This is a genomic window from Pseudohaliea rubra DSM 19751 (assembly GCF_000764025.1).
Lineage (GTDB): Bacteria > Pseudomonadota > Gammaproteobacteria > Pseudomonadales > Halieaceae > Pseudohaliea > Pseudohaliea rubra.
Genome location: NZ_KN234751.1, coordinates 1 through 57,671, shown reverse-complemented (window position 1 = coordinate 57,671; position 57,671 = coordinate 1). Strand labels below are relative to the sequence as shown.

The window sequence follows — 57,671 nt, the reverse complement described above, 5'->3', positions numbered from 1 at the left end:
GGATCAGGTGGATGAGACCGATGTGCCGGAAATTGTTCGGCATCTTGTCGATGAAGCGCGGTGCGCCCTGGCGGTGGATCTGTGTTTCCTGAAGGAAGCGCTCACCCAGCGCCTCAAGGGAGGCGTCATCGAGCACGCGCAGCACCCCCGGGTAGCCCGGCGTCGCCCCGGCCACCTCCCGGCGTCGGAGCTGCTGACTGAGCGCCAGGATGTTCGGCAGCTCCTGAGTGCCATCGATCTGGCTGTGGGATGACAGGATCTGCTCAAGGAGCGTACTGCCGGCGCGGGGCATGCCGACGATAAAAATCGGGTCGGGCGCCCCGCAGCCCGAGCCCTCCCGGGTCTCGAAGAGCGCGCGATCGCAGCACTCGCGCTGCGCCGCCAGCTCCCGGGTCATGACCTCCGCATCGTAGCGGCCCGCTGCTTTCTTCACACGATTGCCTTCGGCGTAGTGCCGGAAGGAGCGCGCGTAGGCCTTGCGATCCTCAAAGGCCTTGCCGAGGGCGAAGGACAGGTAGACCCGGTCCGCCGCACCCAGGCCGGGAGTCTCGAGCACCCTCGCCATGGCAGCGACTTCGCCCTCGTCAAAGCGGTAGGTCTTCAGATTCGCGAGGGAATACCAGGCCTCCCCGTGGCGCTCCCGGCTGGCAAGCGCCGCGCGGTAGGCGCCGACCGCCTCGTCGTAGGCACCACAGGTCTTCAGTGCATGACCCCGGGAGGTGTGGGTAACCGGGTCCGCGGGCAGTTGCTCAAGCACCGCGGAAAAACCGGCAAGAGCATCCTCATAGGCACCCGCCTTAAGGCATTCCACCGCGTGCAGGGAGCGGAGCTGGACGTTATCCGGGTGTTCCGCCAGGAGCCGACCGGCCTCCTCCCGGGCCCGGGCGAACTTCTGCCGGCGACCGAGCACGCGCACATAGTCGATGCGGGCAGGCAGGTTGCCGGGCTCGAAGGTCGCCGCGCTCTCGAGGAGAAACTCCGACTCTTCCAGAGCACCCAGGCGGACGCCGATCTCCGCCAGCAGGCGCATACCCTCCACATGCCGGGGCCTTTCCCGGAGGAAACGCCGGCAGAGCGTCTCGGCCTTGAGCACGCGGCCGCGGGCGAGAAGATCCGTGACTGCCACCAGCGGCCGCGGCAGCGCCTGCAGCCGCTCGAGCTGGGCCGCCACTGCGGATGCGGCCGCGCGCTCATCGCGGGCCTCGAGGATCGCAAGCTGCCCGCGGAGGCTGGCTTCCAGGGAGGGGTTCACCCGGCAGGCTTCTGCATAGGCGTGCAGGGCAGCATCGGTCTCGCCGCGGTCGCGACAGAGATGGCCGAGCTCCTGCAGCGCGTGGCCGTGCTCCGGCTCCGCGGCAAGCACCCGATCAAGACAGCTGCGCGCATCGTCGAAGGCGCGGAGAAAACGGTGGCAGACCGCAGCCAGGTACAGGGCCTCGACAGAGCCATGCGCAATGCCGGAAGCAAGCAACGACAACGCGCCGGCAAAATTGCCGGCGCGCATCCTTGCCTGTACCGCCGCCCGTTCGGGCGGCGCCGTGCTTTCCGTCACCGGGACGGCCCCGTTGCCACTCGCGGTGGCGTCACTGGAAGTCGTAGCTGAAGCGTATACCGGCAGTGAGCGGACGGGCCAGGGTCGGGCGGTTGCGGTCGTTGACGAAGTTCATGGACAACTCCGCTGCCTCGTCCGTGAGGTTATCCACGAACAGTTCTGCCATCCAGCTGCTGGTGCTGACGCCGGCGGTGACACCTGCCAGCAACCAGGAATCCAGCTCCTGCCGGTTGATGGTGATGATGTCGCTGTAGGCCTTGTCGGAGTACGCAAGGTGCGGCATGAAATGCGCGCGCATGCCGTTTTCCAGATCCCACTCGTAACGGGCCCGCAGGTTGCCCTGGAACTCCGGCGCGAAGGCCAGCGAATCGCCTTCCCGAACATCATCTGTGGGCGTCAGGATGTCCGTGATCTCCGTATCAAGGATGGAGAAGGCGCCGCTGACGGTCAGGCCCGGGATCGAGGCCGGGGCCCAGGTGACGGTGCCTTCCATGCCGAGGATCTCGGCGTTGGCCGCGTTGTCGGAGAAGAACAGGTTGACGATGCTCGGATCGAAGATCGTCGTCTGCAGGTCCTCGACGTCGATGAAGAACAGGCTGCCGTTGAAACGCAGGGTCTGGTCTGCGAGATCGAGCTTCCAGCCGAGCTCGTAGTTGGTGACCTCATCCGTATCGAGGGCAAAGGGGACCGTGTAGTCGCCCGGCCCATTGGCGCCGCCCGGCCGATTGAGCAGGCCGGGGCGGAAGCCTTCGGACACGGTCACGAACCAGAGCTGGTTCATGGTCGGCGTCCAGGACAGGGAGAGCTTGCCGATCACGCCGTCGGTCTGGGCCACGTCCGGCGCATTCTGCAGCGCATTGGCGACCTGAGCCGGCGCCTCGTCGATGTTATCCGGCGTGTAGGTCAGCTGCTGAGCGGGGTCGCAGGTACCGCGGAAGGTAATCTGATCGTCGCCGTTGTAGAGGTCGGAAATATCCGTGCCGAAGGAGTTGGAGTCGGGCTGGAAAAGGTTACAGAACGACGAGTTTGCACCGCCCTCGAGATCCACCTCGATGTCGTAATAGCGGGCGCCAACGGTGAGCGCCAGGGTATCACTGAGGTCATAGGTCGCTTCACCGAAGAAGCCGAACTGCTCATCGGTACGCTTGACGTCGTTGCGGAAAATCGTGCCCGACGGGAAGGGGCCCGGATCCGACGTAAAGCCCGTGGTGAACGGGAAGTTGGGCGAGAAGCCCGTCTGCACGCCGTAGCCGTCGACTACCGCGGAGCCCGGGTAAACGAAGTCATTACGTTCCTCGATCTGCAGATCGCTGTAGAAGCCGCCGAAAGTCGCGCGCAGGCGGCGGTCTTCCGGTGTATTGAAGCGCACCTCGTGAGTCCAGACCTGGGTGTCCGTGATGGAGTTCACCTGCAGGTCCGGCGGCTGGCAGGTACCGGCCGGGGCGGCGTCCCCCGGGTAGCTCACGGAGCTATCGCAGATATAATAAGGCAGGTACTCGCCGACGAACAGATAATCCGAATAGTCCACAAGCTGATCCGTCTCGCGACCGGTGAAGGCACCGGTGTAGAGCGCCTCAAGCTCACCGATGCGACCCTTCAGCGTCCACGCCGTGTTGTGGAAGCTGTCCTCGAGGCTGTCCTCGGTAAAGCGGGTCACCTCGTAGTCGTCGAGATCTCCATCGGAATAGAAAACGCCATCGGCATCCAGCTCCTGCTGCATGTGCGAGACCGTCAGATCCCAATTCTCGTTGATCAGGTAGACACCGGAAAGCCGAAAGCCATTATAGGCAACGTCGTTGAAGTCTTCCTCGGCGAGATTGCCGTTATCGGCCTCAAGGAAAGTAACGCCCGACAGGTCCGAGGTGGACTGGGAGCCGGCACGGCGATCGCTCACGGCCACGCCATTGGCACGCACGGTACCGGCAGGCCGGAAACGGGCACTCTCACGCGCGGTGAGCGTTCCCGGGACGTTGTCGACATAGCCGCCCATGTTATCCGTGTAGACCACCCCGCGCAGCGCGAGCTTGTCGGACACGGGCAGGTTGAACATCCCCTCGACGTTGTTGCTCATCTCACCGCCCTTGGTCCAGGAGGTGCCGGCCTTGAGGCGGCCATAGGTGCCGGTAAAGTCAGGCTTGTTCGTGATCAGGCGCACCGTGCCGGCCTGGGAGCTGGCACCGAAGAGCGTGCCCTGGGGGCCGGCAAGGACCTCCACGCGGTTGATATCCGCGGCGTACACATCAAGGTTCCGGCCGGGCTGGGCCAGCGGCTGCTCGTCGAGATAGAAAGCGACATTGGGCGACAGGCCGGCAACGCCGGCGGTGGTGAGGTTCGGCGTGGTGGAGGCAATGCCGCGAATATAGATGGTGTTCTGACCGGGACCGCTGCCGCCGGCGGTGACGCCGGGCAGCTGGATGAGGTAGTCCTCGAAGTTGCCCACACCCATCTGCTCGAGGCTGTCCTGCCCGAGCGCCTGAACCGAGAGCGGGATGTCCTGGGTGCTCGCTGCGCGCTTGGTCGCGGTGACGATAACCTCCTCCAGCTGAGCCTGGGCGCCGCTGGCGATGGTGCCGCCGGCCACAGCCGAGAGGACGGCGCGGCTAAGCGCCTTGCGGTTGAATAAAGGCAGTCGTGCCATGGGTTGTCCCTCCGATAGGATGAAAACGTACGAGTACCCGCTGCGGCCGTTCTGAACTGGCGTGCCGCCGGCTTATTGTTGACGGATATTACTTTTGGTCAGCGACAATTATAGGCCAAAGCATTTTGCCAATACCACAGCGATGAGCAATCGAAGTAAATATCAACAAAAATAAGCGTTTTGACAGAATTAGAACGCAATATGCGATTTTTGATAAAACCACAATCATTATTGGCCAAAGCTTTTACTTTCGGCTGCGTTATACTGCGCCGGGATTTACACCGGGGCGATGCCAGAAGACGCCCTCGGGAGCCCCTGTTTGCTGAGAAAGCAAAGTAATCGGAGCAGGGCATCACAAGGGAGAGACCCATGCAGCAAGCGCCCGAACGGAAGCCATGGCTGGTCGTCGATCACAGCGTCTTCTGGCCCGCAACCGCAATCCTCGTGCTGCTGGTGCTTATCGCAGGCTTTGCGCCGAACGCCAGTAACGCCGTCTTCCAGACCATGCAGGATGCGATTGTCCACTACGGCAGCTGGTACTACGTGCTGGTGGTCGCCATCATCCTGGTCGCCGTAATCGTTTTCGGCCTGTCCCGCTACGGCGACATCAAGCTGGGCCCGGACCATTCGGAACCCGCCTACAGCTACAGCTCCTGGTTTGCCATGCTGTTCGCCGCCGGGATGGGTATCGGTCTCATGTTCTACGGTGTGGCGGAGCCGGTGATGCACTATCTGCAGCCCCCCCACGGCGAAGGGGGCGGTAGCGATGCCGCCGCTCAGGCCATGAAACTCACCTTTTTCCACTGGGGCGTGCACGCCTGGTCCATCTACGCCATCGTCGCCCTCGTGCTGGCCTACTTCGCCTACCGCCACAGCCTGCCGCTGACGCTGCGCTCGGCGTTTTACCCGCTCATCGGCGAGCGCATCTACGGTACGCCGGGCGCCATCGTCGATATCTTTGCCATCGTCTGCACCACTTGCGGCGTCGCCACCAGCCTCGGCCTGGGCGTGCTGCAGATCAACAGCGGCCTGAACTATCTGGTCGGCCTACCGATCTCCCCGGGCATACAGGTCGCTCTGATCGTCGGCACAATGCTGCTGGCGACCATATCGGTGGTCCTCGGCCTGGACGCGGGTATCAAGCGCCTTTCCGAGATCAACATCGTGCTTGCCATCCTCCTCCTGATCGGGGTGCTTCTGGCGGGGCCGACGGTCGTCGTACTCCAGGGCACCATCGAGAACCTCGGCAGCTACGTCAGTGACCTCGTCAGCTATACCTTCAACCTGTATGCCTACGACCCCACGGACTGGCTCGGCGGCTGGACAATCTTCTACTGGGGCTGGTGGCTGTCGTGGTCCCCCTTTGTCGGTCTGTTCATTGCGCGCATCTCCCGCGGGCGGACCATCCGGGAATTCATTCTCGGCGCCATGCTCGTGCCCTGTGGCTTCACCCTGCTGTGGATGGGGATTTTCGGCAACAGCGCCATCGAGCTGATCCTCCACGGCGGCCAGACGGCGCTGGCGGATGCGGTGCAGGAGAACAATGCAATCGCGCTGTTCCGTTTTCTCGAGTACCTACCCATGCCAACGGTGCTATCGACCATTTCCCTGCTCATGGTGGTCGTGTTCTTCGTCACCTCCGCCGACTCCGGCGCCATGGTGCTGAACATGCTCGCCGCCAAGGGCCGCGACGATACTCCCTGGCCCCAGCGCATCTTCTGGACCGTCATCATTGGCCTGATCGCCACCGTGCTGCTCCTGGCCGGCGGCCTGGCCTCGCTGCAGACAGCGGCCATCGCCAGCGCCCTGCCCTTCTCCGTGGCCCTCCTCGGTGCGATCTGGGGCTTCGGCCGCGCTCTGCACCTGGATGTCACCAAGCGCGATACCCAGAGCGTTTCGCCACTGCTGGCCAACCCTGGCGACTGGCGCACGCGCCTCGACAACCTGCTCAACTACCCCGGTGACCGCACTGTGCACAGCTTCATGCGCGAGAACGTACTGCCGGCGCTGCGCGAGTTCGCCGGGGAGCTGGCGGGCCACGACATCGAGGCCCGGGTGTTCAACGATATCGGCAGCCGCGGTGCCGTGCGTCTGGAGGCCTACCACGGAGAGGAGACGGATTTCGTCTACGAGGTTCGCTGCCGCGCCCATGCGTTACCGGGCGACGTCATCGCCGGCAAGGCCCTTGAAGAACTGGGCGACGAGGACAAATTCTACCGCGCAGAGGTCCACCTTGCCGAGGGCGGCCAGGACTACTGCATTATGGGCTGGACCCGCGCACAGATTACCCACGACGTGCTCGGCCAGTACGAGAATCACCTGCAGTTTCTGCACACCATGCGCTGAAGCCCAGCGCTGCGGCCCTGGATCGACGGGGTCCGGATAAACTGTGCCGGCCTGCGCATGGGCCGATGCAGGAACCCTGCGTAGAGCGGCTAGGCCGTCAGCGCCAGAGACTGTGCGGGGGCCGGGCTCACGCTTTCGGCGACCCGCTCCAGGCGCACACCGTTCCAGAGCCGGTCGCTGAGAGCCGAGAGCGCGTGCCCCCGGTAATCGCCGGCGAGGAGCCAGTCCACCAGCGCGCCGGCCACATCAGGGAAATGCAGCCGCGGTGGCGGGCTGCCGCTGTCCAGCCAGTCGCCGATACGGCGCGCGTCCAACCGCTCCATGCACGCCCCGTAACCAAGCTGATGCAGCGCCAGCGCATTCGACGCCTGCTCCATCTGCCGTCCCTGGGGCTTCACAAGGAGACGTTTACCGAGGGCGAGGCACTCGCTGGCCAGCTCAAAACCCGCGTTGCCGATGACGCCATCGCAGTCGGCCAGGTCGCGGCGGAAGCCTTCGAGGGAAGTGGGCCGCAGGTGCAGATTGCCCTCGTCCCGGTATTCCGAGCCCGGGGCATAGACGAAGAACTCGTGGGCAAGAAAGGGCCGCAGCAGAGCACTGACCGCCCCAGGATCCTCGAAAGGCAGATAGACGAGAATCTTGCCCCGTCGTCGCCGGGGCGGCGCCGGATCCAGATCAACGAGCGGCGGCAAAAGCGGCGCCCCGAAGGGTGCCCAGTGCATGCCGATGCGCACAGTCCCCGGCGCGAAGAGACGCATCACCGCAAGCGCCCGCAGATCTCGCCGGTCCATGGGAACCCGGTAGTCGAAAGCCGGCTGGTGCCCGAGGCTCACCACCACCTTGCGTCGAAGCCACCCGGCCCAGGCGGTCACCGGCTCGAAGTCGCTGAGAATGATGTCGTAGGGGGCAACGTCGAGCGCGCGTACATCCCGGAGGAAGGCGGGGTAGTCATTGCCGAGGACTGTCTTCAGGTAGCTCACGCGGCCCGCCTCGCTGACGAAGGTCAGCCCGCGGCGCCACTGGAAGTCGCCAAAACAGCCCATGGCGAAAAACCCTGCCCGGGGCCTGCCGCTGAACAGATAATCGACCGTGACACCGCGCCCGGCAAAGGCTCTCGCCATGGCACGGGCCCGGCTCAGGTGGCCATTTCCCGTACCCTGGACGCCGTAAAGAATGCGCACGCCGCTGCTCCTCGCCGCTCAGGTGAGTGAAGCCGTGACCGCGAGGGCGAGGCTCATGCCGAGTGCGGCGCCGACCAGGGTATCCGTGGGGAAGTGCACGCCGAGATAAACGCGCGACATGCCCACAGCCATGGCCCAGCCGTAGACCGGCAGCGCCAGGGGCCCGAACTGCAGGCAGAGAAGCGTGCTGAAGAGAAAAGCCGCCGAGGTATGCCCCGAGGGAAAGCTGAATTCGTCGGAGGCGATGATCGTGCTTGTAAAACCCGGCAGGGCCTGCGCCGGCCGCCTGCGCCGGAGCGAGTTCTTGAGCACCCAGTAGACCGGTCGCTCCGCCGCGAAGGCCAGGGCCGTGGCCAGCAGCAGCCGGTCACCGGCGTCGCCTGCCATGGACAGCAGAAGCGGCAGGATCACATAGAGATGGCCGTCGGCTGTGCGCGAAACGCGACGGGCGTTCTGCGCCAGCCAGCTCTGCGACTGCCCGAGGAGGAGGAGGAGCCGGCGGTCAAGCACCTGGATGTCTTTGAGCACGCTCATGGGACCAAGGCTAACGACGGAGAGTGACAGGGAGGTGACGCGCAACCGTGTTTTTGTGAATTTTCCGTGACAGCAAACACCGCCGCGATGGCGCCGGGCGCCCTGCTATGATGCCCCCGTCAGTGGCAACAGGAGCATGCCGTGAGCTTTCTCTACCGAAGCGCCTTCGCCCTTGCCGGCGACATCAAGGCTGGTCGCGCCAGCGCCGTGGACGCCGTGGAATTCTTTCTCGGGCGCATCGACACCCATAACGGCGCGCTCAACGCGGTGATTGCGGTGAACCCGGAGGCCGCGCGGCAGCGGGCGCGGGAAGCAGACGCCGCCGCTGCGCGCGGTGAAGACTGGGGTGCCCTGCACGGGGTGCCACTCACCATCAAGGATGCCTTTGCAACCGGGGATCTGCCAACGGTCGCCGGTATCGCAGAGCGAGCGGGCAGGACTGCGGCAGAAAACGCCGTAGCCGTGCAGCGGTACCTCGACGCCGGGGCGATCCTCCTCGGTAAGACCAACGTGCCGTTCATGAGCGCAGACCTGCAGAGCTACAACGACGTCTACGGGACGACCAACAATCCCTGGGCCAAAAACCGCACCTGCGGCGGCTCCTCCGGCGGCGCAGCGGCGGCCCTCGCCGCCGGGCTGACGCCCCTGGAGCTCGGCTCCGACATCGGTGGTTCTATCCGCACGCCGAGCCACTTCAACGGCGTGTTCGGTCACAAGTCGAGTTACGGCCTGATCAGCCTCCTCGGCCACATCCCGCCCGCCGAGGGATTGCTGCGCGAACCGGATCTCTCCGTCGCCGGCCCGCTGGCCACCAGCGTCGCGGACCTGGAGCAGGCCCTGGCGCTGCTCCTCGGGCCCGCAGCGTCGATCGCCGGTCCCTGCGCCGGCGCGCCGGCCCTGGCACCGGCACGCTTCCGGGAACCTGGCGAACTGCGGGTGGCCGTATGGGCCGATGATCCCTTCTGTCCCGTGCATCCAGCGGTGCGGGCGCACATACTCGCTGCGGCCGAGACCCTCGAGGAGCTCGGCGCGCAGGTAGACCGGGAAGCGAGGCCGGCCTTCGATGCGCAGGCGAACCACGAAAACTACACCATGCTCATGCTCTCCATCCTCGGCGCGGACATGCCGGCGGCGGTGCGGGAACAGGCCGCCGCAGCCGTCGCCGCCGCGGCCCCCGAGGACATGAGTGAACCGCTCTTGCAGCTGCGCGGGATCGCCCTGTCGCATCGCGATTGGCTGCGCGAAGACGAGCGGCGACAGCGCACACGCCGCGCCTGGGCGGACTTCTTCAAAGACTTCGATGTGCTGCTGTGCCCCTGCGCACACGTCCCGGCCTTCCCCCACGACCACAGCGAGCCCATGCAGGCGCGCACCCTGGAGGTCGACGGGCAGGCGCGACCCTACACGGAGATCCTGCGCTGGGCGGGGCTGACCCTGAACGCCTATCTGCCGGCCACCGCCGTACCGCTCGGCATCACCGACGACGGTCTCCCCGTCGGCTGCCAGATCGCCGGCCCCTACCTTGGCGACCGCACGGCCCTCGCTGTGGCAGCACTCCTCGAGCAGCACCACCGCGCCTTCGTACCGCCGCCGGGCTACGCGGGCTGAGCCTCCCGCGCTCCCGGAACCAGGCCCGCTCGCGCGGCCTTGTTTCCTGATGAGGCGCTGCATTACTATCGAGAAAAGCCAGGCCGGTTACCCGCCTGCAGGGCTGCCTTCTAACTATAAAAGATCAAAGGGGTGATTTATGGCTGCGCCTTTCCGCAAAGTGCCGCTCGCAGCGGCTCTGTCCGTTTCCCTCGCCGCGCCCATCGCCGGCGCCCAGCAACTCGAAGAAGTCATCGTTACGGCGCAGAAGCGCGCCGAAAGCCTGCAGGACGTACCCATCTCCGTATCCGCCATCCAGGGTCAGCAGATCCAGGATGCAGGCATCCCGAACATGGCGGCCCTTGCCGACTACGTACCCAACCTGCATATTGCTGATGCGCCGGTAAACACCAATATCTACATGCGGGGCGTCGGCTCCGGCAACAATCAGGGCTTTGAGCAGTCCGTGGGCATGTATATCGATGGCGTCTACATGGGCCGCGGTCGCCAGTACCGCGCTGCCTTCCTGGACGTCGAGCGGGTGGAAGTGCTGCGCGGTCCTCAGGGAACGCTCTTCGGTCGCAATACCGTGGCAGGGGCGATCAACATCACCAGCGCGTCTCCGGATATGGGCGAGGAGTTCAACGGTCAGCTCGCCGCCTCCTTTGAATCAAACGAGGGCGAGCTCTACGAGGGCTACCTCAGCGGCGCCCTCACCGACACGCTCGCCGCCCGCCTCGCCTTCAAGGCTCGGGAAACCGATGGCTACGCACGCAACAGCCTCCTCGGCGACAGTGAGGGCCAGATCGACGAGCTCACCTATCGGCTCACGCTGGCCTGGCAGCCCACGGACGATCTGGACATCAACTTTAAATACAGTAATTCCGACTACGAGCGCGTAGGCGCCACCACCACGGGCAAGATCTTCCTGGATGCCCAGCAGCGCGATGCGTTTGTACCCAACCGCTCTGCCTTCGCCGACACCGCCTACTCGATCATGGACATGTTCTTCCCCGACTACGGCGACATCACCCAGCAGGAATTCACCATTTTCAAGGATAACGGCTACGGCCAGTCCCGGGCAGATGGGCCCGGTATCGGCATCAATCCCGACAGCAGCGAGAACGACATCGACAACGCCGCACTTACAGTGAACTGGAACGTCGGGGGGCACACGCTCACCTCCGTAACCGGCTACTCCGAGTACCGCTACGTCGATGGCGCTGACGTCGACTGGCTGCCCCTGCAGTTCATCCACCGGGACGATGATCAGCGTTTCGAGCAGTGGAGCCAGGAGTTTCGCATCACTTCGCCGGGCGGCGAGTTCTTCGACTATGTTGCCGGCTTCTACTACGACACCTCGGACCTTGACTTCGACCGGCGGGTAACCCTCGACACGAACTTCGACGGACTGTTCCCGCAGTTCCTGTCGAACGCGCTCAGCGGCGGCGCAATCCCGCCGGCAGCACTGCCGCAGAACCTCCTGGCTGTGCAGACCGACGGGGCCTACAGCCCGAACCAGGTGGCCCGCAATCGCTTCTATCAGCTCGAATCTGAATCCTGGGCTCTCTTCGGTCAGGGCACCTTCAATTTCACTGACAAGCTGCGCCTCACCGTAGGGGTGCGCTATACGGAAGAGACGAAGGATGTCCTCAGCAGACAGTTTCTCTCGGACAGTAACACCGGGCTGGGGGCGCCGAGCGACAGTTACTTTCTCGGCCTGATTCAGGCCACGAGTTTCAACGCCTATGCCTACGACTATGACGAGGACCGGGAGACAGACGCCCTCCTGCCCTCCTTCAACCTGCAGTGGGACGTCGGCCAGGACTCCATGCTCTACGCAAGCTTCTCCCAGGGCTTCAAGAGCGGCGGCTTCACCGCCGCCGATGACGGCGAACCGGGGGGCCTCGACCAGGGTGCCTTCCCTTGCGCACCGAATCCGGACTTCACTGTGGATGTGACCGGCTGCTATGACCCCACGCTGCCGAACAACGACTTCGAGTTCGACGACGAAGAGGTGGACGCCTACGAGCTCGGCGGCAAACACACGCTGCTTGACGGCGCCATGCGCTTCAACTGGGCTCTTTTCTACACGGAGTACAGCGATCTGCAGACCGCCGTGTTCGAGGGCCTCGGCTTCAACGTAAAGAACGCCGCGAGCTCAGAGGTCCTCGGCCTTGAGGTCGATAGTATGTGGCAGGCCACGGACGCGCTGCGCCTGGGCCTGAACTTCGCCTGGCTGGATGCCACTTATGACGATTTCGCTGACGGTCCGTGCACTGCAATCCAGATCGACGCCGACCCGTTCTGTGGCAGCCCCATCGGCGTAAGCGAGAACGATCTGTCCGGCGAGCCGACGCTCTATGCCTCGGACTACAGCGCCTCTTTCCTCTTTGATTACGTGCGCCCGATCGGCGACATGGAATTCTTCATGAGCGGCGAAGCGAATTACCGGGATGCGTTCAATTCAGCGGGCGACAATGACCCGCTCGACGTTATCGACTCCTACACCAAGGTCAACCTGCGCCTGGGGCTGCGCGGCGACTGGTGGGAGCTCATGGCCTATGGGCGGAATATCTTCGACGAGGAGGTATTCATGCAGAGCTTCGACATCCCGGTGCTGGTGGGCTCGCACGCCCAGTACCTCGAGGAGGGCCAGATCTGGGGCGCGAGGCTTACCGCGCGCTTCTGACAGCGGAAGATGGAAGGAAAAAAGCCCGCTTCATCATAGCGGGCTTTTTTCTGGTTCATCTGATCCCGGGGCGGCTGCGGTCGCATGGCCCCAGTCGCTCCCCGATACACGCTTGGTGGGGGCATGCGACCGCAGCCGCTCCTACCGCCCGGGAAACTCGACCATGCCGGAAGAACGCGAGGCGCAAGGGGTGAGGGCGGGATAGTTCTCTCACCAAACGCGTAACGGGGAGCGACTGAGAGAACTATCCCGTCCTCACCCCGACAATTCACACTGCCCTGCTCTCACTACCGGGTCTTGCCGGAGAGGAAAATACCCAGCCGGCCCCGCAGCGTCGCTCAGTTGGCGCTGAGGACGATCTCCACGCGGCGGTTGCGCTCCCGGCCCTCGGCAGTGCTGTTGTCCGCCTTGGGGGCACCCTCACCGCGACCCACGGCCACCACCTGCGCCGGATCGACGCCGTAGTCCTCCACGAGCTTACTGCGTACCGCGTCGGCCCGCTGCTGGGAGAGCCACTCGTTGTAGGACTCTTCACCCATGTTGCAGGTATGGCCCTCGATGATGGCTTCTACGTCCGGGTGTTCGCGCAGGAAAGCGCCGGCGCGCCGGATCTCCTCGTCGAACTCAGAGGTGATCTCGGCGGAGTCGATGGCAAAAGTCACGTCCACCTCGGCCTCGTACATGTTGCTGCCGGCAGGCACGAAAGTGGAGCTGCCGGACGCCATGGCGGCAAGCGCAGCTTTGGACTCCTCGGTAGCACCGCCACCGTTGGCCGCGCGCTTGTCGAGGCGGTCGAACAGCGACGCTCGGTCGATGTCGATGCCCGGCGGCGGCTCCGGCGGACAGAGCGGCTGGGCATTCTCGTCATCCGGGTCACGGCTGAAGTCGAGTTTGAGCGCCTCGATCTGCTCGGCATTCAGCCCGTCGAGCTCGAGGGCAGCCAGCAGCAGGCCCATATTGGCCAGCGTCTCGGCGCGGGCGGCAATAAGATTGGTCTGCGCCGTGATGTAGGCCCGCTGGGTGTCGAAGAACTCGTTCTGGCTGTCGAGGAGATCGAGGAGCGTCCGCTGACCAATGTCGAACTGGTCCTGGTAGGCGCGGCGCGTCTGATCCTGGGAGGCAAGGTTGCGCTCCAGGAGCTGGACCTGCTCGGTGAGGGCCTGGATGTCGTTGAAGGCGATCATCGTTTCCTGGCGGACGTTGATGCAGGCCTGCTTGCGCTCTTCCATGGCCGCATTATAAAGCGCGTAGGCTTCGCGCTTGCGGGCACTGTCGGAGCCGCCGCGGAACAGGTTGTAGTTCATTACCAGCTCGATGGCCTCCTCATCATAGGTGCCGTCGAAGCCGTCGGTGTCGTGCTCCACCTCGTTGCGGTAACGCAGGTCGATGCGGGGCATGAACGGCGCATTGCGCGCATTGAGGAACTCCTGGCTGGCGCGCAGGTTCTCGATCGCCGCGTTGATCACAGGACTGCGGCTGTAGGCCACATCGAGCGCCGCGCCGCGAAGCGCCGGGATCAGCGCGTCGGGCAGGGTCGGCATGGACAGGCCCTCAGCGGGCAGGTCGCCGATCACGCGCTGGTAGCGCGCCCGGACGTCGTGCAGGTTCTGAAGCTCTGTGACCAGGTTGGACTCGGCGAGCGCGATACGCGCCTCGGCCTGCTGCAGGTCCACGCCCTGGCTGACACCGCCGCTCGCCCGCTCCTGGATGCGATTGTAGATCTGCCGGTGATAGACATAATTGTCCTCGGCGAAGGTCACCAGCTGCTGGAAGCGCAGCGTGTCGAGGTAGGCCTGGGCCGCCTCGAGGCCCACTGCCTCGGAAATGCTGCGCAGGTTGTAGTACTGGGATAGCTTTTCGAAATTACGGGTTGCGACCGTATTCCGTGTCTCGAAGCCGTCGAAGAGCATCTGTGTCACCGTGAAGCGGGTCGCGTCACGCGTGTAACTGCCGAGATCCACGAGCGGGGTGTCGCGCTGTTCACGACCGATCTCCGAGGACAGATCGACACTCGGCAGATAGCCACCGCGGGCCGCCCGCTCGGACTCCCGGGACGCTTCGAAGTTGTAGTATTCCGCGGTGACCCGGGGGTTGCTGTTCACGGCCTGATTTACGGCCGAACGGAAATCCGTGGGAACGTCCTGGGCCACCGCCTGCCCGGCAAGGGCAATACCGATTGCGGCGCAGAGGAGTCGTTTCGCGTGATGCTGTAACTGGCTCATGGCTGTATCCTTAGAACGCTGTCGCGCACGACCGGCGTCCGGTTGCTAAGCTGAACGAGGGCGAACACGCAGGTCCACTGGCCATGACGACCTGTCCCCCGAGCACCCCTTTTCCGTGTTATATTTCGCGTTGTTCTCAAAACGCCTTTTCAAAACCGCTCTGATCGCCGAGTGCACCCTGCAACGCACACCCGCACAATTACCTCGTTACCAGCGCCTGTTTATCTCACCTGTTTGCCTGCACGCTGCAAGGCACACTCGAACCTAATCTTTGCAGTTGGCGATGCATATCGCCACGACAAGTAAGCAGTAAAGCGCTCAGCGCCACTTGCAGCAAGCACTTTTTTTTGCTTCTTTGCACTGAGTCACACTTTTGCGACCCCTGCGCTCCATTCCCGAGACAGTCCAGCTATTAACAAGGAACATCAACAGTGTGAAATATCCTCCTGTGCGACGGAGCTTAGTCTACCCATGCTAGCAACGCCACTCAGTGCCGGCATGGGCCCGTGATCCGCCGCTCCTGGTCAGGAAGGGGTGTCGCGGCGCTGCTCCTGCTGCTGGCCGCCCTGCTCGCAGAATCGCGATTTGCAAATCGCGAGCAGCTCCTCGCCACAGCCCGGGAGCGCTACGGCAGCGATACCGCCGCGCGCGTCGCTCAATGGCAGGATGCTCTCGAGGCTCTGGCGGGCAAGCCGGTAGCGGACCAGCTCGACGGGGTCAATCGCTTCTTCAACGTGCAGCTCACCTGGCGCGACGACCAGACAATCTGGGGCCAGGAAGACTACTGGGCAACCCCCATGGAAGCTTTCTCCCGCGGCGCTGCGGATTGCGAAGACTTCAGTATCGCCAAGTACGTGAGCCTGCTTGAGCTTGGCGTTCCTGTGGAAGCCCTGCGCATTACCTACGTCCGCGCCAGACCTGTGGGCGGCGGCAGCCCCCAGGCCCACATGGTCCTCGCCTACTACCCGCGCCCCGGCGCGGATCCACTGATTCTCGACAACCTCGCCGCCTATGTGCTGCCCGCTTCCCGGCGCACAGACCTGACCCCGGTTTTCGGCTTCAATACCGCCGGGATCTGGGTCGGCGACAAGGCCGCCCCGGCGAGCCGTAACCCCACGGCACGCCTGTCCCGCTGGCGGGATCTCCTGCGACGGATGCAGGAGGAGGGTTTACACTGACCGGGCAGACTGGGAGTTCATCCATGTCCCTCTACAAACAGCTTTGGCTGGCGATTGTTTTCCTGCTCACGCTGGTATTCTGTGTCAGCGTGGCGCTGAGCAGTGTGTCTGCGAAGCGCTATCTGGAACAGCAGCTCGCCATCAAGAACTCCGACAACGCGACCGCACTGGCGATTTCTCTGACCCAGCAGGACGCGGACCCGGTACTCATGGAGCTGACCCTCGCGGCGCAGTTCGACACGGGCTTTTATGAGCTCATCCGACTGACGGGGCCGGACGGAGCGGTGATCCTCGAGCGGCGGGACGGTAGCGACGGCGCCGGCGCGCCGGCGTGGTTCACGAAGCTGCTGCCCATCGCGGCCCCCCCGGGCGTTGCCACGGTCCAGCGCGGCTGGAGTCAGGCGGGTACGCTCGAGGTGCGCAGCCATGCACGCTTTGCCTATGATGAGCTTTGGCAGACAACCTGGAACCAGGCCCTGGCCTTCTTCCTGACCGCCCTGGCTACCGGCGCCGTTGGCTCCCTGCTTCTGCGACGACTGCTTGCACCGCTCGCGGGAGTGGTCGGCCAGGCGAGCGCGATCGGCGAGCGCCGTTTTGTCACCCTGAAGGAGCCGCATACGCGGGAGTTCCGCGAGCTAGTGGCCGCCATGAACCGACTCTCCGCCCGTGTCCGCGCCATGCTGGCAAGCGAGGGCGAACGCCTTGAGCAGCTGCAGCGCGCGACCACTGCGGACCCCGTTACAGGAATCCTGGACCGGAGCGCCTTCAATACCCAGCTCGCAGGCACCCTGGCCAGTGACGACGCCGGCGCCACCGGCAGCTTCTGCATCGGCCGGCTGACCGAGCTCACCCGCTACAACCAGGCCTACGGGCGCCAGGTGCTCGATGCGGTGCTGGCCAGTGCCGGGCGCAACCTGAACACGCTCTGCCGGGACCGGGACTGGTCCTGCGGACGCTTGAACGGCTCCGATATCGCCCTGCTGGCGCCCGGCGCTGAAGACCCGCAGGCGGTAGGTGCGCAGCTGCAGGATGTGCTCACCGCAGCCTTCACCACCCACGACGTTCAGCTCCCCGAGATCCCCGTATCCTGTGGCGAGTACCAGCCCGGCGACCGCCCTGGCGACCTGCTCACCGCCGTCGACGCAGCGTTGCAGGGCGCGGAGCGCGGGGGCAGCGGCGAAATCGTCCTGGCCCAGCGCGGCACGACTACGCCCGTGCGGGAGCAGCTGGAGCGATGGCGCACCACCCTTGCAGCGGCCTTCGCCGGCGAGGGCTTCGCCCTCGTCACCTTCCCGGTGCTCGAGCACGGAGGCGCCGTACTGCATCGAGAGGCTCTGGTCCGTCTGCGCGAGGGCGCCGAGCTCCGCCCTGCGGCGCAGTTCCTGCCCTGGATCAACCGGCTGCAGCTCGCCGGGGAGCTGGACCGGCGGGTCGTCGATCTGGCCTTGCGTCTCGCCGCCGAGAACGGCGAGCGCCTGGCGGTGAATCTTTCCAGTGCCGCCCTCGCCGACGACGATTTCCCGGGGTGGCTGGACCGCCGGGCCGCCGCCGCTAACACGGCCGGGCAGCTCGCCATCGAAGTCGCAGAGAACGCCGCCTACCACCATATGCCGAGTTTCCGGCGGCTCTGCGCCGTCGCGCACCGGCACGGGATGCAGACCGGCATGGACCGGGTCGGCCGGCGCCTGGCGGACCTCGGCCAGCTCCACGACGTGGGAATCGATTATGTGAAGCTCGATGCGGTCTTCGTCCGTGATATCGACAGCGACGATACCAATCAGAACCTGCTGCGCACGCTGAGCACCCTGGTGCACGCCGTGGGCGTCACGGTGATCGCAGAAGGCGTAGAGAACCGAGCTCAGTGGCGGGCGCTGGAAGCCCTCGGGGTGGATGCAGTCGGGGGGCCCGGTGTGAGACTGACGGCTGACTGACGCAGCGGCCGTTCAGTCGTCGCCGAGGAGATTCAGGCTGCCGCCGATGCGGCTGCGCAGCTGCTGCCTTGCCAGGACTTTCTTCTGCGCCGACTCGGGCAGCTCCGTGAACAGGATGACGCCCTTCTCCACCAGGAGGTCGACAACGTCCTCGATGACCCGAACCAGCTCGAGATCCGTGCCGGCCAGGTGCCGACCCTCGCGGCCCTCGACCCCGGCAAGACGGTCGAGAAAACCTGACGCCAGCAGTTCGGTCTCGCTGATCTCTTCGGCGCAATCCCCCTCCTCCCGCTGACTGGCGGCGACGATTGTGCCCTCGGCATTACGCTTGACGAATGGCATGGGTATCCCCTCGCGGACCGGGCAATGATGCACTGGCGGGGCGGTCCGGGCAAGGGCCGGCGGATGGTAGACTCTGCGGCTGACTCCGGCCTCGGGAGGAAGCCCCCGCCATGCCCAGCGTCCCCGGCGACCCCGCCAGCAAGCTGCTCTGCGAACGCGTGACAACCCTGCGCCAGAAGCACCGCTTCACCCTCGAGCAGCTCGCTGCCGCGTCCGGCGTAAGCCGCTCCATGCTCAGCCAGATCGAGCGGGGCCGGGCCAACCCGACGCTCGCAGTGACCTACCGCATTGCCCAGGCCTTCGGTATCACCATCGGTGAACTCGTCGATGACCCGAACGCCAGCGCCGTTATCGAGCGCATCCGCGGTGATGACCCCGGCATGCGCTTTCGAGGCGACGAGGAGTGCAGCATCCGCACGCTGTCCCCGCTGCACCAGGAAAAGGCTGTGGAATTCTATGAAATCATCCTGCAGCCAGGCGCACGCCTGGCCAGCGGCGCCCACTACGAAGGGACCCGGGAGCTGTTCACAGTGGCCGGCGGCAGCGCCGAGGTGCGTGCCGGCAGCGACCGCTGTCCGCTACTGGCCGGCGACACCGCCCACTACCGCGCCGATGTGGACCACAGCATCGTCAACAGCAGTGCGGAGCCGCTGCGGGGCTATCTCGTGGTCACCTACTCCGGCTAGGGAAGCCCACCAGCCGGCAGACGCCGCAGGCCGTGGGCCAGGAACAGGGCGCAGGACAGCAGCAACACCGCCCCGCCCTGGTGCGCCGCCGCAAGGGGAACCGGCACGTGCAGCAGCAACGTGCTGATACCGAGCACGACCTGCAGCAGCAGCGCCGCAAGCAGCAGCCAGGCGCCCCGGCGTACGCGCGCGGCCGGCTCCCGCCGCAGCACAGCCACAGCGAGGGCGAGCACCAGAGCCGTGAGCAGGTAAGCGAAGATCCGGTGGTTGAACTGGATTGTGACCACGTCCTCAAAGGCGGCGAGCCAGGCCGGGTCCGTGCGGTAGAGCCCTTCGGGAATGAAGGTCGGTCCCATGAGCGGCCAGGTGTTGTAGGAGAAACCGGCATTCGTGCCCGCAACAAACCCCCCGGACAGCATCATCAGGTAGACCAGCAGCACAAAACCGAGAGCCCAGGGTGCCAGGACGGACCGCCGCGTCCCCGCCGGCGGTGCCAGCAGGTCGAGCACCAGCCAGAGCATGAAGCCGTAGATGATCACCGCCAGGCCGAAGTGTGCCGTGAGCCGGTACTGGCTCACATCCGGCCGGTCCACAAGCCCTGACTGCACCATGTACCAGCCCAGCAGCCCCTGGCAGCCGCCGAGCACGAACAGCAGCAGCAGCTTGGGCAGGAGTCCGGGGCGGATGCGCTGGCGGAGAGCGAAATAGACCAGAGGAATGAAGAAGAGCAACCCGATCAGGCGCCCGAGCACCCGGTGCAGGTACTCATACATGAAGATGACCTTGAACTCGTGCAGGGTCATGCCGTAGTTGACCAGACGGTACTCCGGGAACTGCCGGTACTTGTCAAAGACCGACTGCCACTCGCCCTCGGAGAGGGGCGGGATGATGCCCATGAGCGGACGCCACTCCACCATCGATAGCCCCGACTCGGTGAGCCGGGTTACACCACCGAGGAGAATCATGCCGAAGATAACCGCGGCACAGGCGGCGAGCCAGAGTCCCACCTGGCGATCGTAGCGGGGAGCGTAGGAAGCTGCGGTGTTCATGCGGTCGGAATCACGGCCTGCGGGGCCGCAATGATAGCGGAAAATTCCGGCGGTGACCGGCCTCCGCCCGGCGCTCAGTCAGCAAGCTCCGGGCGGTCGCGGAAGGCCGCCAGGGACTCGGGGTTGGCGAGGGCATCGGTGTTCTTCACCGGTTCGCCATGTACGGCGCTGCGCACCGCAAGCTCCGCCACCTTGCCGCTGATCGTGCGCGGGATATCCGGTACTGCGAGGATCTTTGCCGGTACGTGGCGCGGGGTCGCGTTGTCCCGGATCACGTGGCGGATGCGCGCGCCCAGGGCCTCATCGAGGGCGACCCCCTCCCGCAGGACCAGGAAAAGCACCACGCGCACGTCGTCACCCTGCCGCTGGCCGATGACCACGCTGTCGAGCACCTCCTCCACGCGCTCGACCTGGCGGTAGATCTCCGCCGTGCCGATACGTACGCCGCCGGGGTTGAGCACCGCATCGGAGCGGCCGTGGATGATGAACCCGCCGTGCGCAGTGACTTCGGCATAGTCACCGTGGGCCCAGACGCCGGGCCAGCGGTCAAAATAGGCGGCGCGGAAACGGCTGCCGTCGGGATCGTTCCAGAAGCCCAGGGGGCACGAGGGAAAGGGCCGGGTACACACCAGCTCGCCCTTCTCGCCCTGCACCGGCTCGCCGTCATCGTTCCAGACCGCAACGGCCATACCCAGACCCGGGGCCTGGATCTCGCCGCGGTAGACCGGCAGCACCGGAGAACCGCCGACAAAGCAGGACACGATATCGGTGCCGCCGGAAATCGATGCCAGGCAGACTTCCGCCTTGAAGTCACGGTACACGTAGTCGTAGTGCTCCGGCGACAGCGGCGAGCCGGTCGAGAGGATCGTGCGCAGAGAGCTGAGATCGTGGCTTTCCCGCGGGCGATGGCCCGCCTTCTCCAGGGCGGCGATGTACTTAGCGCTGGTACCAAAGACGGTGATGCTCTCGCGATCGATCGCGTCGAGAAGCGCCCGTCCCTCGTCAGCGAAAGGCGAGCCGTCGTAGAGCACCAGCGTGGCGCCGCTGGCGAGCCCGGACGCGAGCCAGTTCCACATCATCCAGCCACAGGTCGTGAAATAGAAAAAAACATCACCGTCCCGGAGGTCTGTGTGCAGCTGATGCTCTTTCAGGTGCTGCAGCAGCGTCCCCCCGGCGCCGTGCAAGATGCACTTGGGCACGCCGGTGGTACCGGAGGAATAAAGTGCATAAAGCGGATGGTCAAAGGGCAGGCGCTCAAAGGCGATAGCGTCCGCTGTCGCTTCGCAGAAGTCCATCCAGCGAAGGGCACCGGGCACGACGGCGGCGGGATCCGCCGACCCGAGTACGGGCACGACAACGAGTTGCTCAATGCCGTCGATGGCTGCGGCGATCTTCGCGACCCGGGGCAGGCAATCAATGGTCTTGCCGTCGTAGTAATAACCGTCGGCGACAAACAGCACCTTCGGACGCAGCTGCCCGAAGCGGTCCAGGACACCGCCCACGCCGAAGTCCGGGGAGCAGGATGTCCACAGGGCGCCAAGGCTTGCCGCCGCGAGCATGGCGATGAGGGCCTCCGGCACGTTGGGCAGAAAACCGGCAACGCGATCCCCGGGACCCACGCCGGCCCGCCGCAGCGCAGCGGCCAGGGCTGCCACCTCGCGATACAACTCATCCCGGGACAGGACCCGGCGCTCGCCGTTCTCCAGCAGGGCGACGATGGCCGCCTGCGGCCCGCGGTGCCGGAGCAGGTTCTCGGCAAAGTTCAACCGGGCGCCGGGAAACCAGCGCGCGCCGGGAAAGCGCTCACCGTCCAGCAGCACCGCTTCTCCCGGCTCCCCGAGCACACCGGCGAAATCCCAGAGGGCCGACCAGAAGGCCTCCGGCGCTTCGACGGACCAGCGGTGCAGATCGCTATAGCTGGCCGCGGCGAGCTCACCGCGCGTGGCCAGGAATTCGCGAAAGGCGCTCACTCGCGCGCCGGCAATCCGTTCCAGCGAGGGTTTCCAGAGGGGCGCTTCCATCGGTTCTTTCCTTCCATCGCCTGCGAACAGTGATGGCTGCGCCACCGCGTTTTTTCGCTGTGCAATTGGTTACTGTCGGTTTCTGATTGTTTGCGGTTATTTTTGCTTTTGCCGCTGTCCAAATATCGCACAGCAGCGGTCCGGCAGCCAGCACCGTTGGCGGTGAGGCCGGGCGCTGCCGTAGAATGCAGCGCCCGCCACCACTGGACCCGCGCCTCATGGAACTGCTCCGCCTCGACCAGGCCAGCCTTGCCTTCGGCACCCACGTGCTTCTCGACCAGGTCGATCTCACCCTGCGCAAGGGAGACCGGCTGGGACTCCTCGGTCGCAACGGTGCCGGCAAAACCTCCCTGCTCAAGGTCCTGGCCGGTGAACAGGAACCGGACGCCGGGAACCGCTGGCTGCGCCCGGGAACGCGTCTCGCACGGCTATCGCAAGCGCTGCCGCCGGGCGATGCGGTAACCGTCTACGACGCTGTCGCCAGCGGCCTCGCGGAGGTCGGCGAACTGCTCTCGCGCTACCACCGGCTTGCCCAGGCCGGCGCAGGGGCAGACCTGGAGGCTCTGGCCGTCGCCCAGCAGAACCTGGAAGCCGCCGACGGCTGGCGACTGCAGCAGCGGGTGGAAACGGTCCTCAGCCGCCTTGAACTCCCCGCGGACCAGGCACTGGCCGACCTCTCCGGCGGCTGGCGCCGGCGCGTCGCCCTCGGCCGCGCCCTGGTCGGCGAACCGGACATCCTGCTCCTGGACGAGCCCACCAACCACCTGGATATTCCAGCGATCGCCTGGCTGGAGGCCCAGGTCGCCCAGTACGGCGGGGCGCTGGTGCTGATTACCCACGACCGACGCTTCCTCCAGGCGACCGTGAACCGCATCGCCGAGCTGGACCGGGGGCACCTCTCTACCTGGGACGGTGACTACCGCGGCTTCCTCGCCCACCGGGAGCAGGAAGCGGCCGCCGAGGCCCGCGCCGACGCCAGGCAGGACCGCAAGCTCGCCGAAGAAGAAGCGTGGATCCGCCAGGGTATCAAGGCCCGGCGCACCCGCAACGAAGGCCGGGTGCGGGCTCTCCAGCAGCTGCGCCGGGAGCGCGCCGAACGCCGCGCCGCCGTCGGCCGCGCAAGCTTCAGCATCGGCGAGGCGGAGGCCGGCGGACGCATTGTCGCCGAGCTCCGCGACGTAACCCTGCACCGGGGGGAACGGCTGATCCTCGACCACCAGTCGCTGATCATCCAGCGCGGCGACCGTATCGGCATCGTCGGCGCCAACGGTGCCGGCAAGTCCACGCTGGTCAAGGTGATCCTGGGCGAGCTCGAGCCGGACAGCGGGGTCATACAGCGGGGCACCCGCCTGGAGGTCGCTTACGCAGACCAGCTGCGCTCGGAGCTCGACCCGGAGAAGAACCTCATCGACAACATCTGCGCCGGCCGGGAATTCATCGAGGTGAACGGGCGGCGCAAGCACGCCATCTCCTACCTCGGCGACTTCCTGTTCACGCCCGAGCGCATCCGGACACCGGTAAAGGCGCTCTCGGGCGGCGAGCAGAACCGGGCGGTGCTGGCCCGCCTGTTCCTCAGGCCGGCCAATGTGCTGGTCCTCGACGAGCCCACCAACGACCTGGATATCGAGACCCTGGAGCTCCTCGAGGAAATCCTGCTGGCCTTTGAGGGAACGGTCCTGCTGGTGAGCCACGACCGCGCCTTCATGGACAACGTGGTGACCAGCCTGCTGGTGCTGCCCGGCGACGGTACCATCGACGAGCAGGCCGGCGGCTACAGTAACTGGGAGGCCCGGGGCGGTGGACTCCTTGCAGCGCGGGCACCGGGAAATGACAGCGGTGAAACCCGGCCCGCAGGGGATGCCCCCGGCGAGACCACAGCGCCGGCAGCGTCACCGACGTCCCGGCCTGCGCAAAAGAAACTCAGCTACCGGGAACAGCGGGAACTGGCGGAACTGCCCGCCCGTATCGAGGACCTGGAGGCACGACAGGGAGAGCTCGAGGCGCTCACGACGGCGCCGGACTTCTACCAGGGGGATGCAGAAGCCGTGCAGGCAACGCTGGCCGAGTTCAGCGAGCTCCAGGCTACCCTCGAAGCTGCCGTGGAGCGCTGGGCAGAGCTTGAGGCACGGACCGACGGCTAGCGGAGGCGCAGCACCGGCACCGGCGCGCCCCAACAACACGCAGGGAGCCGGCGGACCGCTGGCTCAACTCCTCAGGCGATGACCCTGGCCACCGCGTCGGCGACGTAGTCGATATTAGCGGCGTTGATGCCGGCGACGTTGATGCGCGACGAGCCGAGCATATACACGCTGTACTCTTCGCGCAGCCGCCGCGTCTGTTCCTCGCTGAGGCCGAGGAAGGAGAACATGCCTTTCTCCCGGCGGATGAAGGCGAAGTCGCGGCCGGTGGTTGCCTCAAGCTTCTCCACCAGCGCTTCGCGCAGGCCGTTGATGCGCAGGCACATGGTGTGCAGTTCATCGCGCCAGGCAGCTTCCAGGGCCGGGGCCGCGAGGACCCGGCCGGCGAGCAGGGCACCGTGCGCCGGGGGCATGGAGTAGATGCGCCGGGCTGCAACCTTGGCCTGGCTGAGGATCGCTTCGGCATTGCCGGCGTCCCGGCAGAGGAACTGCGCAATCCCCGTCCGCTCCCGGTAGAGTCCCATGTTCTTCGAGCAGGACGCAGCGACGATCATCTCCGGCAGCCGCTCAGCGAGCAGCCGCAGTCCGGCGGCATCCGCCTCCAGACCGTCACCGAGGCCCTGGTAGGCAATGTCGATGAAAGGCAGAAAACCCTGGCGCTCGGCCAGCTCGGCAATCACGCCCCACTGCTCCAGGGTGAGATCTGCGCCACAGGGGTTGTGACAGCAGCCGTGAAGCAGCACCAGATCCCCGCTCTTCGCCCGCTTGAGGTCCTCGACCATGCCGTCGAAGTCCACCCCGTGGCTGGGGGCATCGTAGTAGCGGTACTTCTCGAACTCGAGACCCACGCTGCCAATAAGGGGCATATGCACCGGCCAGGTGGGGTCGGATACCCAGACCTTCGCCTCCGGCGAGGCCACCCGGGCGATCTCGGCACCAATGCGCAGGGCACCGCAGCCACCCGGGGCCGCCAGGGAAGACACGCGACCGTCTGCGAGGGCACCGCTGTCACCGCCGAAGACCAGCGCACGCATGCCCGTGTTGAAATCCGGATCACCGGCCGGCGGGAGATAGGCCTTGCTGGTTTCTTCCTCGACCAGCGCGCGCTGTGCGTCGCGGATGGCACCGAAGACCGGACAGACGCCGTCTTCATCCATGTAGATGCCGACGGTGAGATCGACCTTGTCGGGGTTAGGGTCCGCGCGGCAGGCCGCCGCAAGGCCGAGGATGGGATCGTCCGGGAGGCGCTCCAGGGTGTGCAGCATGTCAGCTTCCTTGTCTGGCCGGGTCTGTGCGCGACACCGGCAGGCGGTGCGCGGGCGGGGCGGGATTGCGCCCCGGCGTTTCGCAGCAAAGAATAGCGTACTCCGGCGACGCCTGCCCAGCGCCGCCCCCGCTCTGGAGGTTCAGCGTGTCCCGCATTGTCGTCATCGGCTCATCCAACACCGATATGGTCATCCGCGTTCCGGTACTGCCCCGGCCCGGGGAAACGGTCCTTGGCGGCACGTTCTCGGTAAACGGAGGCGGCAAGGGCGCCAACCAGGCCCTGGCTGCCGCCCGGGCCGGCGGCGCGGTGGTCTTCCTGGGGCGCATCGGGGACGATGACTTCGGGCGCCGGGCCCTGGCAGACCTCAGCGCCGCCGCCATCGATACCACACCCTGCATCGTCGATCCGGAGAGCCCCTCCGGCGTGGCGCAGATCCTCGTGGACGAGCGCGGAGAAAACTGCATCGCCGTGGCGCCCGGCGCCAACGCGCGCCTGGCTCCCGAAGACCTCGATACCGTCGCCGCCAGCTTCCGCGCCGGCAATGTTGTGCTCCTGCAGCTCGAGACACCGCTCGCCACAGTGCAGGCGGCGCTGACGCGGGCCCGGGCAGCCGGCTGCCACACGGTACTCAACCCGGCACCGGCGCAACCGCTGCCGGTGGAGCTCTTTGCCCTTGTAGACCTGCTGACCCCGAACGAAAGCGAAGCGGAGCTGCTGACCGGTATCGCGGTAAGCGACGACGGCAGCGCCGCAGCGGCGGCCGACGTCCTCCACCGGCGGGGCCTTGCCGCAGTGCTGATAACGCGGGGGACCCACGGGGTCTTCCTGTCGGTCGCAGGCATCGCGGGCGTGCAGCAGGCCTTCCCGGCCTTCGCCGTCAACGCAGTGGACAGCACCGCCGCCGGAGATGTCTTCAACGGCTGCCTTGCGGCGGCCCTGGCCGAGGGCAGCCCCCTTGGGGAGGCCATTCCCTTCGCCCAGGCCGGTGCCGCCCTGTCCGTGCAGCGCCCCGGCGCCCAGGGTAGCGTGCCGGAGCGGGCAGCCATCGAAGCCTTCCTCAGGGCGACCTGAACCCCGGGGCAACCCGCAGGCAGCAACTGTCACAATGTCACAGCAAAGCTGCGCAGTTTTTACGCAAGTTCCTGCCTTGGCTGCGTTACAGTTCTAATTAAATACCCACTGTGAAGTTTTCCGCCATGGCAAACGCAATCACCCGGAAAAATGACAGGCCAGAAGTCCCGGTCAACGAGGAGAACCGCAAGAGCCTCGTTGCCTTCCTTAAAAGCATCAAATTCCGCCGCGGCGGCAGGCGCGAAACCGTTGCCGAGTGCGACGGTCACTTCGCGGCCCTGCAGACAAAAATCAAGCGGCGCCGCACCGGGGACGAGCACCTCGCCATCCGCAGCGCCAACTGAACCCCCACCGGGGCTCAGGGCGCGCTCGCGACCACCACGGCACGGCGCGGTGCAGGGTAGCCCTCAATCGTCAGACCCGGGTCCTTCGGGTCGAGGAAGTCCGCCAGCGATTGGGAGCGCATCCAGGCAGTGCGCCGCTGCTCTTTCGTGCTGGTTGTGCTCACATCCACCACCCGCGCATCGCGGAACTTCACCTTGGCAAGCCAGTCGAGGAGCGTAGCGCAGGTCGGCAGGAACCAGACATTGCCCATGCGCGCATAGCGCCCCTGCGGCACCAGGGTCATCCCCGCCCCACCGTCGATGATAAGGGTCTCCAGCACCAGCTCTCCGCCGGGTCGCAGGCAGTCGCGTAACGCCAGGAGATGATCCAGCGGCGAGCGGCGGTGGTAGAGAACACCCATGGAGAACACCGTATCGAAAGCCGGCAGGGGCCGCGGCAGAGCTTCCAGGGGCAGCGGCAGCACGCTCACTGCCTCGTCACGCAGGTAGCGCTGCAGAGCCTGAAACTGGAGCACGAAGAGCGGGCTGGGGTCTATGCCCACCACTTCCATAGCCCCGGCCCCGCGCATGCGCCAGCAGTGGTAGCCGTTGCCGCACCCCACATCGAGCACACGCCGGCCCGCGAGCGACGTCAGGCCGCCGGCGAGCCGGTCCCACTTCCAGTCCGAGCGCCATTCCGTATCGACATGCACCCCAAAGAGCTCATAAGGCCCCTTGCGCCAGGGATGCAGCCCCTGGAGTGCTTCGCGCAGCTGCTCCGCCGTCGCCGGAGCAAGAGGCGCCACCGGGTCCGCGCCGACGCGGCTCCGATCCAGGTGCACAGTGGCCGTGGCGATGTCCGGCAGCGCATCCAGCGCCGCCTGCCAGCGCGGCAGATCGCCGTGGCGCGCCGGGGACAGGCCCTCGGCAACCTGCTCGCGCAGCAGCGACGCCCAGGGCGCCAGCGGCCCTCCTGCCCAGCGCTCGGCCAGCGCAGCAACGTTCATCGCTTCAGCGCCACCAGGGAAGCGAAGTTGAAGCACTGGAACCAGACATCGCAGGAAGCGAAACCGGCGGCGTGGCAGCGTGCCCGGTGTACGTCGAGGGTCTCCGGCAGGAGCACATTCTCCAGGGCGCTGCGCTTCTGCGCGACTTCGAGTGCCGAGTAGCCATTGGCGCGCTTGAACTGATGATGCAGGTCGATGTTAAGCGCCTCGAGGGCCGGATCGGCCAGGGTTACTTTTTCCGACAGCACAAGCACGCCACCGGGCCGCAGTCCGGTGGCGATCCGCGCGAGGAGCGGCTCCCGATCGGCCAGGGGAATGAACTGCAGCGTGTAGTTCAGCACAACCATGGAGGCGTCCTCGATAGGCACCTCGCGGATATCGCCCTCGCGTAGTTCCACCGGCGTGGGGTGGCCGTCGGCTTCGATCACCTCGCGGCAGCGCTCGAGCATCGCCGGGGAGTTGTCCACGGCAACGATGCGACAGCCCTCGGCCTCGATGTGCCGGCGCATGGCCAGCGTTGAGGCGCCGAGGGAGCAGCCTAGATCGTAGAGGGTGCTGCCGGCGCTGGCGAAGCGCGCAGCGAGGAGCCCGGACAGCGCCACCACGGTCGGGTAGCCGGGCACGGAACGGCGGATCATGTCCGGGAAAACCCGGGCCACGTCGCGGTCGAAGGTGAAAGGCGCCGTCTCCCCGAGGGGATCGGCGAAGAGCCTGTCGCGGGCGTCGCTCACTGCTGTCGGATGGTCATGGCACTGCGTCGCGCCATGGTAGCACGGGGTCCCCTTGGCAGCGCTGTCGGCCAGGGCTGATAATCGGCGGTTTCCCCAGCGCCGGAGCTTCCCCCATGAAAGGTACCCACGACTACGTCGACGACCCCCGTAACGCCGACATCCTTATCGACATCAACGGCGAACTGCTCCCACGGGCCCGGGCCACGGTCTCCGTCTTCGATTCGGGCTTCATCCTCGGCGACGGGGTCTGGGAGGGTCTGCGCGTGGAACGCGCTACCATACTGTTCCTGGAGCGGCACCTCGAGCGGCTCTTCGAGGGCATGAAAACCCTGGATTTCGCGCCGGATTTCGATCGCGACACCCTCACCCGCCGCCTCTATGCGGTGCTCGCCGCCAATGGCATGCAGGATGGCGTGCACATCCGCCTCATGGTGTCGCGCGGGGTCAAGGCCACGCCCTATCAGGATCCGCGCATGACCGTGACGCCGCCGACGGTGGTGATCATTCCCGAGTACAAGGATCCGCTGCCGGAGACCGTGGACCGGGGCGTCCGCCTGTTTACCGTACACGTACGCCGGGGCTACTCGGACGTGCAGGACCCGACGCTCAACACCCACTCCAAGCTGAACTGCATCACCGCCTGCATCCAGGCCGCCAAGGCCGGCCATGACGAGGCGCTCATGCTCGATCCACACGGCTTCGTCGCCACCTGCAACTCGACGCACTTTTTCATCGTGCGCCGAGAGGAGCTCTGGACCTCTACGGGCGATTACTGCCTCGACGGCATCACCCGGGAGAAAGTGCTGCAGGTCGCCCGGGAACTCGGCATCCCGGCGCGGGAGAAAAACTTCACCCTGAACGACGTCTACAACGCCCGGGAGGCCTTCGTCACCGGCACCTTCGCCGGCCTGGTGCCCGTGCGCGAGGTGGACGGACGCAGCATTGGCGACGGCAGCGGCCAGCATCCGTTCATCACGCGCCTGCGCCAGGGCTACCGGGACCGGGTAGCGCGCTACATCGACGGTCCCGGCGCCGACCATCCGCGGGCGGGCTGAGCGCCGTGCGTCGCATTGCCATGTGGTCCGGACCGCGCAATATCAGCACGGCCATGCTGCGGGCCTTCGAAAACCGGGCCGACTGCACAGTCATCGACGAACCCTTCTACGCGGCCTACCTGCTGGAAACGGGGCTGGACCACCCGGCCCGGGAGGCCATCATCGCCACTCAGCCTGCGGACTGGCGCGTGGTCGCCGAAGACCTGGTCCATGGAGAGCGCGGCGGCGCCAGCGTGTTCTACCAGAAGCACATGACCCAGCACCTGCTGCCGTCCATGGATCTGGCCTTCACCGACGGACTCGAGAACTGTTTCCTGATCCGCGAACCGCGCCGGATCCTCGCCTCCTACGCGCGCATCCGGCCGGACTTCAGCCTTGAGGAGGTCGGCTTTCCGCAGCAGCTCACCCTGTTCCGCCGGGTCCGGGAGCGCCTCGGCGCCGTGCCGCCGGTCATCGACTCGGCGCTCACGCTGCAGGATCCGGGGAGTGTCCTGCGCCAGCTGTGCGACCGTCTGGGCATCGCCTTCAGTGGGCGCATGCTGACCTGGCCGGCCGGCCCCCGGGCCAGCGACGGTGTCTGGGCGCCACACTGGTACGCGGCGGTGGAAGCCTCGACAGGCTTCGCGGCACCGGCGCCGGACCAGCCGCTCCCGCCGCTGCCCGCCCCGTACGAGGCCCTGTGCGCGGAAGCAGAGGCGATCTACGCCGAGATGCTCCCGCACGCCATCCGGCCCGGCGGCTAAGAGGCCCGGGCATTAGTGCAGGGCGCCGTCCCGGCGGTGCCCGGTGAACACGTACTCGAAGACCTCCCGGTAGCTGCGCGCGAAATGGGCGGTCATGCCCTCGCGCAGAAAGTCCGGCAGCTCCTCGTAGTCGCGCTTGTTCGCCTGCGGCAGGATCACCTCGAAGATACGGCTGCGCCGCGCGGCGATAAGCTTTTCGCGGATGCCGCCCACGGCCAGCACCTGGCCGGTCAGCGTGAGCTCCCCGGTCATGGCCAGGGGCCGGCGGATGCGCTCGCGGCGGGCAAGGGACACCAGAGCCGTGGCCATGGTAATGCCGGCGCTGGGGCCGTCCTTCGGCGTCGCGCCCTCGGGCACATGCAGATGCACCTGGGCCATGTCGAAGAAATCCCGGTCGCAGCCGTAGTCCTTCAGGTGCGCCACCACGTAGCTGTAGGCGATCTCCGCCGACTCCTTCATCACATCACCGAGCTTGCCGGTGAGCTTGAAGCCCCGGTTCAGCGTGTGCACCTGCGACGACTCGATAGCCAGTGTCGCGCCGCCCATGGCCGTCCAGGCCAGCCCGGTGACGACACCGACGCCGCGCTGCGGGCGCTCCTGGGTGTAGACGGGCTTGCCGAGCAGGTCTTCGATATCTTTCTTGCCCACGCGCAGCTTTGCCGAACGGTCGCCATCCATGAGCTTGCGAATGCTCTTACGCATGATCCGCGCGAGCTGCTTTTCCAGGTTGCGCACCCCTGCCTCGCGGCAGTAGGACTCGATGACGACTTTGAGCGCCGCATCGTTGATCTTCAGCTGCTCCGCCGGCAGACCGTGGCGCTCGAGCTGCTTGGGCCACAGGTGGTGCTTCGCAATGGCCAGCTTTTCCTCCGCCACATAGCCCGCCAGGCGCAGTACTTCCATGCGGTCCAGCAGCGGGCCGGGAATGGTGTCAAGCTGGTTCGCGGTGCAGATGAACAGCACCTGCGACAGGTCCACGCGCAGATCAAGGTAATGGTCCAGAAAATCCGTGTTCTGCTCCGGGTCGAGGACCTCGAGCAGTGCCGAGGCGGGATCCCCCTGATAGGAGGCGCCGATCTTGTCGATCTCATCGAGCATGATCACCGGGTTGGCGACCTTCACCTCTTTCAGCGCCTGTACGAACTTGCCTGGCATGGCGCCGATGTAGGTGCGCCGGTGCCCTTTGATCTCCGCCTCGTCGCGCATGCCACCGAGGCTGAAGCGGTAGAACGCCCGGCCCAGCGCCTGAGCCACGGAGCGGCCGATACTGGTCTTGCCGACTCCCGGCGGGCCAACGAGCAGGAGAATGGAACCGGCGATGCGGCCGCGAAAGGCGCCCACGGCGAGAAATTCGAGAATCCGCGCCTTCACATCCTCCAGACCATCGTGTTCTGCATCCAGCACCTCGGTGGCATGGGCAAGGTCCAGCTGATCCGCCGAGCACACGCCCCAGGGCACGCTGGTCGCCCAGTCCAGGTAGTTGCGGGTCACCCCGTATTCCGGCGACCCGGGTTCGAGCACCCCGAGCTTGTGCAGCTCGTCCTCGATGCGACGGGCCACCGGCTCGGGCGGCGACAGCGCCTCGAGACGCTCCCGGAACAGCTCCGCGTCCGAAGTGCGGTCATCCTTGGAGATGCCCAGCTCTTTCTGGATGACCTTGAGCTGTTCGCGCAGGAAAAACTCCCGCTGCTGCGTCGATACCTTCTCGTTGACCTGCTGGGTGATCCTGCCCTGCAGCTCCGCCACCTCACGCTCGCGCTTGAGCAAGCCGAGCACTTTCTCCATGCGCGACTGCAGCGGCAGCGTCTCGAGGATCTCCTGCAGGTCATCCCCGGTGGCAGTGGTCAGCGCCGCGGAGAAATCCGCCAGCAGACTCGGCTGGTTCGGGTTGAAGTTGGCGAGATACTGCTTGAGCTCTTCGCCGTACAGGGGGTTCAGCGGCAGCAGTTCCTTGATCGCCTTGATCAGGGCCATGGCGTAGGCCTTGATCTCGTCGCTTTCCCGATCCCCCTGGCTGCGCGGGTACTCGACCTGCACCAGCCACGGAGCCTTGTCGGTGAGCCAGCGCACGATGCGGAAGCGCTTGAGCCCCTGCGCGACGAAGTGCGCCGGATTTTCCGCCATGGACTGCGGTTTGTGCAGGCGCACGGCGCAGCCGATCTCCGGAAATTGCCGCGCCTCGGCATCGCCCGGCGCAACGCCGGGCACAAAAGCCAGGCCAACAACGGCGCTGCCGCTGCGATTCATGGCCTTGAGGGTATCGCCCCACTCGTCGGGATTGATCGCCACGGGCTGCACCTGCCCGGGGAAGAAAGGCCGGTTCGGCACGGGCATCAGGTGGATGGTATCGGGGAGGACCTCGTCCGCCACCGCAGGCGCCGACTGGCTGTAGTTTTCCGCTTTCCCGTCCACCTGTGAGCTCATGACGACCCCCGACTCGCAACGAGGTTATGGTGGGGCCGGAGGACGGGATTTCAAGGCGGGCGCAGAAAAGTCAGCACCGCCTGGGGCGACGATCTGTCGGCATCCGGGGCGCCCGAGCACCCAGCGGGCGCCCCACGCCTAACGGTCCTTGCTCGCTGGCGCGAAGACCAGCAGCGCGTTACCGGGTTCGTGGTAGTAAAGGCCGTAACCCGAGTTGGCGATGACATGGCCCCGGTAGACGAAGGCGCCGGCGCCGCCGCTCATGCCGCCGCCCCGGGCTGTCTCACCGTTCGTGCCGGTCACCGCCTGCGTGGTGTCATAGTGCCAGAGCAATTCGCCGCTGGCCCGGTCGTAGGCTCGCAGCACCCCGTCAAGGTGCCCGGCCAGCACGGCGCCCGGGATCGCCGTCACGGCGGCGGAGATGCCCGGATCGCAGAAGGGGCGGTCGTCGCCGCACTGATCGGGGTTGACGCGACTCCAGAGCAGCTCGCCCGTGCGCGCATCCACCGCATGCATTCCCGGTCGAGCGAGAGCGGGATCAAGGACATCACCGTTGCGCGTATTGTTCATGTCGTTAACGGGGGCATAGACCACCGCACCCTCCGCCGCCATGCCAAAATGGACGCCACCCTGGATACTGCCGCGACCAATGGCAACGCGCCACAGTTCCCGACCGTCCCGAGGATCATGCCCCGTCACGTGACCACTCTTGTGGCCCGCCACGAGAATCTTCGGACCCCCGGCACCGAGCCAAAGCACGCTGGAGCCCTGGTCATAGTCGGGCCCGTCCTCTTCGGGACAATTGGGGTTGTCGGCCATCATGCAGGCCACGTTCCAGGCGTCATTGGGCGTAACCTGATGCACCCAGCGCCGCTCACCGCTGGCGAGATCAACGGCGACAATCGCATCGCTGTTACCATCGGCGGGCGAGGAATAGTTTTCCCCGGTGCCGAACACCAGGAGGCCGAGCTCCGGAATGACCGTAGGCGTTGTCCAGACCGGCGCGCCGGACGGCGACAGCACCGCCGTACCCACCGGCGTCTCACCGGTTACCGCGGGCTCCTCCTCAATCGCATGAGCGGTCCACTGCGGGCTTCCCGTGGCGCGATCCAGGGCCAGCACTTTGCCACGGAAGCTGCAGCAGGGGTACTCAGCATCCGCGGCCGCGACGACCTCAAGGGACGACACAGGCACATAGACGCGGTCCGCATGGACCGCCGGGGTCGCCGTCAGGGTCGCGCTGGGATGCTCGTCGACGCGCTGTTTCCAGCGCAGGTCGCCGGTCAGGGCATCGACCGCATAGAAGTTGGCGATGATGTCGCCGAAGAAGAGGAGTGCGTCATCCGCGCCGCGCCGATCTAGAACCACCCCCGTGCGCACTTCCGCGGCGGCCTGGAACGTCCAGCGCACACAGCCGGTCTCGACATCGAAGGCATAGACGGTGCCGTCCTGGCTGCCCACGAAGATCGCCCCCATACCCGCCGTTGGTTGCGAGCGGGCGCGGGTAGCCCCGGGAAAGGCGAAGGCCCACTTCAACTCCAGAGACGGCAGTTCTGAAGCGGACAGCCCGGCAACCGCTGACGGCAGGTAACGACGCGTGTCGTGGCCCGGAGTCACAGGGTGAAAAGGCTCTCCGCGATCGAACACAGCGGCCTCCGCGCTGCATCGGGGCAGCGATGGCGCGGCGGCCACTGCGGCCGGGTCGAAGGGCTTCTGCGTCAGGTACTCCACGACCTGCACCTTTTCGGCCTCGCTGAGCTCAGCGGCCTGGCTCGCCATGACTCCCTTGGTCATGGCGTGATAGAGGGTGCGCGGCGGCATCAGCTCGAGCCAGGAAAAATGCGGTGCCTTGTAAACGCCGCCGTAGTGACAGGCGCCGCAGGCACGGGCGAAGAGCCCGGCCCCGGGCAGCGCGCTCCGCTCACCGAGTTCGACGCTCGCCGTCTGGAAGTCATCCGTGGATGTCAGGCGGTCCGCAGCCACTGCGCTGCTGCCTGCGATGCAGCCCAGCATCCACAGCAGCGCCGCCCCGACACGGGCAAGCGGCGCCACCCGACGGGCAGTGCCATGATCGATCGTTTTCATAGTTGTCTCCTGCAACCGCCTCCGGGTCTCCTAGAAGCTGTACTGAAGCTCGAAGCCATAGACCGGCGGCGAGTTGATGGTGCCGTAGGTCCAGAGCCCGGGAAGGGGAATGGGTTCCCCGCCAGGGCCGCCATTGAAGTTGTAGCCGACGTCCAGAACGTGCAGGAAGTAATCCTCTCCGGTGACGTTCTTCCCGAAAATCGATGCGCGCCAGTTCTCGTTCTCGTAGTTGATAGACAGGTCGAGAAGGCCGAAAGCGTCATTGCGACCGACCGGACGCCCCCAGATCTCGTTGTGCGTCGTGACCGAGTTGGCGTTGACGTAATAGTCATCCTTCCACGCATAGTTGGCGGTGAAAATGAGGAAGTCGCCATTGCCGAGCTGGTGCTCGTAGACGGCATTGAGGGCAGCGGTAAACTCCGGTGCACGGCGCAGCTCAAAGTCCGACTTGTCCACGGGCTGGCCATTGAGGCCGGGGACCATCCATTCGTCGAACTGCGCATCCAGGTAACCGAAGTTTCCGGACAGCGTGAGCCCGTCGACAGGTACGGCACTGACCTCCAGTTCAAAGCCGTTGATGCTGGCGGAGGCAGCGTTCTGTACCAGCGTCACCGTCACCAGGTTCGGATCGGGGAAAACGACGTCCTCCTGCTTGTCCTGATAATCGGTGACGAAGAGAGTGGCGTTGACGCGCAGGCGGTCTTCAAGCCAGTCGGTCTTGATCCCCAGCTCGTAGGACTCCACCTTCTCAGGATCGTAGGGGCCGAAGGTCACGCCGTTGGAGGCGCGACCATTGAACCCCCCGGAGCGGAAACCCTCCGAGTAGCTGGCGTAGACAATGCCCTGGGGAATTTCATAGGTAAGGGCGACCTTGGGCGTGAACTCCGACCAGGTCTCGCTACCCTGCACCTGCTGCTGGGTGCCGTTGACGTCCACATAATCGGTCTCGAGGATGAACGCAGGATCGCCGCAGAAGCCGTAGCCGGGTTCACCGAAGGCAGTGGCACCGGGGAGCACCTGACCGCCGGCAGCAAGCTGGGAAGCGCCGCAGGCGGTCTTCTCCTCCTCAAGCCAGCGCCCGCCGACGGTCAGCATCAGCTTGTCCGTCAGGTTGTAGTCGAGCTGACCGAAGATCGCGTAGGACTCCGTCTTCTGGTCGAAGAAGGGCCTTGCTTCGAAGTCATCGGTGCCGAAGAACAGCGGCGACACGTTGGTCTGCCGGAGGGAATATTCGCTGTCCCACCAGAAGGCACCCAGCACCGTCTTGAAGCGCTCTGTATCCATATGCCAGCGCAGCTCAACGCTGGTCTGCTCCAGCTCCTGGGGACGGAATACCCAGAACAGTTCCGGTGTAACTGCATCGTAATCCGTACGGACGAACTCGTCGGACTGACGCCAGCCGATGATGGTCTCAAGATGATGCACCTCACCCAGGGCCCAGCTGGCGTTCAACGTCAGCGCATCGGTCTCAAGGCGACCGGGGTTTTCGGCGACGATGCGGGAATTCCTGTGGTAGCCGGTATCCTCCGGACGACGGCCGAGGCCACCGGGAACGAAAGACAGCACATCGCCCTCGACGGCCAGCCCAGTGATGGGCAGGTTATCGGTCTTGTCCTCGTTCCACTCGTAGATGAGCCGGGCCTCGAAGTCATCGGAGGGCTGCCAGAGTGCGGTACCCGTCACCCCCCAGAAATCGATATGGCCGTCCACGCCTCCCCTGACCTCGTTGTCGAAGTAGGATCCGCCGTCCTTGCGTATCACGCTGATCTTGGTAGCCAGCGTGTCATTGAGGATGGAGGGAAAGTTCAGCATCGCCTTGTAGTCATTCTGATCAAAGCGACCATAGGTGTACGCCACCTTCCCGCCCCATTCGCCCGTGGGATCGGCGCGCTGGATGTGCACCAGACCGCCGATGGTGTTGCGACCGAAGAGACTTCCCTGCGGACCGCGCAGGACCTCCACGGAGCTGGCGTCCCACAGGTGTAACAACGCGCCGGTCGTCGTCGCAAGGTAGACACCGTCGAGATATACCGCCACGGCCGGATCGAAGGATTTCTCGCCGTCATTGAGCTGCATGCCGCGGATGGAGATCGCGGCCGTATTCACGCCGAAGATAGGATCGATGATCATATTGGGCGACAGGGACTCGATTTCCTGGATATCGCGGGCGAAGGTCCGCTCGAGGGCCGCGGCATCAAGAGCACTCACTGAGATGCCGACGTCCTGCTTTGATTCTTCGCGCTTCTGCGCCGTGACAATCACCTCCTCGAGAGCGGTGGCACGCTGTCGCGTGTTCTGCGCTTCGGCGTTCAGCGACATAGCGGTGAGAGCCGCGCAGAGAGCGGTGGTGCGGTTTGTTATTTTCATTACTGCATCCTCACTTATTGTAATTGGGATAGTTTTCACCGCGTCCAGCATGCGGTGAGGGGCTGGCGCCCCGATCAGCGCCCGAAACGCTCCGGGAACGGTCAGGGTTGTCAGTGTGCATCAGCATAGGCTTTCGGATAGCTCCCCAGGGAAAGCACAACGGTTGCGGAAACCAGGAACAGTCCGGTTGCGACCAGAAAGCCGAAGTCGTAGGAGGCCGTCAGGTCATAGGCGAACGCGAACAGCATCGGCGCCGTGCCGGAGCAGATCGCGAGGGTGGCGTAAAGCACCGCGTAGATCTTCGCGTAATGCAGCAGGCCAAAGTAACGGGCGACAAGAAACGCCATGAGATCCAGTTCCGCACCGGCTGCAAAGCCGATAAAGAAGCTCGCCAGCTGCGCCGCCAGCAAGGACTGCTCGCCATGGAAGAGCATTGCGCCAACCGCCGGCAGCACCAGGCACGCGGCGGCGACTCCCGGTGCCCAGAGCCGGTCGATGAGAAACCCGACGACAACGCGGCCGATGATGATGGACAAGCCGAAGATGCTCTGGATACCGGCCGCCTGCTCACGGCTGAAGCCATCGTCGGTCATCGAGGGCAGGAGGTTGGGACCAATCCCCGAGAAACCCATGTAGGCGAACAGGATCGATACGAGAATCAGCCAGAAGCGGTAGCCTCGGACGGCCTCGCCCAGGGTCATGCCGGTGAGCAGCACGCTGTTGCCAGCGTCATCGGGATCACCGGCCTCACGGGGCTTGAAAAGCACAAGAAGGACCGGCAGGCCAATGAGCAGGGGCAACAGCGCCAGACCGATATAGGCACTGCGCCAGCCGAAGTTGTCGGCAAGGAAAACCGCGTAGTGTGGCGCAATGGCTGCGCAGACGCCCGTCCCGGTCAGGGCGAGGCCGAGGGCCATGCCCCGGTGACGGGAAAAACTGTTGGCGATGGCGCGGGTCCAGGTCACCGGGATCGTGCCGGCGCCGAGCAAGGCCATGGCGCCGTAGGCAACGAACAGCGTCCAGAGTCGCCCGTCCATGGTGGAGGCGAGCAGAAAACCCAGGCCGACGCCTACCATGGCGGGCAGCGCCACACGCCGGGAGCCGTAACGGTCATTGAGCCAGCCGACCAGGGGAGACGTCAGGGCGCCCAGGCCCGAGCTGAACAGGATTGCAGCCTGGAACTGGGCCCGGGACCAGCCGAACTCTTCGGTCACAGGCACGAGCAGCGCGCCGACGGTGTAATAGGGCAGCACAAACGCGCTGCAGATCACGCCGATGCAGGCCGCCGGGATGAGCGGCCAGCGCGCCGCCAGTTCGGAGCGATCGGCGCTACCGGTCATGCGGCTGCCCTGAGAAGTCGCCTGGCGTTAGCACCGAGCGCCACCGCGCGCTCACCCAGGAAAGTGATCTCCCCCTGATCCCAGCCTGCAAAATTGGTACCGAGGACCAGATGATCCATACCCACAAGCTCCACCACCAGCGCTGCCACACGCGCGTCGTGCACGTGGGCGTCAAACCAGAGCCGCCGCAGGCTGTTCCGGAACGCCCCCTCGTGGCGCAGCTGTGGAGGCGCCCAGGGCCGCTTCATGCAGGCCGCCTCGAGGCGGCCGATAAGCGCCGGCGTGGCGCCACCGGCGTGACTGAGGCAGATATCGAGACGGGGATGCCGCTCGAGGACGCCGCCGTAGATAAGCGTCGCTACCGCGATGGCTTCCTGGGCGGCAAAACCGGTGATGATATCGAGGTCGAACTGCCGCAGATTCGCGTCCCCCGGCGGCCCATCGATACCCGCCGGAGCCGGGTGGATGAACAGAGGCACATCGAGGGCGGCAACGGTCTCGTAAAAGGGGTCAAGGCCGGCGTCGTTGAGGTGCCGGCCGACATCCGTACCGATGTAGGGGCCGAGGAGACCTAGCTCGCGCACCGCGCGCTCCGTTTCCTCGCAGGCAGCCGCCGTGTCCTGGATCGGCACTGCGGCGAAACCGGCCAGCCGGTCCGGATACGCGTCGATGAGCGCCGCGAGGGCATCATTGTGCCGCCGGCAGAACGCCGTGGCTTCCGCCACCGGGATGAAGTGAAAGTAGGTGAGCGGATTCGGCGACAGCACCTGCAGATCAATGCCGGCCCGGTCCATGGCCTCGATGCGCAGCGCGGGATCCATGAACGGGCTGCCCTCGTAGCGCACACCATGGAGATGGTAGTCGCCGATGCGGAACCACGGACTCCCCTCTCCGTCACGGCCGAGCTCCGGGCCGAAAGCGCCTGCCGCGCCCAGAGTATCGGCAAGCACCACATGCGCATGGACATCAATCACGCCGGCACTGGCCACGGCGGCCCGGCTGCGAGCGAGAGCCGCGCCGTCAGAGCGCCCTGGCATAACCGCCGTCCACAAGCAGCTGGGTGCCGGTGATGTAACTCGCGGCGCGGGAAGCGAGGAACAGCACGGCCGCGGCGATCTCAGCGGGAGCCGCAAGCCGGCCTAGCGGAATACGACTCTCGATAGCTTTGCGAAGTTCCGCCGGGTCGCTGCCCAGCGCCGCGCCACGCGCCTCGAGGAGCTGCGCTACCCGGTCTGTCGCCGTCCAGCCCGGGCATACGGTATTAACGAGAATACCGTCCGCGGCGACCTCATCGGCGAGGGTCTTGGCCCAACCGGCGACGCCTAGACGCAGGCTGTTGGAGAGCATCATGTTGTCCAGAGGCTGGCGCACAGAAACAGAGGAGATATTCACGATGCGACCTCCACCCGCCTGCCGCATCGCGGGTAGGGCGAGGCGGGTGAGGCGCACCACAGACAGCAAGGTCAGCTCAAAGGCCGCCATCCAGGCTGCATCCCCGAGTTCATCGTGCGGTGCCGCGGGGGGTCCGCCGGCATTATTGACCAGCACCCCAGGCGCGCCGATAGCGGCCACCGCTGCCCGGTAGACACGCTCCAGCTCAGCCGCGTCGGTAACATCTGCACTGAAGGCGTGAACTTCACCGCCCGTCTCCGCCGCGAGCGCGTCCGCAGCTTCCTGCACCGCAGCTTCGTCGCGGGCGAAAATCGCGACCCTTGCGCCCTCCAGGAGAAACTGACGGGCGACTTCCCGACCGATGCCGCGACTCGCCGCTGCCACCAGCACCGGCACATCCCTGAGCCCCAGATCCATGACCTACTCCTCCGGTGCGATAGCGCAGACGAGACCATCGAGCGCAGGCTCGACGTCCAGCTGGCAGGACAGCCGCGAGCGACGCGGGTCGAAATGCGCCTGGAAGCGAAGGAGTGTGTCCTCTTCAGGGCGCCGCGGCGGCAACCGGTCAACCCAGGCTTCATCTATCAGCACGTGGCAGGTGGCACAGGCTGCGCAACCTCCACAGCTTGCTTCCACGCCGATATCCGCATCATAGAGGGCGTGCATGAGCGTCGCGTGGCCCTCCTCGAGAGGAACCCGGAGCTGCTGACCCTCGCGGGTCACTACCTGCACAGTCATGGTGTCAGTTGCCGCCATGTCTTCCCTTCCCTGTCAGTTAATCAATCGCGTGTGAGGCCAAGACCAAGGCCCCCGTCAACTTCAAGGGTCGCGCCGGTGGTCCAGTCAGAGCCGATCAAATAGGCCATGGCCTCGGCAATATCACGCTCCGTACCGATGCGCCCGAGGGCGTGCAGCGGTGCAATGCTCTCAAGGCGCTGCCGTGCTGACTCGTCGTCCAGGAGCCCGGCCCGCTGGTTGATCTCTGTATAAACGGCACCGGGCAGTACGCAGTTGACGCGGATCTGCCGCTCCCCCAGCTCGGCGGCCAGCACCCGGGACAGCGCTTCGACAGCGCCTTTGCTGGCCGCATAGGGAGAAACGCCGGGAAAGGCACGACGCGTGTGCACGGAGCCGACGAAAATAACCGCCCCACGACGCGCCGCCAGGGCCTCCGTGCACAGACCGGTAAGCATCATCGCCGCCACGACATTGCCATGGAACAGATCGAGGAGCCTGTCTTCGTCGAGGGTCTCCACCGGCCCCCGATACATATTGCCGGCATTATTGACGAGGGCATCGAGGCCACCGCCGTGTTCCAGGGCTGCGGCAACCAGCGCCTCGCGATCCGCTGCCCGGGTGATATCCGCCGCGACGCCACGACAACGGTCACCAATCTGCCGGGCAACGGCTTCAATGCGCTCGCTTCTACGCCCGCAGATCGTCACCAGCGCGCCGGCCTCGGCGAAAAAGGCCGCGGCACCGCGGCCAAGGCCCGAGCCCCCTCCGGTAAGGAGAATAGACTTGCCGGCGAGCTTGCTCATGCCGCCACCTCCTCTACGGTGCGCCCCAGCACCCACAGGGCAAGGCTGCGCACGGTGCGGGCATGCCCCGGCACGGCCAGGGAGGCTGCGTCGTGACCGAGCAGATCGCAGGCGGCGCGACCTGCGCCTACGCAGTGGCGCCAGGCGAGCGGCTGTGGCCTGCCCTCCTCATCGTCAGCGACAAGGAGCGTTTCGATGCCATCGGCGAGGGCCAGCGCCGAATAGCGCTCATCCACGACGGTAAATGCTTCAAGGCCCTCCGCAGCGCCGCCCACCGTAGGCCTGGCGGACACGGGCGCCAGCGGGGGGTGCCAGGACTGCCCCCAGCGCCAGGCTCCGCCGAGCAGCTGACACCAGCCCGCCCAATCCCCGAAGCAGATAGCCGCCGTGTGCAGACCCAGGAGGCCACCGCCTCCCTCGACAAACCCCGTCAGGGCTGTTCGTCCCGCCGGCGACAGGGAGAAGGCCCACTCATCGCGCCAGTGATCGTACTTCTCACCCTCCATGGGCCAGCGCAGCGCATTCACCGTGACCATGGCGAAGCTGCCGGCGTCGAGTTGCGAAAGCGCCGCTTCCGGGTCGTCGCTGATAATTGACTGAATGCCCAGAGGCGCAAGAAGCGCCGCGATCGCCCTCGACGTGTCTGCAAAATCGTGGGAGATGCCGCCGCTGATAATGAGGTTACGGTCCATGATCTTCCTAGGAGCGCGGCAGCTGCGCGAGCACGCTGTTAATGACACCACCGTCGACGACGAGTTCGTGGCCGTTGATGTAGGCCGCCTGCTCTGAGTCGAGGAACAGGACCGCATGAGCGATATCCGCCGCTTCACCGAGGCGACGCAGAGGTACACCTCCGGAACGCACGGCACGGGCCTGCGGATTTTCGTAGATGGGCCTGGACATGCCGGCGTCGATGAAGCCCGGCGCGATAGCGTTGGCCCGCACGCCGCGCGGCCCCCATTCGAGGGCCATAGCCTGAGTCATACAGGCCATCGCGGCCTTGGTGCCCCCGTAGAGACCGATGCCAGGCGCCGGATGCACCCCGTTGACGGACGTGATGTTGATGATATGACCGGACCCGCGCTCGAGCATGCCGGGCGCAACGGCGCGAGCGCACAGGCAGCTGCCCAGGAAGTTCACATTCACAGTGGCGGCATAATCCTCGGGGGATTGCTCCTCAAGGGCACCAAAGCGGACGATGCCAGCGTTGTTGACGAGCAGGTCCGGCGCCGCCCCGAAGTCCGCGAGCGCCGCGGCCAGGGCATCAGCGTCGGCGACGTCCGCCGCGAGGGCAACGGCATCGGCGATGCCGTCCGCCACCGCCCGCGCGGACCCCGGATCGCGATCGAGAATACCGACACGATAGCCGGCTGCAGCGAGAGCGCGCACAATATCGGCGCCAAGGCCGCTGCCGCCGCCCGTGACCAAGGCACTTCTCATGCGGGTGTCCTCATAAACAGCACAGGGTAGCGCTTCCAGTTAGCGCGCTCCGTGTCCGGGTCCGGTACCGGCGGGTGCTTCGGATCCGGCGCGGCACCGTGCTCGAACAGGGTCTTCAGCAGGTTGGTCACCGTGCCGATGGGGTGTTCCTCCGCGACAGTGGCCGCAGTGGGCAGCGAGCCGCCGGCGAGCTCGCGACCGAAGCAGGTATGAAGGCCGACACCGAACGTCAGGGCATAGGGCGGCTTCCTTTCAGCCACGGTGCGGTGCGGGTTGTAGCGGTCCGCGTCGGCGCCAAAAATAGCCGGGTCCTGATTCGCCGCCGCCAGGTCGATGACGACACTGTCACCCTCTGCCACGTCTGTGCCCGTGGGCAAAGCGAAGGGGCAGGTGGTGGTGCGCCAGGCCACGGGACTCGCCGGATGCAGGCGGAGACTCTCGTGGACGCAGCGCTGCAGAAAGAGCACATCCGTTGCAAGGCGCTCTGCGTCCTGCGGATGCTCACGGCACCAGCTGATGATCTCATGGAAGGCGTGCACCATGGCGTTGGCCGTGCTGTGGGAAGCAGCCTGCATGAAGAAGGCCACCTCACGGCGGATCGTCTCGAGGGAGAGGCCCTGGGCTTCGCGGTTGGCGAGGAGCACCGTGAGCACATCCCTTGGCAGATCCTCCTCGGCAAGACGGCCGGCGGCGTGCTCGGTGAGCAGCGCCTCACGGCGAGCGAGGGAGCGTTGAAAGAAGCGCTCGTCGAAAACCGCCATGGCCGCGGCCACTTCATCAACCACTTCCGCCTTGTCGCGGGTGGAGTGGAAAAGGGTGGCGCCCTCGCTGAACTTGCGGACGAGTGCGAGGAGCGCCTCGGTCTCCTCGGCCGACTGCTCGCGGTCAACGCCCGCTATGCTCGCCGAGAGGTTGATGTTCACGCGGAAACCGAACTCCGGCAGGTCCATGCCGCCCGACGCGAGGAAAGGGGCGAGGGTCTCCCGAACGATGCCGGGGTAGACCTCACGTTCGTAATAATGGATGAAATTGCGGCGGAAAAGCTTCAGTTCCATGGAGCGCCGCGCCGTGTGCGCCTCCCCGTGCAGTGTCAGGAGCACGTCGCCCATCAGTACGTCGCACTCACCGTACATGGATTGGCGCAAGCGCCGGTCACAAAGCGCCTCGAAAGCGGCCTCGTAGCGGTTGAGGGTGGCGGACTCTCCCATCATGCGGCGCTCGCGCCGTCAAAGCGCACCGGGTACTCGGCCCAGACGTCCCTCTCGGAGGCCTCGATCTTTCGCGGCGGCCGTTCCGGGTCCGGGCGCATACCCCGCCCCAGCAGTTCGCCGATGATAATTGCCAGCGTCCCGTACTGATGGTTCTCGGGATCGTACTGGTCATCGCTGCGCAGGATCGTGCCGGCGACCAGGTTCATGCCGAGGCACACGTGCATCCCACCGCCGAAGGACAGACCCGCCGGGCTCACCTGTGGCGGCCGTTCGCGGTAGGGATTGAAACAATCGGCATCATTACCGAAGACGCTGCGATCGCGATTCGCCCGCTGCAGGTCGATGACCACCTTGCTGCCCTCAGCGACCTCACCCTGACCAGGCACCTCGAGCGGACAGGTGGCTCGACGCCAGGATTCGGGGCTGGATGGATGCAGGCGCAGGCTCTCGTGGACAAACCGCTGCAGGATGCGGGGCTCAGCAAGGAGCTCTTGTGGCGAGCCGCCGCGCGCCCGAAACCAGGTGAAGAGCTCGTTGGTCGCATGCACCAGCGAATGCACGGAAGTGTGGGAGGCGGCGAGGTAAAAAAACGCCACCTCCTTCATGAGGATCTCGTCCGGCAGCTGCACCATGTCATCATTCATGAGTAGCACCGTCAGGATATCCCGTGGCAGTTCCGCCTCTTCGAGACTGCCATCGGCAAAGCGCTCGAGCAGCGACACCCGGCGAGCCCGCGAGGGCTGAAAGAAGCGCCGGTCGAACTCTTCCATGGCGGAGAGAATTTCCTGCATGATCCCGGCACGATCGCCATGATACTGGCCGATCGTGGCGGCCTGCCCCAGATGGATGAGCAGCCGATGCAGCGTATCAGCCTCCTCAACGCTGCTGTCGACACGATCAATACCCGCGAAGGCAAGGGACACGTGCACCATGATGCGGTAGCCGAGAGCTTTTAGATCAAGCGCATCTTCGACGAGAAACTGGTCGAGGGTTTCCTCCAGCAATGCCGGAAAGATCTCACTCTCGTAAAGGCGGAAGAAGTTCTTGCGGAAGAGCTGGCTCTCCACAGCTCGCCGGTTGCGGTGCTCATCGCCATGCAGGTTGACGAGGACCCGCTCCATGAGGATGCCGCCCTCGTCATAAAGCGCCTGTCGCAGGTCCATGTTGCGCAGCGTGCGCGCGGCCGCCTGGAAGCTGTCAACGCGATAGTCAGTCATCATCGATCTCCGGATTGCGTGCCATAGCCAGCGGCACTGGCGGGACGGCCCTGGGTGGAGGTATCGGAGTAGCTCACCTTGTGCAGGGCGATGAAGCGCACGAGCATGTCGCCCTGGTCGCTCGTATGCTGACGCAGAGCCGCACCGGCGCGTGTTCCGTCGCCGTCGACAATGGCGCGAACGATGCGCTCGTGATCGGACTGGTTGGTGCGGATCCGGTCCGGAGCCAGCACCTGAAAACGGCGAAACGGATTCACGCGGGTCGCCAGCGCAGCCGTCGCCTGGATCAGCGCGCTGTTCTTGCAGCCCTTGAGGATGTCCCGGTGAAACTCTCGCCCGAGGTCGGAGTAGGTATTCGGCTCCCCGTCGACGACGGCCTGGGCGCGCCGGTGCAGATCGAGCAGAGCCTCTTTTTCCGGCCGGCTCATGCGTTCCGCAGCGAGCCTCGCAGCAATGCCCTCAAGCTCCGCCAGCGCCTCGAAGAGCTCCAGCAGCTTCTCGACATTCAGGGGCGTCACGACAGCACGCCGCTGCGCCTGCTTGGTGATCAGGCCTGCGCGCACGAGGGCACTGATCGCCTCGCGCACCGGCGTGCGCGAGACCTCGTACGCCTCAGCGATATGCGACTCATTGAGCGTGGCGCCCGGCGCCAGCCTGCCGCTGAAGATGTCCCGCTCGAGACCGAGCCTCACGAGCTCTGCCTGGGTCGGTGAAGACCTCGATGTCACGCCGCGCCTCTTTATCCCTGTTCGTTATTGCTATGTCGGGCGATGAAGCTGTGCTGCCGTTTTCCGTGCCATACCGCACGCACTACACTACACTACTATGTAGAGTGCATTCAATAAAAGGTAAAAATGTATGCAAGGTGACCACAACTGCTGTACGGCGCATCACCACCACGCCGCGGCCAAGGGGCAGGCCCGCCCGGGGGAGGTGCTATGTACCGCGTTATGATTAATGGGACCCGGCACGAAGTGGACGCGGAAGCGGATACGCCGCTGCTGTGGGTTCTCCGCGATTTCCTGTCGCTGACAGGCACCAAGTTCGGCTGTGGCATGGGCCTGTGCGGGGCCTGCACCGTCAGCCTGAACGGGCGGCCAGTACGCGCCTGCAGCCTCCCCCTCGGCGACGTCGGCGACGCCCAGGTGCAGACCATCGAGTCTCTGGCCGCGAGCGGTGAGCTCAACCCCGTACAGCAAGCCTGGCTCGAGCTGGACGTGGCGCAATGCGGCTACTGCCAGTCAGGACAGATCATGGCGGCGACGCTGCTCCTTGAGCAGAACCCGGCCCCTGACGACGCGGCAATCGATGCGGCAATGGCGGGTAATCTCTGCCGCTGCGGCACCTACCAGCGCATCCGCGAAGCGGTAAAGCTCGCCGCGAGCCACAGGACGGCGGGAGGCGACCATGGCTGACACAACGAACATCGGCAGCTTGAGCCGCCGCGCTTTTCTCAAGAGCAGCGGTGCCGCCGCTCTCCTCGTCGGTTTCGCCCTGCCGGGAGGCAGCGGCAGCCGCGCCGCGCGCGCCGAGGCGCCCCTGCAGGTCAATGCCTTCCTTCGCATCGATACTGACGGTACGGTCACGATCCTCGCAAACCACTCGGAGTTCGGTAACGGGGCCTACACGATCATCCCCATGCTGGTGGCGGAAGAGCTCGAGGTGCCGTGGGAATCCATCCGCCTCGAAGCGGCACCGACCCGGCCCGAGTATTACTCTCCGGTCTTCGGTGAATACCTGACCGCCGGCAGCATTACCGTCTTCAGTCTCTGGGAGCCGCTGCGCACCGCCGGAGCCCAGGCGAAGGCCATGCTGATGGACGCCGCCGCCGCCGAGTGGGACGTTCCCCCGGAACAGGTCACGGCGCAGGTCGGCGTGGTCCGCGCAGGCGACCGGCAGGCCGGCTATGGTGAGCTCGTCGCCGTCGCGCAGGCGCGGAACATCCCGCTGCGCGAGTCCGTGACCTTGAAAACACCGGCGGACTTCACGGTGCTGGGCCGCGACCGGCGCCGCTTCGAAGGCCGCTCCAAGGTCACGGGAGAAGCGCGCTTCGGGATCGATATCAAGCTGCCGGGCATGCTTTACGCATCTATCCTCCGCTCCCCAGCCTACGGCGGGCGCCCGCAGTCTTTCGAAGACAGCGAGACTCTGAAGGTGCCCGGGGTCGTCAAGGCCAAGGCCATCAGCAACGGCGTCGCCGTGCTCGCGACCAATTACTGGTCAGCCCGCAAGGGCCGCGACGCGCTCACCGTGACCTGGGACGAGGGGCCGAATACGGGCCTTTCTTCCGAAGGCTTCTTCGAGGAGTACCGGGTCCTGGCCGACAAACCAGGCATGCTCGCCGAGGATATCGGCGACAGCCTCAGCGTCCTGGCGGCCGTTCAGAAACCCCTGGAGGCCGTCTATGAACTGCCCTATCTCGCCCACGTCACCCTGGAACCGATGAACGCCACGGCGCGCGTCGAGACGGACCGCTGCGAGATCTGGTCCGGCACCCAGTACCAGAGTAACGACCAGGAGCGGGTAGCCGCCCTCCTCGGCCTTCCGCAACAGGCCGTGACCATTCACCGCCCCCTCATGGGCGGAAGCTTCGGGCGGCGCTCGAGCAAGACCGCGGACTTCACCATCGAGGCCGTAGAGGTCGCCCGTGGCGAGTCCGTCCCTGTGCAGGTGATCTGGTCGCGAGAAGAAGACGTTCGCAGCGGCTTCTACAGACCACTCTTTGTGCACAAGCTGCGCGGCACCGTGGATGACGACGGCATGCCCCTCGCCTGGCATCAGACCGTCGTCGGCCAGTCGATCATGCAGCATACAAAGCATGATCCCGCGTACATGGTCGACGGCATGGATATCTACTCCCTCGATGGCTGTCTGCAGGAACCCTTCGGCGTGTTTTCCTACGGTACTTCCTATGCGATCCCCAACCATCGGGTGGAGACGCACAACCCGCCCAAGGTCGGCGTGGCGCCCCAGGAGTGGCGCTCCGTCGGGCACTCGCATACCGGCGTCGCCTATGAATGCTTCCTCGACGAGCTCGCCTACGCCGGCGGTCGCGACTCCTTCGACGTGCGCCAGCATCTCGCCCGGGGCAACGCGCGTATGAGCGCTGTGCTCGCCATGCTGCGGGAAAAGAGCGACTGGGATGCGCCCCTGCCCGAAGGCTGGGGGCGAGGCGTAGCGGCGCGGGTCTACTCCGTGACGCCCATCGCGCAAGTGGCGGAGGTCAGTACTGACGACGGCAACTACCGGGTCGAGCGCGTCGTCTGCGTCGTCGATTGCGGCTTCGCCGTCAACCCGCTGAACATCGAGGCACAGTTGCAGGGGGGCATCGCGATGGGATTATCCGCCGTCGCCGGCGAAGAGATCGTCCTCGAGCGAGGGCGTATCCTGCAGAGCAATTACCACGATTACCCGGTGCTGCGCCTCAACCAGATGCCTCGGATCGAGGTGCATATCATCGACAGCCAGGAAGTGCCCACCGGCGTCGGCGAACAGGCCCTGGCGCCCACGGCGCCAGCGGTTCTCAATGCCCTGTTTGCCGCCACGGGGCGCCGCATCCGGCGCCTGCCGATCAGGCACCACGGCCTGCAGCTGAGTTGAGGCAAAGCGAATGCTATATCATCTTGTCTGGCTCAGGGCGCGCGACGGCACGTCCCCGTCGCAGATGGCGCTGCTGCTCGCCAGGGTGCGGGCCTTGGCGGATGAGGTTCCCGGCGTGGTCTCCATCAAGGCCGGCGACAACATCACCGACCGGGCTCAGGGCTATAGTCACGGCATCATCGTGACTTTGGCGGACAGAGAAGCCCTGCGGACCTATCTGGAGCATCCAGAGCATGTCGCTTTGGGCTCGCTACTGCGCGTGCATTGCGATGTGCTCGCCCTGGATTTTGTCGACGCTGGCTCATGATCCTCGCCGTTGCCGGCTGCAGCGACGACTCTCTCAGTGCAGCTCCTCAACGGTAAAGGGCTCGGCCTGCGGGCCCCTCAGGGCAACCTCTCGGGTCAGCATGCTGCCCATGCCGGCAAGGCGCCAGCCCGGAATAGGCTTTCGGGGAGGCAGTGGCGTCAGGTCCTGCTCGACACCGGCGAGAAAAACGCGTCTGATATTGTCGCTGTCGCCCAGCAGCGACAGATCCCGGTCCACGCGTCCCTGCACGCAAAGGATATCGGCCTCGAAACCGGGCGTGAGCTGGCCCACCCGGCCTTCCATGCGCAGGGCGCGCGCACCTTCGGCCGTAGCGCAGCGGATCGCCTCCAGAGGGCTCATGTCGAAGTACCGGACAAACACTTCCAGCTCCTTCCAGTGCCAGTCACCGTAGGGCACCAGAGAAAAGCCCGATTCGGAGCCGCACAGCAGGGGCACGCCCGCCCGGTAGGCAGCCTTTATGGTATCAGCGGAGTCTGTAATCTCGCGCTCAAAGAGCGCCACGAGCTCCCGGTCGGTCCCCAGCCGGTCTCCGTAATCAACGATATTCGCCTGGAGCGTGAACGCCGGCGCCAGCGGCACCTTCCGGTCGATGACCGCCTGAAGGGCCGCGTCATCCATTCCCGTCGCGTGGAAGATCAGATCGAAGCCGGTCTCTGCTGCGAGCTTCGTTGCGTCTGCGCCACGACAATGCCCCATCACGGGCGTGTTAAGGTCATGTGCGGTGTCGCACAGCAATTTCAATTCGTCAGCGGTCCAGACGCAAACCTCACCCCGCTGTGCCTGCCGGGGAATGATCCCGGTGACGTGCACCTTGATCCAGTCGACACCGATCTTCACCTGGCGCCTGACCTCGCGGACAATCTCATCGCGGCTGTTGACCACCTTGTAATAACCGGTCACCCCCTCGTCGGCGATCAGCCGTCCTGCAGTACCGCCAACGCCCGTGATCAGAGCATAGGCCCCGCAAGCCATTCTCGGCCCAGCGGTAACGCCTGCCTCGATAGCATCGCGCAGGTCGAGCATATTTTCGAAGGTTGAGTCCGGATCCAGGAACCCGGTCACCCCCGCGCGCAACAGTTTCTTCGCATTGTAGGCTGCGACCAGCGCGGACAGCGCATCGCGACGCTGGTGAAAAATCTCCGCGTTGGAGCCCGCATCATCAAAGGACAGATGACAATGAGCGTCGATGAGGCCGGGCATGACGGTCTGACCGGTGGCGTCGATCCGCCGGACGGCCTCCGGCCCGGGCCCGGGACCGGCGCCGGCACCCACGGCAACGATCTTACCGCCGCGGATCAGCACACTGCCCTGCACCGGCGGCGCCCCGTTGCCGTCGAGGATGGTACCGTTCTCAATCAGTATCGTTTCGTTCACAGGGTCATCCTCCAGAACGCCATCGCTATCCCGCTCAGTCCTCAGGCCCGTGCTGCCCGGGATGATTCGGGGGAAAGGGGAAGGCGGCGACGTTGCCGCGGGGTTTGGCCTCAGAGATCTTGCCGGTACCTTCTTTATCAACTTCGTCGATACGAAGCACCGAGTGAAGCGGAATATAGCTGCGCTTCACACCACTGAAGGTGTTCTTAAGTTTTTCCTCGCTCGGGTCCACCAGCAGCTGCGACCGTTCGCCGAAAACAAACTCCTCGATCTCGATAAAGCCCCACAGGTCACTCTGGTAAATCTGCCGGGCATAGACCTCAACGACCTCACTGCCGTTCTGGAAAATGACCTTGTACACCGGTTGCTGCGCCATGGTTTCCTGAGATAGTTTCCTGAGATGGTTTCCTGAAACAGTTTCGCGAAAGTGCCGTGAACGTAAGCCGTACCTGGAGATCGTGAAGGGTGCCGCGGGGCAGCATACGCCGACAGCGCGCAATCACAGCCCCCCGTCCGCGAACGGTAGATCATGGTACCACCAAAAACGGCAAAAACCATCGACCCTAGGTTTGGCCGGCCGGCACCGGTATACTGCGCGGCCTTTTGATCTACAGGAGCACAGGGCATCGCCCGGGGATTCCACGTGGCCAGAAAACTGTACGTCAAGACGCACGGTTGCCAGATGAACGAGTATGACTCGGCGCGCATGCAGGACCTGCTGCGCGAGAGCCATGGCCTCGTGCCCACGGACGACCCGGAAGAGGCCGACGTGCTGCTGCTGAACACCTGCTCCATCCGCGAAAAAGCGCAGGAGAAAGTGTTCCACCAGCTCGGCCGCTGGAAACACCTGAAAGAGAGGAACCCCGGCCTCGTCATCGGCGTCGGCGGCTGCGTGGCCAGCCAGGAAGGGGCCGAGATCGGCCGGCGGGCACCCTACGTTGACCTCGTCTTCGGTCCCCAGACCCTGCACCGGCTACCGGAGATGATGGAGCAGCGCGGCCCCGGCGGTACCCTGGTGGTCGATGTCAGCTTCCCCGAGATCGAGAAATTCGACCGGCTGCCCGAACCGCGGGTCGACGGACCGACGGCCTTTGTATCCATCATGGAAGGTTGCAGCAAATACTGCACTTTTTGCGTGGTGCCCTACACCCGCGGCGAAGAGGTATCCCGACCCCTCGACGATGTCATCCTCGAGGTCAGCCAGCTCGCCGCCGGCGGCGTGCGCGAGGTAACCCTTCTCGGCCAGAACGTGAACGCCTACCGGGGCGAGAGTCACCTCGGGGAGATCGTCGATTTCGCCGAGCTGCTGCATTTCGTAGCCCAGGTGCCGGGCATCGACCGGATCCGCTACACCACCTCGCATCCGGTGGAGTTCTCCGACGCGCTCATCGACTGCTACGCCGAAATCCCGGCGCTGGTGGACCACCTGCACCTGCCGGTGCAGAGCGGCTCGGACCGGGTGCTGGCCGCCATGAAGCGCGGCCATACGGTACTGGAATACAAGGCAAAGCTCCGCCGGCTGCGCAGGCTGCGGCCGGACATCAGCATTTCTTCTGACTTCATCATCGGCTTTCCCGGTGAGACCGAGGCGGACTTCGCGGCCACCATGAAACTGGTAGAAGAGATCGGCTTCGATACGTCCTTCAGTTTCGTCTACAGCGCCCGACCGGGTACCCCGGCGGCCGAGCTGCGTGACGACACCGACGAGGAAACCAAAAAGCGACGACTGCATATCCTGCAGGCGCGCATCAACCAGGAGGCGCAGGCAATCAGCCGGCGCATGGTGGGCAGCACACAGACAATCCTGGTGAGCGGTGTCTCAAAAAAGGATCCGGGGCAGCTCCAGGGCCGCACAGAAAACAACCGCGTGGTGAATTTCGCCTGTACAGACCACGCGCTGATCGGCCAGTTCGTCCAGGTGCGGATCGAGGAGGCGCTGCCGAACTCGCTCCGCGGCGCCCTGCCCGCCACCGCCGCGGCCGCATCCGCAGGTTGACGGCCGGCGAATCCCCGTTATTCTCAGATACTCATGCAACGGCAGCTGCCGCACCGGACACCTTGACCGACGAAACCCCACATGACGAGGCGGTAGAATTCAGCCTCACCCTGGAACCTGACGACGCCCGCCACCTGGCCATGCTCTCCGGCCAGCTCGACGCGCACCTGCGCCAGATCGAAGACCGGCTGGGCGTTCGTATTGCCGCGCGAGGCAATCAGTTCCTGGTGACCGGGCCGGAGCCTGCGACGCAGAGCGCCGCAGACCTGCTGGAGCATCTCTATGGCGAGATCTGCCAGGGCGTGGCGCTGACCCCCGAGTCCCTGCATCTGCAGCTGCAGCAGGCCGGCCTCGAGGCCCGGGACGGCACCGCGCGGGAAGCCGGCGACGACTCCGCGGTGGAACCGCTGCAGGTGATCCGCACCCGCCGCGGCTCGATCAAGCCCCGGGGGAGAAACCAGCAGGGTTACGTGCGCAGCATCAAGCAGTGTGACGTCAACTTCGGCATCGGCCCCGCAGGCACGGGCAAAACCTACCTCGCCGTAGCCTGCGCGGTGGAGGCATTGCTCGAGGAGCGGGTGCGCCGCATTCTCCTCGTGCGTCCGGCTGTGGAGGCCGGCGAGAAACTCGGCTACCTGCCCGGCGACCTGGCGCAGAAGATCGACCCCTACCTGCGCCCGCTCTACGACGCCCTCTACGAGATGCTCGGCTTCGAGACAGTGAACAAGTACATCGAACGCAGCATCATCGAAGTGGCGCCGCTCGCTTTCATGCGCGGCCGCACCCTGAATGGCTCCTTCATCATTCTCGACGAGGCGCAGAACACCACCCGCGAACAGATGAAGATGTTCCTGACCCGCATTGGTTTCGGCTCCACGGCGGTGATTACCGGGGACGCGACCCAGATCGACCTGCCCCGGGGCGCGCAGTCCGGGCTCACCCACGTGGCGAAGATCCTCGAGGGTGTCGACGGCATCGGCTTCACGTGGTTCGCCAATGGCGATGTGGTGCGTCATCCGCTGGTACAGCGCATCGTAGAGGCCTACGACGCGCACGACGACCGCGCAACCAGCCTGGAAAACAGCCGCCGATCATGACGCTCGACCTCGTGGTACAGCAGGCCTGTGAGGCGTCCGTGCCCGAGAAAGAAGACTTCGAGCGCTGGATCGGTGCCGCGCTGGCCGGCGCCGGGCGCGATGGCGCTTCGGAGCTCGCCCTGCGGGTGGTCGACGACGCCGAGATGGCGGCGCTGAATGAGCGCTTCCGTGGCCGCAGCGGCCCGACCAATGTCCTGTCCTTCCCCGCCGACCTACCGCCCGGCCTGGATCTTCCGCTCCTCGGCGATGTCGTTCTCTGCGCTCCGCTGGTCGCACGCGAGGCCCGGGAACAGGGTAAGGCACCGGCGGCACACTGGGCGCACCTAGCGGTTCATGGCACGCTGCACCTGCTCGGCTATGATCACCAGGCGACGGAGGAAGCCGTCGCCATGGAGGCCCTTGAAACCGAAATCCTCGGCAGCCTGGGGCTGCCTTGTCCCTACGGCGGCGAAGCCGCGGAGGAATACCTGCACTGTGAGTGATGACCGCACCGGCCAGGACGGAGACGAGCGCTCCTGGCTCAACAAAATCGGCCAGCTATTTTCTTCGGAGCCACGCAGTCGGCAGGACCTCGAGGACGTACTCAGCGTCGCCGCCGAGAACGAGGTGATCGACGAGGACGCACGCAGCATCATCGAAGGCGCCATGCAGGTGAGCGACATGCAGGCCCGGGATATCATGATTCCCCGAGCCCAGATGGTGGTGATCAAGGCCGAGAGCAGCCTCGAGGAGATCCTGCCGCAGATCATCCGCTCAGCACATTCCCGCTATCCGGTCATCGGCGACAACCCCGATGACGTGCTCGGCATCCTGCTGGTGAAGGATCTTCTGCCGCAGATCCTGCGCAAGGAGACCGATACTTTCGACATCCGTGACCTGCTGCGACCGACGGTGGTGGTTCCCGAGAGCAAGCGTCTCAACGTGCTGCTGCGGGAGTTCCGCCAGAACCGGAACCACATGGCGATCGTCATCGATGAATACGGCGGCGTTGCCGGGCTGGTGACCATCGAGGACGTGCTCGAGGAGATCGTCGGCGAGATCGAGGACGAAACCGATGTCGAAGAGGACCAGTTCATCCGTCGCATCGGTGACGACGAGTATTTCATCAAGGCGCTGACCCCCATCGAAGACTTCAACGAGTATTTCGAGGCCGGCTTCAGCGACGAGGAGTTCGACACCATCGGCGGCCTGGTCATCCACGCCTTCGGTCACATGCCTGCCCGCAATGAGACCACGCAGGTGGGCAGCTTCGAGTTCAAGGTCATCAACGCAGACCAGCGCAAGATCCACAGCCTGCGCATGCGGCCCGTGGACGACTGAGTTTGCCCCGCACCACCGCCAGCGGCGCCCGGCGCGAGCCTGCGCACTGGATGAGCGTGCTCATGCCCATCGCCGGCGCGCTGCTCACGCTGTCCTTCGCACCGTTCGGCCTTTGGCCCACGGGCATCGCGGGGGTCGCTCTCCTGGGCTACAGCCTATGCACCTGCAGCCCGCGCCTCGGTGCTTTGCGCGGCTGGCTCTTCGGCGCCGGACTCTTCGGCACCGGTGCCTCCTGGGTCTATGTCAGCATCCACGTCCACGGAGCAGCGCCAGTGCCCCTGGCGGCGCTGCTGACAGTCTTCTTCTGTGCCGGCCTGGCGCTCCTGCCAGCGGCCTTTGCGGCGGCCTACGCCGCCTGGATCCGCCCGCTGCCCGGGGGCATGCTGCTCGGCTTTCCCGCCCTCTGGGTGCTCTTCGAGGGGCTGCGCAGCTGGCTGCTCACGGGTTTCCCCTGGCTTTTCCTCGGCTATGCCCACCTGGATAGCTGGCTCGCCGGCTGGGCGCCGGTCGCCGGCGTCTACGGCGTGTCTTTTGCTGTAGCGCTCACGGCCAGCTGCCTGTTTCTGGCCTGGCGCAGCCGCCGGCCCATAGCCCTGCTCGTCTACAGCACCCTCCTCGTCGTGCTCTGGGGCGGCGGACGGATGCTCGAACAGGTCGACTGGGTGGCACCGGCGAGTGAGCTGCCGATCTCGGTCGCCCTCTACCAGCCCAACATTCCCCAGAAGGAGAAATGGGACCGGCGCTATTACCGCGACATCCTGCACCGTTATGAGACTGCCATCGGGCCGCAGCTCGAACACGACATCGTCCTCTGGCCGGAATCGGCGATTCCCCGTCTCTATCGCGACGCGCGTGCGTTCCTCGACCCCATCGACCGCCGCGCGCGGCTCGCCGACAGCACCCTGATCACCGGCATTCCCACGGCCCCCGAGGCCGGGGTCTACCATAACAGTATCCTCGCCCTCGGCCAGGGGTCCGGGCTCTACCACAAGCAGCGGCTGGTGCCCTTCGGCGAATACGTGCCCCTGGAGCGATGGCTGCGGGGACTGATCGCCTTCTTCGACCTGCCCATGTCGAACTTCAGTCGCGGCCCCGCGGGCCAGGACGCGCTGCGCGCCGGCAGCTACCGCGCAGCGCCCTTCATCTGCTACGAGATCGTCTACCCGGGGCTGGTGGCCCGGGGCGCGCGCAGGGCGGACCTGCTGGTAACGATCAGTAACGATAGCTGGTTCGGGGCATCCATCGGCCCCCTGCAGCATCTGGAAATGGCCCGCATGCGAGCGCTGGAGAACGGTCGCTACCTGCTCCGGGGGACCAACAACGGCGTCAGCGCCATCATCGACCACCGCGGTCGGGTGCTCGCGCGCACGGCACAGTTCGAAGAGGCCACGCTGGTGGGCGATGCCCGCTCCATGCTTGGCCACACGCCTTTTACCAGCTTCGGCTCCCTGCCGATCATCATCGCCTGCCTGGTCACGCTACTGCTCTTGAAGCTGCTGGCCCTGACAGCCTGGCGGGCCCGGTGAACGGGGCGCCCGGCTCAGGGGCACCCGGCTCAGGGGCGCCCGACTCAAGGGGCGCCATGGCGTACCGGCCGGAGATCGACGGCCTGCGGGCCCTCGCCGTCCTGCCCATCGTGCTGTTCCATGCCGGCTTCGCCTGGCTACCGGGCGGCTACGTCGGGGTCGATATTTTCTTTGTCATTTCCGGATACCTGCTGGGAACGATCGTCTCCCGCGATATCGCCGGGGGGCGCTTCAGCGTCCGGCGCTTCTACGCGCGCCGCGCCCGGCGCCTGCTGCCGGCCATGCTGGCCATGCTGGCGGTCACCCTCGTCGCCGGCTATTTCCTGCTCCTTCCCGGCGAGCTCCTGCGCCTGGCGCAGGCGACACTGAGCGTGCTGCTGTTGGTCCCCAATATCTATTTCTGGGAGAGTGCGACCAGCTATTTCGGCCTCGATATCGCCACGGAACCGCTGCTGCACACCTGGTCCCTGGGCGTCGAGGAGCAGTTCTACCTGTTGCTGCCCGCGCTACTGCTTGTCAGTGCCCGGCTGCGCAGGCCGTGGCTGCTCCTGGCGGCACTGCTGCTGATCTCTTTTCTGGTCAACGTCAGCCTGATGACGATCGACAGCAGTTCCTCCTTCTACCTGCTTCCGGGGCGGGCCTGGGAGCTGCTCGCGGGTGTGCTCCTCGGTCGCTATGGCGGTAAGCTCCGGGCGCACCGCGGCAGCGCCGGGGCACTGGGCGTCGCCGGCCTGCTGCTCTGCACCCTGCCCATGGTCCTGCTCGACGAGACCTCACCCTTTCCCGGGAGCAATGCGCTCTGGCCGGTTCTAGGCACCGCCGCCCTGCTCGCCGCAACGAAGGACAGCGACACGGGCGTCAGCTGGCTCCTGGCACGGGCACCACTGGTGGCCATCGGCCGCGTCTCCTACTCGCTCTACCTCTGGCACTGGCCTGTAGTCGTCTACCTAGAGCTGGCGCGGCCGGATGCGGACAGCAACCGGTGGCTGACCCTCGCCCTGTCCCTGGCGCTTGCCTGGCTGTCCTATACGTGCATCGAGCAGCGCTACCGGCGGCCGCCGGCGGCCCTGGCGCCGGCCCGGAGCCGCCAGGGGAAGCTGCGCGAGCTGGGCTGGGGCG

At 65.6% G+C, this 57,671-nt stretch carries 46 protein-coding genes (1 of these 46 running past the window's edge); 20 read left to right on the top strand and 26 right to left on the bottom strand.

From position 1 onward, the window contains the following. Together HRUBRA_RS04375 and HRUBRA_RS04370 are read right to left on the bottom strand one after the other, a co-directional pair. On the bottom strand, positions 1-1,552 hold the 5' portion of the coding sequence (locus HRUBRA_RS04375) for a tetratricopeptide repeat-containing sulfotransferase family protein (protein ID WP_035514865.1). 431 nt of this gene lie to the left of the window's left edge; 1,552 of the gene's 1,983 nt are visible here — the first part of the coding sequence; the start codon lies at positions 1,550-1,552; the stop codon falls past the left edge of the window. 31 nt (positions 1,553-1,583) lie between these two features. Continuing rightward, positions 1,584-4,190 (bottom strand): TonB-dependent receptor, encoded by a 2,607-nt coding sequence (locus HRUBRA_RS04370; protein ID WP_035514863.1) that lies wholly within the window; start codon positions 4,188-4,190, stop codon positions 1,584-1,586. A gap of 369 nt (positions 4,191-4,559) precedes the next feature. On the opposite strand from HRUBRA_RS04370, the gene HRUBRA_RS04365 reads away from it, so the two are divergent. Then, positions 4,560-6,536 (top strand): BCCT family transporter, encoded by a 1,977-nt coding sequence (locus tag HRUBRA_RS04365; protein WP_052094374.1) that lies wholly within the window; start codon positions 4,560-4,562, stop codon positions 6,534-6,536. 89 nt (positions 6,537-6,625) lie between these two features. On the opposite strand, the gene HRUBRA_RS04360 is transcribed toward HRUBRA_RS04365, so the two are convergent. Both HRUBRA_RS04360 and HRUBRA_RS04355 read right to left on the bottom strand, forming a co-directional pair. Then, positions 6,626-7,717, bottom strand: a complete 1,092-nt coding sequence (locus HRUBRA_RS04360; protein WP_035514861.1) for an MJ1255/VC2487 family glycosyltransferase — start codon at positions 7,715-7,717, stop codon at positions 6,626-6,628. Positions 7,718-7,735: 18 nt separating this feature from the next. Next, complete coding sequence (locus tag HRUBRA_RS04355; RefSeq protein WP_035514933.1) at positions 7,736-8,251, bottom strand: phosphatase PAP2 family protein; 516 nt, start codon at positions 8,249-8,251, stop codon at positions 7,736-7,738. Between the two features lie 141 nt (positions 8,252-8,392). Here HRUBRA_RS04355 and HRUBRA_RS04350 point away from each other — a divergent pair, with 141 nt between their 5' ends. Further along, entirely contained in the window at positions 8,393-9,859 is a 1,467-nt protein-coding gene (locus HRUBRA_RS04350; protein WP_035514859.1) for an amidase, read from the top strand. Between the two features lie 139 nt (positions 9,860-9,998). Next, positions 9,999-12,530, top strand: coding sequence for a TonB-dependent receptor (locus tag HRUBRA_RS04345; protein WP_035514857.1), 2,532 nt, complete (start codon positions 9,999-10,001; stop codon positions 12,528-12,530). 338 nt (positions 12,531-12,868) lie between these two features. On the opposite strand, the gene HRUBRA_RS04340 is transcribed toward HRUBRA_RS04345, so the two are convergent. Next, on the bottom strand, positions 12,869-14,752 hold the full coding sequence (locus HRUBRA_RS04340; RefSeq protein ID WP_052094373.1) for a TolC family outer membrane protein: 1,884 nt from the start codon (positions 14,750-14,752) through the stop codon (positions 12,869-12,871). Between the two features lie 506 nt (positions 14,753-15,258). Between HRUBRA_RS04340 and HRUBRA_RS04335 the strand changes: the two genes are divergently transcribed. Next, a complete protein-coding gene (locus HRUBRA_RS04335; protein WP_201771530.1) occupies positions 15,259-15,930 on the top strand; it encodes a transglutaminase-like cysteine peptidase in 672 nt (223 codons plus the stop codon). Positions 15,931-15,953: 23 nt separating this feature from the next. Then, positions 15,954-17,861 (top strand): bifunctional diguanylate cyclase/phosphodiesterase, encoded by a 1,908-nt coding sequence (locus HRUBRA_RS04330; protein ID WP_035514856.1) that lies wholly within the window; start codon positions 15,954-15,956, stop codon positions 17,859-17,861. Positions 17,862-17,873: 12 nt separating this feature from the next. Here HRUBRA_RS04330 and HRUBRA_RS04325 read toward each other — a convergent pair whose 3' ends face one another. Then, positions 17,874-18,203 carry a hypothetical protein gene (locus HRUBRA_RS04325; protein ID WP_035514854.1) on the bottom strand — a complete coding sequence of 110 codons (330 nt, stop codon included), beginning with the start codon at positions 18,201-18,203 and terminating at the stop codon, positions 17,874-17,876. 110 nt (positions 18,204-18,313) lie between these two features. Between HRUBRA_RS04325 and HRUBRA_RS04320 the strand changes: the two genes are divergently transcribed. Then, positions 18,314-18,889 carry a helix-turn-helix domain-containing protein gene (locus HRUBRA_RS04320; RefSeq protein ID WP_035514852.1) on the top strand — a complete coding sequence of 192 codons (576 nt, stop codon included), beginning with the start codon at positions 18,314-18,316 and terminating at the stop codon, positions 18,887-18,889. Here the strand turns inward: HRUBRA_RS04320 and HRUBRA_RS04315 are convergent. After that, positions 18,886-19,938 (bottom strand): COX15/CtaA family protein, encoded by a 1,053-nt coding sequence (locus HRUBRA_RS04315; protein WP_035514850.1) that lies wholly within the window; start codon positions 19,936-19,938, stop codon positions 18,886-18,888. The two genes, HRUBRA_RS04320 and HRUBRA_RS04315, sit on opposite strands and share 4 nt — an antisense overlap. Before the next feature lie 74 nt (positions 19,939-20,012). Further along, on the bottom strand, positions 20,013-21,959 hold the full coding sequence (locus HRUBRA_RS04310) for an acetoacetate--CoA ligase (protein WP_035514848.1): 1,947 nt from the start codon (positions 21,957-21,959) through the stop codon (positions 20,013-20,015). A gap of 218 nt (positions 21,960-22,177) precedes the next feature. On the opposite strand from HRUBRA_RS04310, the gene HRUBRA_RS04305 reads away from it, so the two are divergent. Beyond that, positions 22,178-24,100, top strand: coding sequence for an ATP-binding cassette domain-containing protein (locus HRUBRA_RS04305; protein WP_035514846.1), 1,923 nt, complete (start codon positions 22,178-22,180; stop codon positions 24,098-24,100). A gap of 71 nt (positions 24,101-24,171) precedes the next feature. On the opposite strand, the gene HRUBRA_RS04300 is transcribed toward HRUBRA_RS04305, so the two are convergent. Next, on the bottom strand, positions 24,172-25,362 hold the full coding sequence (locus HRUBRA_RS04300) for an amino acid aminotransferase (RefSeq protein ID WP_035514844.1): 1,191 nt from the start codon (positions 25,360-25,362) through the stop codon (positions 24,172-24,174). 146 nt (positions 25,363-25,508) lie between these two features. On the opposite strand from HRUBRA_RS04300, the gene rbsK reads away from it, so the two are divergent. Both rbsK and HRUBRA_RS04290 read left to right on the top strand, forming a co-directional pair. Then, positions 25,509-26,435 (top strand): ribokinase, encoded by a 927-nt coding sequence (gene rbsK / locus HRUBRA_RS04295; protein WP_035514842.1) that lies wholly within the window; start codon positions 25,509-25,511, stop codon positions 26,433-26,435. 125 nt (positions 26,436-26,560) lie between these two features. After that, a complete protein-coding gene (locus tag HRUBRA_RS04290) occupies positions 26,561-26,779 on the top strand; it encodes a hypothetical protein (RefSeq protein ID WP_144244378.1) in 219 nt (72 codons plus the stop codon). A 14-nt stretch (positions 26,780-26,793) separates the two neighbouring features. Here the strand turns inward: HRUBRA_RS04290 and cmoB are convergent, their stop codons facing one another. Then, positions 26,794-27,765, bottom strand: coding sequence for a tRNA 5-methoxyuridine(34)/uridine 5-oxyacetic acid(34) synthase CmoB (gene cmoB, locus HRUBRA_RS04285; RefSeq protein ID WP_035514839.1), 972 nt, complete (start codon positions 27,763-27,765; stop codon positions 26,794-26,796). Continuing rightward, entirely contained in the window at positions 27,762-28,496 is a 735-nt protein-coding gene (gene cmoA / locus HRUBRA_RS04280; protein WP_035514837.1) for a carboxy-S-adenosyl-L-methionine synthase CmoA, read from the bottom strand. The genes cmoB and cmoA overlap by 4 nt, the downstream gene beginning before the upstream one ends. Before the next feature lie 113 nt (positions 28,497-28,609). Between cmoA and HRUBRA_RS04275 the strand changes: the two genes are divergently transcribed. Beyond that, positions 28,610-29,551, top strand: coding sequence for an aminotransferase class IV (locus tag HRUBRA_RS04275; protein ID WP_035514836.1), 942 nt, complete (start codon positions 28,610-28,612; stop codon positions 29,549-29,551). Positions 29,552-29,556: 5 nt separating this feature from the next. Next, positions 29,557-30,294: a sulfotransferase-like domain-containing protein gene (locus HRUBRA_RS04270; RefSeq protein WP_236629779.1), complete on the top strand. Its 738-nt coding sequence runs from the start codon at positions 29,557-29,559 to the stop codon at positions 30,292-30,294. 12 nt (positions 30,295-30,306) lie between these two features. Here HRUBRA_RS04270 and lon read toward each other — a convergent pair whose 3' ends face one another. The 13 genes from lon to HRUBRA_RS04205 form a co-directional block, all read right to left on the bottom strand. Continuing rightward, positions 30,307-32,718: an endopeptidase La gene (gene lon, locus HRUBRA_RS04265; RefSeq protein WP_052094372.1), complete on the bottom strand. Its 2,412-nt coding sequence runs from the start codon at positions 32,716-32,718 to the stop codon at positions 30,307-30,309. 138 nt (positions 32,719-32,856) lie between these two features. Beyond that, a complete protein-coding gene (locus HRUBRA_RS04260) occupies positions 32,857-34,803 on the bottom strand; it encodes an outer membrane protein assembly factor BamB family protein (protein ID WP_052094371.1) in 1,947 nt (648 codons plus the stop codon). A gap of 30 nt (positions 34,804-34,833) precedes the next feature. Then, positions 34,834-37,170, bottom strand: a complete 2,337-nt coding sequence (locus HRUBRA_RS04255; protein WP_035514828.1) for a TonB-dependent receptor — start codon at positions 37,168-37,170, stop codon at positions 34,834-34,836. 110 nt (positions 37,171-37,280) lie between these two features. Next, a complete protein-coding gene (locus tag HRUBRA_RS04250; RefSeq protein ID WP_035514827.1) occupies positions 37,281-38,510 on the bottom strand; it encodes an MFS transporter in 1,230 nt (409 codons plus the stop codon). Continuing rightward, complete coding sequence (locus HRUBRA_RS04245; RefSeq protein ID WP_084592441.1) at positions 38,507-39,547, bottom strand: amidohydrolase family protein; 1,041 nt, start codon at positions 39,545-39,547, stop codon at positions 38,507-38,509. Before HRUBRA_RS04245 ends, HRUBRA_RS04250 begins: the two co-directional genes overlap by 4 nt. Further along, positions 39,531-40,319 (bottom strand): SDR family oxidoreductase, encoded by a 789-nt coding sequence (locus tag HRUBRA_RS04240; protein WP_035514824.1) that lies wholly within the window; start codon positions 40,317-40,319, stop codon positions 39,531-39,533. Before HRUBRA_RS04240 ends, HRUBRA_RS04245 begins: the two co-directional genes overlap by 17 nt. 3 nt (positions 40,320-40,322) lie before the next feature. Next, entirely contained in the window at positions 40,323-40,658 is a 336-nt protein-coding gene (locus HRUBRA_RS04235) for a 2Fe-2S iron-sulfur cluster-binding protein (protein WP_201771529.1), read from the bottom strand. A gap of 23 nt (positions 40,659-40,681) precedes the next feature. Beyond that, entirely contained in the window at positions 40,682-41,443 is a 762-nt protein-coding gene (locus tag HRUBRA_RS04230; RefSeq protein ID WP_035514822.1) for an SDR family NAD(P)-dependent oxidoreductase, read from the bottom strand. Next, positions 41,440-42,135, bottom strand: coding sequence for a ThuA domain-containing protein (locus tag HRUBRA_RS04225; RefSeq protein ID WP_052094370.1), 696 nt, complete (start codon positions 42,133-42,135; stop codon positions 41,440-41,442). The genes HRUBRA_RS04230 and HRUBRA_RS04225 overlap by 4 nt, the downstream gene beginning before the upstream one ends. A gap of 7 nt (positions 42,136-42,142) precedes the next feature. Continuing rightward, positions 42,143-42,883, bottom strand: a complete 741-nt coding sequence (locus HRUBRA_RS04220; RefSeq protein WP_035514821.1) for an SDR family NAD(P)-dependent oxidoreductase — start codon at positions 42,881-42,883, stop codon at positions 42,143-42,145. After that, on the bottom strand, positions 42,880-44,094 hold the full coding sequence (locus HRUBRA_RS04215) for a cytochrome P450 (protein ID WP_052094369.1): 1,215 nt from the start codon (positions 44,092-44,094) through the stop codon (positions 42,880-42,882). The genes HRUBRA_RS04220 and HRUBRA_RS04215 overlap by 4 nt, the downstream gene beginning before the upstream one ends. Then, a complete protein-coding gene (locus tag HRUBRA_RS04210; protein WP_035514820.1) occupies positions 44,091-45,311 on the bottom strand; it encodes a cytochrome P450 in 1,221 nt (406 codons plus the stop codon). The genes HRUBRA_RS04215 and HRUBRA_RS04210 overlap by 4 nt, the downstream gene beginning before the upstream one ends. Further along, on the bottom strand, positions 45,311-46,039 hold the full coding sequence (locus tag HRUBRA_RS04205; protein ID WP_084592438.1) for a GntR family transcriptional regulator: 729 nt from the start codon (positions 46,037-46,039) through the stop codon (positions 45,311-45,313). Before HRUBRA_RS04205 ends, HRUBRA_RS04210 begins: the two co-directional genes overlap by 1 nt. 210 nt (positions 46,040-46,249) lie before the next feature. Here HRUBRA_RS04205 and HRUBRA_RS04200 point away from each other — a divergent pair, with 210 nt between their 5' ends. From HRUBRA_RS04200 to HRUBRA_RS04190, 3 genes are read left to right on the top strand one after another with little or no spacing between them, the layout of a single operon-like run. Continuing rightward, positions 46,250-46,726 carry a (2Fe-2S)-binding protein gene (locus tag HRUBRA_RS04200; protein WP_035514819.1) on the top strand — a complete coding sequence of 159 codons (477 nt, stop codon included), beginning with the start codon at positions 46,250-46,252 and terminating at the stop codon, positions 46,724-46,726. Beyond that, positions 46,719-48,911 carry a xanthine dehydrogenase family protein molybdopterin-binding subunit gene (locus tag HRUBRA_RS04195; protein WP_035514818.1) on the top strand — a complete coding sequence of 731 codons (2,193 nt, stop codon included), beginning with the start codon at positions 46,719-46,721 and terminating at the stop codon, positions 48,909-48,911. The genes HRUBRA_RS04200 and HRUBRA_RS04195 overlap by 8 nt, the downstream gene beginning before the upstream one ends. A gap of 10 nt (positions 48,912-48,921) precedes the next feature. Then, positions 48,922-49,218, top strand: a complete 297-nt coding sequence (locus HRUBRA_RS04190; RefSeq protein WP_035514817.1) for a Dabb family protein — start codon at positions 48,922-48,924, stop codon at positions 49,216-49,218. A gap of 33 nt (positions 49,219-49,251) precedes the next feature. On the opposite strand, the gene HRUBRA_RS04185 is transcribed toward HRUBRA_RS04190, so the two are convergent. Together HRUBRA_RS04185 and HRUBRA_RS04180 are read right to left on the bottom strand one after the other, a co-directional pair. Continuing rightward, complete coding sequence (locus HRUBRA_RS04185) at positions 49,252-50,613, bottom strand: metal-dependent hydrolase family protein (RefSeq protein ID WP_052094367.1); 1,362 nt, start codon at positions 50,611-50,613, stop codon at positions 49,252-49,254. 34 nt (positions 50,614-50,647) lie between these two features. Next, complete coding sequence (locus HRUBRA_RS04180) at positions 50,648-50,989, bottom strand: DUF1820 family protein (RefSeq protein ID WP_035514816.1); 342 nt, start codon at positions 50,987-50,989, stop codon at positions 50,648-50,650. Positions 50,990-51,256: 267 nt separating this feature from the next. On the opposite strand from HRUBRA_RS04180, the gene miaB reads away from it, so the two are divergent. From miaB to HRUBRA_RS04150, 6 genes are all read left to right on the top strand, one after another. Continuing rightward, on the top strand, positions 51,257-52,609 hold the full coding sequence (miaB, locus tag HRUBRA_RS04175) for a tRNA (N6-isopentenyl adenosine(37)-C2)-methylthiotransferase MiaB (RefSeq protein WP_035514814.1): 1,353 nt from the start codon (positions 51,257-51,259) through the stop codon (positions 52,607-52,609). Between the two features lie 62 nt (positions 52,610-52,671). After that, positions 52,672-53,706, top strand: a complete 1,035-nt coding sequence (locus HRUBRA_RS04170; RefSeq protein WP_035514812.1) for a PhoH family protein — start codon at positions 52,672-52,674, stop codon at positions 53,704-53,706. Continuing rightward, positions 53,703-54,188 carry an rRNA maturation RNase YbeY gene (ybeY, locus tag HRUBRA_RS04165; RefSeq protein ID WP_035514811.1) on the top strand — a complete coding sequence of 162 codons (486 nt, stop codon included), beginning with the start codon at positions 53,703-53,705 and terminating at the stop codon, positions 54,186-54,188. The genes HRUBRA_RS04170 and ybeY overlap by 4 nt, the downstream gene beginning before the upstream one ends. Then, the gene (locus tag HRUBRA_RS04160; RefSeq protein ID WP_035514809.1) at positions 54,181-55,026 is read left to right on the top strand and encodes an HlyC/CorC family transporter; all 846 of its coding nucleotides are present in this window, start codon (positions 54,181-54,183) and stop codon (positions 55,024-55,026) included. The genes ybeY and HRUBRA_RS04160 overlap by 8 nt, the downstream gene beginning before the upstream one ends. A 2-nt stretch (positions 55,027-55,028) precedes the next feature. After that, the gene (lnt, locus tag HRUBRA_RS04155) at positions 55,029-56,552 is read left to right on the top strand and encodes an apolipoprotein N-acyltransferase (protein ID WP_236629778.1); all 1,524 of its coding nucleotides are present in this window, start codon (positions 55,029-55,031) and stop codon (positions 56,550-56,552) included. Between the two features lie 56 nt (positions 56,553-56,608). Beyond that, positions 56,609-57,671: acyltransferase family protein (locus HRUBRA_RS04150; protein WP_144244377.1), on the top strand; the 1,063-nt coding region annotated here is incomplete at its 3' end.

What these genes read in the sequence shown, in the direction of transcription:
- HRUBRA_RS04370 (WP_035514863.1), bottom strand. Translation starts at nt 4,190, where the DNA reads ATGGCACGACTGCCTTTATTCAACCGCAAGGCGCTTAGCCGCGCCGTC.
- HRUBRA_RS04365 (WP_052094374.1), top strand. Translation starts at nt 4,560, where the DNA reads ATGCAGCAAGCGCCCGAACGGAAGCCATGGCTGGTCGTCGATCACAGC.
- HRUBRA_RS04355 (WP_035514933.1), bottom strand. Translation starts at nt 8,251, where the DNA reads ATGAGCGTGCTCAAAGACATCCAGGTGCTTGACCGCCGGCTCCTCCTC.
- HRUBRA_RS04345 (WP_035514857.1), top strand. Translation starts at nt 9,999, where the DNA reads ATGGCTGCGCCTTTCCGCAAAGTGCCGCTCGCAGCGGCTCTGTCCGTT.
- HRUBRA_RS04340 (WP_052094373.1), bottom strand. Translation starts at nt 14,752, where the DNA reads ATGAGCCAGTTACAGCATCACGCGAAACGACTCCTCTGCGCCGCAATC.
- HRUBRA_RS04330 (WP_035514856.1), top strand. Translation starts at nt 15,954, where the DNA reads ATGTCCCTCTACAAACAGCTTTGGCTGGCGATTGTTTTCCTGCTCACG.
- HRUBRA_RS04325 (WP_035514854.1), bottom strand. Translation starts at nt 18,203, where the DNA reads ATGCCATTCGTCAAGCGTAATGCCGAGGGCACAATCGTCGCCGCCAGT.
- HRUBRA_RS04320 (WP_035514852.1), top strand. Translation starts at nt 18,314, where the DNA reads ATGCCCAGCGTCCCCGGCGACCCCGCCAGCAAGCTGCTCTGCGAACGC.
- HRUBRA_RS04315 (WP_035514850.1), bottom strand. Translation starts at nt 19,938, where the DNA reads ATGAACACCGCAGCTTCCTACGCTCCCCGCTACGATCGCCAGGTGGGA.
- HRUBRA_RS04310 (WP_035514848.1), bottom strand. Translation starts at nt 21,959, where the DNA reads ATGGAAGCGCCCCTCTGGAAACCCTCGCTGGAACGGATTGCCGGCGCG.
- HRUBRA_RS04305 (WP_035514846.1), top strand. Translation starts at nt 22,178, where the DNA reads ATGGAACTGCTCCGCCTCGACCAGGCCAGCCTTGCCTTCGGCACCCAC.
- HRUBRA_RS04300 (WP_035514844.1), bottom strand. Translation starts at nt 25,362, where the DNA reads ATGCTGCACACCCTGGAGCGCCTCCCGGACGATCCCATCCTCGGCCTT.
- HRUBRA_RS04290 (WP_144244378.1), top strand. Translation starts at nt 26,561, where the DNA reads ATGGCAAACGCAATCACCCGGAAAAATGACAGGCCAGAAGTCCCGGTC.
- cmoB (WP_035514839.1), bottom strand. Translation starts at nt 27,765, where the DNA reads ATGAACGTTGCTGCGCTGGCCGAGCGCTGGGCAGGAGGGCCGCTGGCG.
- HRUBRA_RS04275 (WP_035514836.1), top strand. Translation starts at nt 28,610, where the DNA reads ATGAAAGGTACCCACGACTACGTCGACGACCCCCGTAACGCCGACATC.
- lon (WP_052094372.1), bottom strand. Translation starts at nt 32,718, where the DNA reads ATGAGCTCACAGGTGGACGGGAAAGCGGAAAACTACAGCCAGTCGGCG.
- HRUBRA_RS04260 (WP_052094371.1), bottom strand. Translation starts at nt 34,803, where the DNA reads ATGAAAACGATCGATCATGGCACTGCCCGTCGGGTGGCGCCGCTTGCC.
- HRUBRA_RS04255 (WP_035514828.1), bottom strand. Translation starts at nt 37,170, where the DNA reads ATGAAAATAACAAACCGCACCACCGCTCTCTGCGCGGCTCTCACCGCT.
- HRUBRA_RS04250 (WP_035514827.1), bottom strand. Translation starts at nt 38,510, where the DNA reads ATGACCGGTAGCGCCGATCGCTCCGAACTGGCGGCGCGCTGGCCGCTC.
- HRUBRA_RS04245 (WP_084592441.1), bottom strand. Translation starts at nt 39,547, where the DNA reads ATGCCAGGGCGCTCTGACGGCGCGGCTCTCGCTCGCAGCCGGGCCGCC.
- HRUBRA_RS04240 (WP_035514824.1), bottom strand. Translation starts at nt 40,319, where the DNA reads ATGGATCTGGGGCTCAGGGATGTGCCGGTGCTGGTGGCAGCGGCGAGT.
- HRUBRA_RS04235 (WP_201771529.1), bottom strand. Translation starts at nt 40,658, where the DNA reads ATGGCGGCAACTGACACCATGACTGTGCAGGTAGTGACCCGCGAGGGT.
- HRUBRA_RS04230 (WP_035514822.1), bottom strand. Translation starts at nt 41,443, where the DNA reads ATGAGCAAGCTCGCCGGCAAGTCTATTCTCCTTACCGGAGGGGGCTCG.
- HRUBRA_RS04225 (WP_052094370.1), bottom strand. Translation starts at nt 42,135, where the DNA reads ATGGACCGTAACCTCATTATCAGCGGCGGCATCTCCCACGATTTTGCA.
- HRUBRA_RS04220 (WP_035514821.1), bottom strand. Translation starts at nt 42,883, where the DNA reads ATGAGAAGTGCCTTGGTCACGGGCGGCGGCAGCGGCCTTGGCGCCGAT.
- HRUBRA_RS04215 (WP_052094369.1), bottom strand. Translation starts at nt 44,094, where the DNA reads ATGATGGGAGAGTCCGCCACCCTCAACCGCTACGAGGCCGCTTTCGAG.
- HRUBRA_RS04210 (WP_035514820.1), bottom strand. Translation starts at nt 45,311, where the DNA reads ATGACTGACTATCGCGTTGACAGCTTCCAGGCGGCCGCGCGCACGCTG.
- HRUBRA_RS04200 (WP_035514819.1), top strand. Translation starts at nt 46,250, where the DNA reads ATGTACCGCGTTATGATTAATGGGACCCGGCACGAAGTGGACGCGGAA.
- HRUBRA_RS04195 (WP_035514818.1), top strand. Translation starts at nt 46,719, where the DNA reads ATGGCTGACACAACGAACATCGGCAGCTTGAGCCGCCGCGCTTTTCTC.
- HRUBRA_RS04190 (WP_035514817.1), top strand. Translation starts at nt 48,922, where the DNA reads ATGCTATATCATCTTGTCTGGCTCAGGGCGCGCGACGGCACGTCCCCG.
- HRUBRA_RS04180 (WP_035514816.1), bottom strand. Translation starts at nt 50,989, where the DNA reads ATGGCGCAGCAACCGGTGTACAAGGTCATTTTCCAGAACGGCAGTGAG.
- ybeY (WP_035514811.1), top strand. Translation starts at nt 53,703, where the DNA reads ATGACGCTCGACCTCGTGGTACAGCAGGCCTGTGAGGCGTCCGTGCCC.